55 protein-coding genes and 1 pseudogene (1 of these 56 cut by a window edge) are annotated in these 56,614 nt (G+C 65.8%); 29 read left to right on the top strand and 27 right to left on the bottom strand.

Features of this window, described 5'->3' with window-relative positions:
* The 4 genes in view from D6M19_RS31250 to D6M19_RS31235 are tightly spaced (at most 41 nt apart) and all read left to right on the top strand, a layout consistent with a single transcriptional unit that may run on beyond the window.
* Positions 1–967, top strand: partial view of a DUF885 domain-containing protein gene (locus D6M19_RS31250; RefSeq protein ID WP_123029171.1) — the 3' portion only. The gene continues 692 nt to the left of window position 1, outside the view; 967 of the gene's 1,659 nt are visible here — the last part of the coding sequence; the start codon falls outside the window, past its left edge; its stop codon occupies positions 965–967.
* A 41-nt stretch (positions 968–1,008) separates the two neighbouring features.
* Positions 1,009–1,686, top strand: coding sequence for an MBL fold metallo-hydrolase (locus D6M19_RS31245; RefSeq protein WP_123029170.1), 678 nt, complete (start codon positions 1,009–1,011; stop codon positions 1,684–1,686).
* Complete coding sequence (locus D6M19_RS31240; protein WP_123029169.1) at positions 1,683–2,201, top strand: DinB family protein; 519 nt, start codon at positions 1,683–1,685, stop codon at positions 2,199–2,201. Before D6M19_RS31245 ends, D6M19_RS31240 begins: the two co-directional genes overlap by 4 nt.
* Positions 2,185–3,018, top strand: a complete 834-nt coding sequence (locus D6M19_RS31235) for a mycofactocin-coupled SDR family oxidoreductase (protein WP_123029168.1) — start codon at positions 2,185–2,187, stop codon at positions 3,016–3,018. The genes D6M19_RS31240 and D6M19_RS31235 overlap by 17 nt, the downstream gene beginning before the upstream one ends.
* Here the strand turns inward: D6M19_RS31235 and D6M19_RS31230 are convergent.
* Positions 3,015–3,563: a hypothetical protein gene (locus D6M19_RS31230; protein ID WP_234835138.1), complete on the bottom strand. Its 549-nt coding sequence runs from the start codon at positions 3,561–3,563 to the stop codon at positions 3,015–3,017. The two genes, D6M19_RS31235 and D6M19_RS31230, sit on opposite strands and share 4 nt — an antisense overlap.
* A 92-nt stretch (positions 3,564–3,655) precedes the next feature.
* Positions 3,656–4,540 (bottom strand): acyl-CoA thioesterase, encoded by an 885-nt coding sequence (locus D6M19_RS31225; protein WP_123029167.1) that lies wholly within the window; start codon positions 4,538–4,540, stop codon positions 3,656–3,658.
* A gap of 48 nt (positions 4,541–4,588) precedes the next feature.
* Here D6M19_RS31225 and D6M19_RS31220 point away from each other — a divergent pair, with 48 nt between their 5' ends.
* The 4 genes from D6M19_RS31220 to D6M19_RS31205 all read left to right on the top strand — a co-directional run bounded on the left by D6M19_RS31220 (position 4,589) and on the right by D6M19_RS31205 (position 8,941).
* Entirely contained in the window at positions 4,589–5,224 is a 636-nt protein-coding gene (locus D6M19_RS31220; protein WP_123029166.1) for a TetR/AcrR family transcriptional regulator, read from the top strand.
* Between the two features lie 99 nt (positions 5,225–5,323).
* Positions 5,324–6,547: an amidohydrolase family protein gene (locus tag D6M19_RS31215; protein ID WP_123029165.1), complete on the top strand. Its 1,224-nt coding sequence runs from the start codon at positions 5,324–5,326 to the stop codon at positions 6,545–6,547.
* A gap of 7 nt (positions 6,548–6,554) precedes the next feature.
* Positions 6,555–7,688 carry an acyl-CoA dehydrogenase family protein gene (locus tag D6M19_RS31210; protein ID WP_123029164.1) on the top strand — a complete coding sequence of 378 codons (1,134 nt, stop codon included), beginning with the start codon at positions 6,555–6,557 and terminating at the stop codon, positions 7,686–7,688.
* Complete coding sequence (locus tag D6M19_RS31205; protein WP_123029163.1) at positions 7,688–8,941, top strand: acyl-CoA dehydrogenase family protein; 1,254 nt, start codon at positions 7,688–7,690, stop codon at positions 8,939–8,941. The genes D6M19_RS31210 and D6M19_RS31205 overlap by 1 nt, the downstream gene beginning before the upstream one ends.
* A gap of 1 nt (position 8,942) precedes the next feature.
* Here the strand turns inward: D6M19_RS31205 and D6M19_RS31200 are convergent, their stop codons facing one another.
* Both D6M19_RS31200 and D6M19_RS31195 read right to left on the bottom strand, forming a co-directional pair.
* Positions 8,943–9,935: an alpha/beta hydrolase gene (locus D6M19_RS31200; RefSeq protein WP_234835137.1), complete on the bottom strand. Its 993-nt coding sequence runs from the start codon at positions 9,933–9,935 to the stop codon at positions 8,943–8,945.
* On the bottom strand, positions 9,936–10,952 hold the full coding sequence (locus D6M19_RS31195) for an Rv2578c family radical SAM protein (RefSeq protein ID WP_123029162.1): 1,017 nt from the start codon (positions 10,950–10,952) through the stop codon (positions 9,936–9,938).
* A gap of 277 nt (positions 10,953–11,229) precedes the next feature.
* Here D6M19_RS31195 and D6M19_RS31190 point away from each other — a divergent pair, with 277 nt between their 5' ends.
* Both D6M19_RS31190 and D6M19_RS31185 read left to right on the top strand, forming a co-directional pair.
* Positions 11,230–11,970 carry a hypothetical protein gene (locus tag D6M19_RS31190; protein WP_123029181.1) on the top strand — a complete coding sequence of 247 codons (741 nt, stop codon included), beginning with the start codon at positions 11,230–11,232 and terminating at the stop codon, positions 11,968–11,970.
* Positions 11,971–11,973: 3 nt separating this feature from the next.
* A complete protein-coding gene (locus D6M19_RS31185; RefSeq protein WP_123029161.1) occupies positions 11,974–12,825 on the top strand; it encodes a hypothetical protein in 852 nt (283 codons plus the stop codon).
* A 19-nt stretch (positions 12,826–12,844) separates the two neighbouring features.
* Here D6M19_RS31185 and D6M19_RS31180 read toward each other — a convergent pair whose 3' ends face one another.
* A complete protein-coding gene (locus D6M19_RS31180) occupies positions 12,845–13,243 on the bottom strand; it encodes an Rv2576c family protein (protein ID WP_407665428.1) in 399 nt (132 codons plus the stop codon).
* Positions 13,244–13,457: 214 nt separating this feature from the next.
* Between D6M19_RS31180 and urtA the strand changes: the two genes are divergently transcribed.
* From urtA to D6M19_RS31145, 7 genes are all read left to right on the top strand, one after another.
* A complete protein-coding gene (gene urtA, locus D6M19_RS31175) occupies positions 13,458–14,723 on the top strand; it encodes an urea ABC transporter substrate-binding protein (RefSeq protein WP_123029160.1) in 1,266 nt (421 codons plus the stop codon).
* A 7-nt stretch (positions 14,724–14,730) separates the two neighbouring features.
* Positions 14,731–15,615 (top strand): urea ABC transporter permease subunit UrtB, encoded by an 885-nt coding sequence (urtB, locus tag D6M19_RS31170; RefSeq protein WP_123029159.1) that lies wholly within the window; start codon positions 14,731–14,733, stop codon positions 15,613–15,615.
* Entirely contained in the window at positions 15,612–16,748 is a 1,137-nt protein-coding gene (gene urtC / locus D6M19_RS31165) for an urea ABC transporter permease subunit UrtC (RefSeq protein ID WP_234835136.1), read from the top strand. The genes urtB and urtC overlap by 4 nt, the downstream gene beginning before the upstream one ends.
* Positions 16,745–17,569, top strand: coding sequence for an urea ABC transporter ATP-binding protein UrtD (gene urtD / locus D6M19_RS31160; protein ID WP_123029157.1), 825 nt, complete (start codon positions 16,745–16,747; stop codon positions 17,567–17,569). Before urtC ends, urtD begins: the two co-directional genes overlap by 4 nt.
* Positions 17,569–18,261: an urea ABC transporter ATP-binding subunit UrtE gene (gene urtE / locus D6M19_RS31155; protein ID WP_123029156.1), complete on the top strand. Its 693-nt coding sequence runs from the start codon at positions 17,569–17,571 to the stop codon at positions 18,259–18,261. The genes urtD and urtE overlap by 1 nt, the downstream gene beginning before the upstream one ends.
* Positions 18,262–18,384: 123 nt before the next feature.
* The gene (locus tag D6M19_RS34605; RefSeq protein WP_206428684.1) at positions 18,385–18,912 is read left to right on the top strand and encodes a hypothetical protein; all 528 of its coding nucleotides are present in this window, start codon (positions 18,385–18,387) and stop codon (positions 18,910–18,912) included.
* Between the two features lie 80 nt (positions 18,913–18,992).
* Positions 18,993–20,030 carry an MBL fold metallo-hydrolase gene (locus D6M19_RS31145; protein WP_234835135.1) on the top strand — a complete coding sequence of 346 codons (1,038 nt, stop codon included), beginning with the start codon at positions 18,993–18,995 and terminating at the stop codon, positions 20,028–20,030.
* On the opposite strand, the gene D6M19_RS31140 is transcribed toward D6M19_RS31145, so the two are convergent.
* From D6M19_RS31140 to D6M19_RS31130, 3 genes are read right to left on the bottom strand one after another with little or no spacing between them, the layout of a single operon-like run.
* A complete protein-coding gene (locus tag D6M19_RS31140; protein WP_123029154.1) occupies positions 20,025–21,029 on the bottom strand; it encodes an amidohydrolase family protein in 1,005 nt (334 codons plus the stop codon). The two genes, D6M19_RS31145 and D6M19_RS31140, sit on opposite strands and share 6 nt — an antisense overlap.
* Entirely contained in the window at positions 21,020–22,279 is a 1,260-nt protein-coding gene (gene hisS / locus D6M19_RS31135) for a histidine--tRNA ligase (RefSeq protein ID WP_123029153.1), read from the bottom strand. The genes D6M19_RS31140 and hisS overlap by 10 nt, the downstream gene beginning before the upstream one ends.
* Positions 22,276–22,989, bottom strand: coding sequence for an MBL fold metallo-hydrolase (locus tag D6M19_RS31130; RefSeq protein WP_123029178.1), 714 nt, complete (start codon positions 22,987–22,989; stop codon positions 22,276–22,278). Before D6M19_RS31130 ends, hisS begins: the two co-directional genes overlap by 4 nt.
* A gap of 107 nt (positions 22,990–23,096) precedes the next feature.
* On the opposite strand from D6M19_RS31130, the gene D6M19_RS31125 reads away from it, so the two are divergent.
* Genes D6M19_RS31125 through D6M19_RS31115 form a run of 3 tightly spaced genes read left to right on the top strand, consistent with a single transcriptional unit; the run spans position 23,097 to position 26,010 of the window.
* Entirely contained in the window at positions 23,097–23,981 is an 885-nt protein-coding gene (locus D6M19_RS31125; protein ID WP_123029152.1) for a peptidylprolyl isomerase, read from the top strand.
* 5 nt (positions 23,982–23,986) lie between these two features.
* On the top strand, positions 23,987–24,973 hold the full coding sequence (locus D6M19_RS31120) for a peptidylprolyl isomerase (protein ID WP_123029151.1): 987 nt from the start codon (positions 23,987–23,989) through the stop codon (positions 24,971–24,973).
* An 8-nt stretch (positions 24,974–24,981) separates the two neighbouring features.
* Positions 24,982–26,010: a SecDF P1 head subdomain-containing protein gene (locus D6M19_RS31115; RefSeq protein WP_123029150.1), complete on the top strand. Its 1,029-nt coding sequence runs from the start codon at positions 24,982–24,984 to the stop codon at positions 26,008–26,010.
* Here the strand turns inward: D6M19_RS31115 and D6M19_RS31110 are convergent.
* From D6M19_RS31110 to yajC, 6 genes are all read right to left on the bottom strand, one after another.
* Positions 25,994–28,357: a RelA/SpoT family protein gene (locus D6M19_RS31110; RefSeq protein ID WP_123029177.1), complete on the bottom strand. Its 2,364-nt coding sequence runs from the start codon at positions 28,355–28,357 to the stop codon at positions 25,994–25,996. The two genes, D6M19_RS31115 and D6M19_RS31110, sit on opposite strands and share 17 nt — an antisense overlap.
* Before the next feature lie 68 nt (positions 28,358–28,425).
* On the bottom strand, positions 28,426–28,953 hold the full coding sequence (locus D6M19_RS31105; protein ID WP_123029149.1) for an adenine phosphoribosyltransferase: 528 nt from the start codon (positions 28,951–28,953) through the stop codon (positions 28,426–28,428).
* A 10-nt stretch (positions 28,954–28,963) separates the two neighbouring features.
* Positions 28,964–30,604 (bottom strand): ABC transporter substrate-binding protein, encoded by a 1,641-nt coding sequence (locus D6M19_RS31100; protein ID WP_123029148.1) that lies wholly within the window; start codon positions 30,602–30,604, stop codon positions 28,964–28,966.
* A 3-nt stretch (positions 30,605–30,607) separates the two neighbouring features.
* Positions 30,608–31,885: a protein translocase subunit SecF gene (gene secF, locus D6M19_RS31095; RefSeq protein ID WP_123029147.1), complete on the bottom strand. Its 1,278-nt coding sequence runs from the start codon at positions 31,883–31,885 to the stop codon at positions 30,608–30,610.
* 3 nt (positions 31,886–31,888) lie between these two features.
* Positions 31,889–33,649 carry a protein translocase subunit SecD gene (gene secD / locus D6M19_RS31090; protein WP_123029146.1) on the bottom strand — a complete coding sequence of 587 codons (1,761 nt, stop codon included), beginning with the start codon at positions 33,647–33,649 and terminating at the stop codon, positions 31,889–31,891.
* A gap of 79 nt (positions 33,650–33,728) precedes the next feature.
* Complete coding sequence (yajC, locus tag D6M19_RS31085; RefSeq protein WP_123029145.1) at positions 33,729–34,079, bottom strand: preprotein translocase subunit YajC; 351 nt, start codon at positions 34,077–34,079, stop codon at positions 33,729–33,731.
* Positions 34,080–34,254: 175 nt separating this feature from the next.
* Between yajC and gabT the strand changes: the two genes are divergently transcribed.
* Positions 34,255–35,595, top strand: coding sequence for a 4-aminobutyrate--2-oxoglutarate transaminase (gene gabT / locus D6M19_RS31080; protein WP_123029144.1), 1,341 nt, complete (start codon positions 34,255–34,257; stop codon positions 35,593–35,595).
* Between the two features lie 58 nt (positions 35,596–35,653).
* Here the strand turns inward: gabT and D6M19_RS31075 are convergent, their stop codons facing one another.
* Positions 35,654–36,514: an alpha/beta fold hydrolase gene (locus D6M19_RS31075; RefSeq protein ID WP_123029143.1), complete on the bottom strand. Its 861-nt coding sequence runs from the start codon at positions 36,512–36,514 to the stop codon at positions 35,654–35,656.
* 60 nt (positions 36,515–36,574) lie between these two features.
* Between D6M19_RS31075 and D6M19_RS31070 the strand changes: the two genes are divergently transcribed.
* Complete coding sequence (locus D6M19_RS31070; protein WP_206428683.1) at positions 36,575–37,039, top strand: MarR family winged helix-turn-helix transcriptional regulator; 465 nt, start codon at positions 36,575–36,577, stop codon at positions 37,037–37,039.
* Here the strand turns inward: D6M19_RS31070 and D6M19_RS31065 are convergent.
* Positions 37,036–38,343: a sensor histidine kinase gene (locus D6M19_RS31065; RefSeq protein ID WP_123029175.1), complete on the bottom strand. Its 1,308-nt coding sequence runs from the start codon at positions 38,341–38,343 to the stop codon at positions 37,036–37,038. The two genes, D6M19_RS31070 and D6M19_RS31065, sit on opposite strands and share 4 nt — an antisense overlap.
* Positions 38,344–38,424: 81 nt before the next feature.
* Entirely contained in the window at positions 38,425–39,054 is a 630-nt protein-coding gene (locus D6M19_RS31060; protein WP_123029142.1) for a hypothetical protein, read from the bottom strand.
* Between the two features lie 111 nt (positions 39,055–39,165).
* On the opposite strand from D6M19_RS31060, the gene D6M19_RS31055 reads away from it, so the two are divergent.
* Both D6M19_RS31055 and car read left to right on the top strand, forming a co-directional pair.
* The gene (locus tag D6M19_RS31055) at positions 39,166–40,248 is read left to right on the top strand and encodes a GGDEF domain-containing protein (protein ID WP_234835139.1); all 1,083 of its coding nucleotides are present in this window, start codon (positions 39,166–39,168) and stop codon (positions 40,246–40,248) included.
* Between the two features lie 100 nt (positions 40,249–40,348).
* A complete protein-coding gene (gene car, locus D6M19_RS31050; RefSeq protein ID WP_123029140.1) occupies positions 40,349–43,846 on the top strand; it encodes a carboxylic acid reductase in 3,498 nt (1,165 codons plus the stop codon).
* Positions 43,847–43,860: 14 nt separating this feature from the next.
* Here car and D6M19_RS31045 read toward each other — a convergent pair whose 3' ends face one another.
* The 4 genes from D6M19_RS31045 to ruvC are packed head-to-tail and all read right to left on the bottom strand — an operon-like array spanning position 43,861 to position 46,468.
* A complete protein-coding gene (locus D6M19_RS31045; RefSeq protein WP_123029139.1) occupies positions 43,861–44,247 on the bottom strand; it encodes a DUF1304 domain-containing protein in 387 nt (128 codons plus the stop codon).
* A gap of 21 nt (positions 44,248–44,268) precedes the next feature.
* Positions 44,269–45,330, bottom strand: a complete 1,062-nt coding sequence (ruvB, locus tag D6M19_RS31040) for a Holliday junction branch migration DNA helicase RuvB (protein ID WP_123029138.1) — start codon at positions 45,328–45,330, stop codon at positions 44,269–44,271.
* Complete coding sequence (gene ruvA, locus D6M19_RS31035) at positions 45,327–45,917, bottom strand: Holliday junction branch migration protein RuvA (protein ID WP_123029137.1); 591 nt, start codon at positions 45,915–45,917, stop codon at positions 45,327–45,329. Before ruvA ends, ruvB begins: the two co-directional genes overlap by 4 nt.
* A complete protein-coding gene (gene ruvC / locus D6M19_RS31030) occupies positions 45,914–46,468 on the bottom strand; it encodes a crossover junction endodeoxyribonuclease RuvC (protein WP_123029136.1) in 555 nt (184 codons plus the stop codon). Before ruvC ends, ruvA begins: the two co-directional genes overlap by 4 nt.
* Positions 46,469–46,629: 161 nt before the next feature.
* On the opposite strand from ruvC, the gene D6M19_RS31025 reads away from it, so the two are divergent.
* Positions 46,630–47,856, top strand: a complete 1,227-nt coding sequence (locus D6M19_RS31025) for a mechanosensitive ion channel family protein (RefSeq protein ID WP_123029135.1) — start codon at positions 46,630–46,632, stop codon at positions 47,854–47,856.
* On the opposite strand, the gene D6M19_RS31020 is transcribed toward D6M19_RS31025, so the two are convergent.
* The gene (locus D6M19_RS31020) at positions 47,829–48,437 is read right to left on the bottom strand and encodes a TetR/AcrR family transcriptional regulator (RefSeq protein WP_123029174.1); all 609 of its coding nucleotides are present in this window, start codon (positions 48,435–48,437) and stop codon (positions 47,829–47,831) included. The two genes, D6M19_RS31025 and D6M19_RS31020, sit on opposite strands and share 28 nt — an antisense overlap.
* Before the next feature lie 65 nt (positions 48,438–48,502).
* Between D6M19_RS31020 and D6M19_RS31015 the strand changes: the two genes are divergently transcribed.
* Positions 48,503–49,351 (top strand): alpha/beta fold hydrolase, encoded by an 849-nt coding sequence (locus D6M19_RS31015; RefSeq protein ID WP_123029134.1) that lies wholly within the window; start codon positions 48,503–48,505, stop codon positions 49,349–49,351.
* A gap of 89 nt (positions 49,352–49,440) precedes the next feature.
* Here D6M19_RS31015 and D6M19_RS31010 read toward each other — a convergent pair whose 3' ends face one another.
* Entirely contained in the window at positions 49,441–50,193 is a 753-nt protein-coding gene (locus D6M19_RS31010) for a YebC/PmpR family DNA-binding transcriptional regulator (RefSeq protein ID WP_123029133.1), read from the bottom strand.
* Between the two features lie 76 nt (positions 50,194–50,269).
* On the bottom strand, positions 50,270–50,881 hold the full coding sequence (locus D6M19_RS31005) for a TetR/AcrR family transcriptional regulator (RefSeq protein ID WP_234835134.1): 612 nt from the start codon (positions 50,879–50,881) through the stop codon (positions 50,270–50,272).
* Positions 50,882–50,980: 99 nt separating this feature from the next.
* On the opposite strand from D6M19_RS31005, the gene D6M19_RS31000 reads away from it, so the two are divergent.
* The 3 genes from D6M19_RS31000 (at position 50,981) to D6M19_RS30990 (ending at position 54,869) form a co-directional block, all read left to right on the top strand.
* Positions 50,981–52,549, top strand: a complete 1,569-nt coding sequence (locus D6M19_RS31000; RefSeq protein ID WP_123029132.1) for an FAD-dependent monooxygenase — start codon at positions 50,981–50,983, stop codon at positions 52,547–52,549.
* A gap of 4 nt (positions 52,550–52,553) precedes the next feature.
* Positions 52,554–53,609, top strand: a complete 1,056-nt coding sequence (locus tag D6M19_RS30995; RefSeq protein ID WP_123029131.1) for an alpha/beta fold hydrolase — start codon at positions 52,554–52,556, stop codon at positions 53,607–53,609.
* Positions 53,610–53,732: 123 nt separating this feature from the next.
* Positions 53,733–54,869, top strand: a complete 1,137-nt coding sequence (locus D6M19_RS30990; protein ID WP_123029130.1) for a GGDEF domain-containing protein — start codon at positions 53,733–53,735, stop codon at positions 54,867–54,869.
* A gap of 3 nt (positions 54,870–54,872) precedes the next feature.
* On the opposite strand, the gene pdxT is transcribed toward D6M19_RS30990, so the two are convergent.
* From pdxT to D6M19_RS30975, 3 genes and pseudogenes are all read right to left on the bottom strand, one after another.
* A complete protein-coding gene (gene pdxT, locus D6M19_RS30985; protein ID WP_123029129.1) occupies positions 54,873–55,469 on the bottom strand; it encodes a pyridoxal 5'-phosphate synthase glutaminase subunit PdxT in 597 nt (198 codons plus the stop codon).
* Complete coding sequence (gene tesB, locus D6M19_RS30980; RefSeq protein WP_123029128.1) at positions 55,466–56,305, bottom strand: acyl-CoA thioesterase II; 840 nt, start codon at positions 56,303–56,305, stop codon at positions 55,466–55,468. The genes pdxT and tesB overlap by 4 nt, the downstream gene beginning before the upstream one ends.
* Positions 56,306–56,348: 43 nt before the next feature.
* A pseudogene (locus D6M19_RS30975) lies at positions 56,349–56,614 on the bottom strand (pyridoxal 5'-phosphate synthase lyase subunit PdxS); the annotation flags it as partial.

Below are 56,614 nucleotides of genomic sequence, written 5' to 3'. Positions count from 1 at the left end.
CTATCGACTGTTTTCACGTTTGTATCTGGGCGCCGTGGTAGATCTCGACGAGACCTATGAATGGGGCTTGGACCTACTGGAATCCATTGTCGCCGAACAGGAGTCGATAGCGCACCGACTCTACCCGGGGTCATCGGTCGCGGAGGCGTTGCGCCGGCTCGACGAGGAGCCGCGGTATGTCGTGCACGGCACCGACGCCCTGCAGCAGTGGATGCAGGACCTATCCGACCGGGTGGTGGACGCGCTGGCCGACGCGCACTTCGAGATCGCCGAGCCGTTGCGCACCCTTGAGTGCCGGATCGCGCCGACGCAGACCGGGGGCATCTACTACACCGGCCCGTCCGAAGACCTGAGTAGGCCCGGTCGGATGTGGTGGTCGGTGCCGCCGGGCAAGGATGACTTCCACACCTGGCAGGAGACCACCACGGTCTTCCACGAAGGTGTCCCCGGTCATCACCTACAGATCGGCAGGGCCGTCGTGCTGGCCGATCAGCTCAACCGGTGGCGCAGGCTGGGTTGCTGGGTGTCGGGGCACGGCGAGGGCTGGGCGCTGTACGCGGAGCGGTTGATGGCCGAGCTCGGATGGCTCGACGACGCCGGAAACCGAATGGGAATGCTTGATGCGCAACGGTTCCGGGCAGCGCGCGTGGTCATCGACATCGGTGTGCACTGCGGCATGACGGCCCCGGATGGCGGCGTATGGGATGCCGACAAGGCGTGGGTGTTCCTGCAGGCTCACAGCGCGATGGCCGAGGCGAACCTCCGCTTCGAGCTGGACCGCTATCTCGGCTGGCCGGGCCAGGCGCCGTCCTATGCGATCGGGCAGCGGATCTGGCAACAGCTGCGCGACGAGTTGGTTGGTCGCGGAACGTCGTTGAAGGAATTCCACCGCCGCGCACTTGATCTGGGCGGTCTGCCGCTCGATGTGCTCAGGTCGGCGCTTCTCGCCGATTTCGCCGCTAGCTGACCCGCTTTCGCTACCCCGCCTCGCGGCCATACGGTCAGACAATGGAATCGCTGGCCGTCACTCCGAACCTGACCATGCTGCGCATCAACGGCTGGCAGTTGTACGTCTGGCGCGACGGCGATTCGGCCACGCTGGTCGACACGGGCGCGCCGGGATCGGGTACCGAGATCGCAGCCGCTGTGCCTGGCATCGACCGAATCGTGTTGACGCACGGCCACGTCGACCATGTCGGTTCTGCCGCAGAGCTGCGTGAGTCGACCGGGGCGGCTGTGATGGCGGGCGCAGGAGACGCCGCCTATATCACCGCAGGCGCACAGATGCCGCCTGCGATGTTCGAAGACTGGGAGATCCCCATCTTCGAACGGGTTTCGGCCGGGCTGCCCGCCGCTGCTCCCGCGGTGCCCGTCGACCAGGAACTCAACGATGGCGACGTGCTGGACTTCGGCGGCGGCGCACACGTGCTCGCGATACCCGGGCACACCGAGGGCAGCGTCGCCGTGCATCTGCCCGAACACGGTGTGCTGTTCGCAGGCGACACCATCGCCAACGTCGGATCGGTGATGCTCGGGGTGTTCAACCAGGACCGGTCGCGCGCGGTCGCGTCGTTCAAGCGGTTGGCGGCACTCGACGTCGAGACGGCATGCTTCGGACACGGCGAGCCGATCGAATCCGGAGCGGGCGAACGGATCCGCGAGGTGGCTGCAAGACTGGCAGCATGATCGAGCCCGACACCAAGGACTGGACCTGGGTCCTATCGCAGCCCTGCCCCGAATGCGGATTCGACGGGTCCGCGGTGAGCCACACCGAGGTCGCAGGCCGCATCAGGGCAGACGCTGCCGAATGGCCTCGGCGGCTCAGCGCCACCGACGTCACCGTGCGGCCACGCGCCGACGTGTGGTCGGCGCTGGAGTACGGCTGCCACGTTCGAGACGTGCACCGGATCTTCAACGACCGCGTCGCGCTGATGCTCGGCGAGGACGAGCCGCGCTTTGCCAACTGGGACCAGGATGTGACCGCCGTCGAAGACGACTACGGCTCACAGGACCCCGTTGTCGTCACATCGGAACTCGTCGATGCGGCGGGCGTGGTGGCCGACACGTATGAGCACGTGCCGCCCGACGCATGGTCGAGGCGCGGGTTGCGCAGCAACGGCAGCGAGTTCACAGTCGCGTCGATTGCGGTCTATCACTTGCATGACATCGTCCATCACGCGCACGATGTCGACCATGGCTGAAGACAAGCCGCTTGCGGGCAAGGTCGCCTATGTGACGGGGGCCGCGCGCGGGCAGGGCCGCTCCCATTGTGTTCGGCTGGCCCGAGCAGGCGCCGACGTCGTCGCGATCGACGCCTGCGGTCCGGTCGCCGAGCACAACGGTTACCCGCCCGCCGACCCGGCGGACCTCGCCGAGACCGTGAACCTCGTTGAGGGCGAGGGCCGCAAGATCCGTGCCGAGGAGGTCGACATCCGTGACCTCGCCGGGCAGCAGCGGGTGGTGTCCGACGCGATCGAGCAGTTCGGCCGCCTCGACATCGTGGTCGCCAACGCCGGTGTGCTCAATTGGGGTCGGCTGTGGGAGATTTCGCCGCAGCAGTTCGAGGACGTCATCGACATCAACCTGACCGGGCTGTGGAACACCATCAAGGCCGTGGTGCCTGCGATGATTGACGCGGGAAACGGCGGTTCCATCATTGCGATCAGCTCGGCGGCAGGCGTCAAGGCCGTGCCCGGTTGCGGTCACTACTGCGCCAGCAAGTTCGGTGTCGTGGGATTGACCAACTCGCTGGCAGTTGAGCTGGGCGAGTTCGGGATTCGGGTCAACTCGGTGCACCCGTACGGCACCGACACCCCGATGGGCAACGATGCGTCGATGTGGCAGATGTTCGCCGACCATCCGAACTTCATCCACAGCTTCTCGCCCGGCGCGCTGCCGACCGACTCGCTGGCCGCGCCGGATCTGGTCTCCGACATCGTGGTGTGGCTGGCCAGTGACTCGTCGTCACTGGTGACCGCTGCTCAGATCCCCGCGGACAAGGGCTATCTCAAGATTTAGCGGGCGACCGACGCGAGCGCGGTCACACCGAAGCGGAACAACGCTTCCGTCGATGCCACCGATGCGGACGGCAGCCCCACCGCCAGCAGCGCTTGCGCCTTGAACGCCCGCGCAGCGCCGCTCAGCCGGTAGGAGACTGCGCTGACGTCCTCGCCCAGCGAGCCGGGGTCGCCCCACAGCGCCACTTCGGCGCGGCGCCGGTCCGAGCTCGAGACGAACCGCCGGACACGACCGTCGGCGGCGTACACGTCGGCGGCGACGGCCAGGGTGGCGGCCCGGTCGGGATCGTCGGTGATCGCCTCGAGATCCCCACTCAGGTCCAGCACGTCGGCGCCCAGTATCCGCAGTGCGCGTTCGCCGGTGCGGTCGGCGACCAGAACATTGACCTTCCAGCCGGCCATCCTGCGGTCATACAGCCAGCCGCCGGTCGATGACACCACGTCGGCGACGCCGGATGCGACGACGGTCATCTCGTGCTGCAGCACGCTGCTGGTGCGCGCCCGAGCCCGGGCCGCCGAATGTGTGCGGTAGGTCTGCGACGACATAGCGGGGTCCAATCTCGACGAGCGGGTGTCCAGGCTGCGACACATCCCAGCGTGACACTTCTACTCGAATATGTAAAGGTTCGCATTCGCTGTCACAGCCGCGACTGCTCCTTGATCGCGGTGTCCGTTGTGCGCAGCGGGCGGATCAGTGCGTCCTGGGTGAACGACGCGATCAGCTCGCCCTCCTCGGTGTGTACGGCGCCGCGGACGTAGGACATGCCCGAGCCGACCTGCGTGCTCTCGTGCGTGTACAGGATCCATCCCTTCCAAACCACCGGCTCGTGGAAGCTCACCGACACCGTCATCGGCGCGGTGGAAACCGTCAGATGCGACTGGCTGGTGCCGATTCCTTCGTGAGCACGCATGGTGGTCGAAATCCCAAGGTGGCCAGTGAAGTACGCGATCAACGCCTTGGCCAGGTCGGCACGCTCGGGAATCGGGTCGTAGTGCAGCCAGGCATACAGTTCCGGCGGGCCTACCTCGTCGGGGCTGTTGACGTCGACGACGTCGACGAGTCGCAACTGGCGGCCGGCCATCGGCATCTCGGAGACGTTCGCGTCGGCGGGCGCGGCGACCTGTGGGCGGGTCAGCTGATGACGGATCACGTCGGCGGTGGGCACATCGGCGAGGATCGTCGCGGTGATGCAGCGCTTCCCGTTCTGCTTTGCAAACACGACGGCCGTCGCGGTCGACCGGCCCTCGCCGACGACGTCGATCTCCAGCTCGACAGGACCGGCACCGACCATCACCGCGCGCGCGAACACCGCGTACACCGAACGCACCGACTTCTCCGGGAAGCGCTTTGCCGCGGCCACGATGATCTGCGCGAGCACCTGGGTGCCCTCGACAACCTGCCGCTCGTCTTCGCCTGCGGGTCCGGTCTCGGCGATGAAGCGGTTCTCGCCATCGGGTTGCACATCAAACAGGTCGAGCAGTGCCTGCACCGTCCACTGCGCTTGCGCTGAGTCTGTCGTCATGAGAGGGAACACTAACCGAGCAACCGCAAAACCGGTAACGTCATTACCATGGCGAAGTCGAGCGGGAGACCCACGGGAACGGTCGGCGCCGAGACCGAACCGCGCGAGCGCCGCTTCATGCGCTCGGCGCTGGCGATCCTCGGCGAAACCGGCCGCACCGACTTCACCGTCTTGGAGGTCGTCGAGCGCTCGAAGACCTCACTGCGGTCCTTTTACCAGCACTTCTCCACGAAGGACGAGTTGCTGCTGGCGTTGATCGACAAGATCATGTCCGAGTCGACACGAAAGTGGCGCGAGGACACCGAAGGACTGCCTCCCGTCGCCGCCATCCGCGTGCTGATCGACCGGATATGCACACCGGCTGAGACGACAACTCAGGACAAGGTCAACCGCGGACTTACCTACTACAACGACCACCTGGCCGAGGCACTGCCACGCGAGTACGCCCGGGTGATATCCCCCGTGCACGGGCTCATCAAGGACATCATCAACCGCGGGATCGCCGACGGCTCGTTTCGCGACGGCCTCGACGTCGACGCCACCGCCGCGCTGATCATGCAGACGGCGCTCGGCGCCATGCGGCTGCAGGTTCTCGGCGCCGAGTTGAGCGGCGTTCCCGTCGAAGCCGACCACATTTACGACTTCTGCATCGCAGCGCTCGTCAACGGAGGCAACCCCGTCTGACCTGCCGAGAAGGGCCTTCTCGGGGGGTGGTGTTTTCGCTGGTCCAGCCGTGGTAATGTCATTACCACAGCAGCCCGACAAGTCTTTCAGGAGGCGCACATGGCAGCCCGCGAGCTTCCGTATCCGGTGTTCGACGCCGACAACCACTTCTACGAGCCCAAAGAGGCACTCACCCAGTTCCTGCCGGAACACCGCAAGGGCGTCATCGACTACATCGACGTCCGCGGCCGCACCAAGATCATGGTGCGCAACGTCGTCAGCGACTACATCCCCAACCCGACGTTCGAGGTCGTCGCCAGGCCCGGCGCTCAGGAGGAGTACTTCCGGCATGGCAGCGGCGGCAAGAGCTACCGCGAGGTGATGGGCAAGCCGATGAAGGCGATCCCCGCGTTCCGTGATCCGGCCGCGCGGCTGGAGGTTCTTGACGCGCTCGGCCTCGATTACACGCTGATGTTTCCGACGCTGGCCAGCCTCGTCGAAGAGCGTCTCAAAGACGATCCCGACCTGATCCTCGACATCGTTCACGCGCTGAACGAATGGATGTACGAGACCTGGCAGTTCAACTACGAGAACCGGATCTTCTCCACCCCGGTCATCAACCTCGGCGTCGTCGATCGCGCACTCGAGGAGTTGGCGTGGTGCCTGGAGCGCGGGGCCAAGACCGTGCTTGTCCGGCCGGCGCCGGTGCCCGGCTACCGGGGCACCCGTTCGTTGGGCCTTGAAGAATTCGATCCGTTCTGGGACGCATGCGTAAAGGCAGGCATCCCCGTGTCGATGCACGCCTCCGACAGCGGCTACTCGCAATATCTCAACGACTGGGAGCCCGGCGACGAGTTCAAGCCGTTCGCGCCCACCTCGTTCCGGATGGTCGCGATGGGCAAGCGGCCCATCGAGGACACCATGGCCGCGCTGGTCTGCCACGGCGCGCTGACCCGCAACCCCGATCTGCGCATCCTGTCGATCGAAAACGGCGCCGACTGGGTGCCCTACCTGTTCAAGCAGTTCAAGAGCGTCTACTCGAAGATGCCGCAGGGCTTCCTTGAGGATCCGATCGAGGCCTTCCGTCGCTGCGTGTACGTCGCGCCCTTCTGGGAGGACGACTTCGCCCAGATGGCGCAGCTGTGTGGAGTCGACCGGGTGATCTTCGGCTCCGACTGGCCCCACCCGGAAGGCTTGGCCGAACCGACCAAGCTGGTCGACGACCTACAGGGCCTCGACGAAGAGGGCCAGCGAAAAGTCATGGGTGGCAACATGATCGACCTCTTCAAGATCCCGAACGAGGTCGTCCACAAGGCAGACGTGCCAGCCCTCGTTCTCACCTGAGACGGCCGTGACCGACGCCATAAACCCCGAGGTTCTGCTCTTCGCCTCGACCACTTCGGCGTTCCTGGAGAAAGAAGGATCGCTTTCTCGGCTGCGCGAACTGCACGCGGCAGGCATCGCGTTCGACACCGGCTGGTGGCGGCGGGCAGCCGAACTCGGCTGGACCAGCCTGCTGGTTCCCGAAGAACTCGGCGGCGGCTCGGTGTCGGGTGACGGCGTGAAGGACCTGGCGCTTGTGGCCGAGCTTGCGGGTAAGACCGTGGCGCCAGGGCCGCTGCACCCGGTCAGCACCGTGCTCGCCGGTCTTGCCGAGGCGCCCGAAAATCACGAGGAGACAATCGAATCGCTGGTCAGCGGTGAGGTCGTCGCGTCGTGGGCCGTTTACGAACCCGGCAGGTCGTGGGCGCCGCTTGATCCCGGCGTGACGGCGACGCCCACCGGCCTCGGTTTCCGGCTGGACGGTGTAAAGGATCGCGTCGAGGCGGGCGCCGAGAGCGCGGCGCTTCTGGTGGTGGCGAACTGCGAAGGCGCGGTTCGGCAGTTCCTGGTGCCGACGGACGCTGTCGGCGTGCGAGTCAAAACGCAGAGGTCGCTCGACCTCGTGAAGAGCTATGCCCGTGTGCATTTCGACGGCGTTGAGGTCGATGCATCGGCGGTCGTCGGGAGGCCGGAGCAGACCGCCGAGTTGATCTCACGACAGAGCCAGATCGCGCAGATACTCCAGTGCGCCGAGGTCGTCGGCATCCTCGACGCCGTGCTGAAGTTCACCATTCAGTGGGGCTTCGACCGACACTCGTTCGGCAGGCCGCTCGGCTCCTACCAAGTGCTCAAGCACAAATACGCCGACCTGAAGATCTGGTTCGAGGCGTGCAGGGCGGCCACCAATGCCGCCGTCGCGGAGGTGGCCGATCGCTCCCCCAACGCTGAGATGGCCATCAGCGTCGCGAAATCGTATGTGGGCGAATACGCGCCGCGGATGCTGCAGGACTGCATCCAGTTGCACGGCGGCATCGGCGTGACGTGGGAGCACGATCTTCATCTGTACCTGCGCCGAGTCATGCTCGACCGCTCGATGTTCGGCACGCCGGAAGATCACAACCTGCGCGTCTATGCGCTCACCGCGGAAGCGAGGAGCGCCTGATGACCGACACGACGACGTCGCCCGCGACCACCGAATCGGTTGCCGAGTTCGCGACACGGGCCAGGGCCTGGTTGGCGGAGAACATGCCGCGCATCGACCCGGGCAATCCGCCAGAGGCGGACCGCGGCGAGGAAGCGCCGTGGCTTCGAGCCCGCGAGCTTCAGAAGAAGCTCTACGACGGCGGATTCGCCGGTATCTGCTTCCCCCGCGAGTATGGCGGCCTCGGGCTGCCCATCGAGTATCAACGCGCGTTCGACGACGAGTCGAAGGCCTACGAAATGCCGGTCATCCTCAACACACCGACGTTCACGATCTGTGCCGCCACGATCCTCGACACCGGCAGCGAGGAGCAGAAGAAACACCACATCTCAGCCGCCCTTCGCGGTGACGAGGTGCTCGTGCAACTGCTGTCGGAGCCCAGCGGAGGATCCGACCTGGCAGGTGTGATCACCCGCGCCGACCGAACAGGCGACAAGTGGGTCATCAACGGCGCGAAGACCTGGAGCACAAGCGCTTTCGCGGCCGACTATGGGTTGATGCTGGCCAGAACCGACTGGGACGTGCCCAAGCACGAGGGCCTGACGATGTTTCTGGTTCCGATCGACAGCCCTGGCATCACGCTGCGCCGGATCAAACAGGTGAACGGGTCCGTCGAGTTCTGCGAGGAGTTCTTCGACAACCTCGAGCTCGGCGACGACGCGGTCGTCGGCGCAGTCAACGAAGGCTGGCACGTCGCGTCCCGGCAGCTGTACCACGAGCGACGAGCCGTCGGCGGCGGTTCGGAGTTCGCCAGCGGCATCGGCGCCGAGGGCAAGACCGACGTGCCGATCGACTGGGTGGGTCTTCTCACGGCAACCGGGCAGGCCGACAGCGAAAGGGCCCGCGAACGCGCAGGGCGGGCGATCGTCCACAAGGCGGTGCAGGACCGTCTGGTCGATCACGTCTACCACGGTGTCCTCGACGGCTCGCTGCCGCCCGCTGCCGGCTCCATCATCAGGATCACCCACGCCGAGACCCACCAGGTGGGATTCGACACCGCCGTCGCCCTCACGGGCGAATCGGGCGTCGTTGACGGCGACGACGACCTGATCCGGTACGGCGAACGCTACCTCTCGCGGCAGACGGCGGCTCTCGGCGGCGGCACGACCGAGATCGCCCGCAACATCATCGGTGAGCGGGTGCTCGGGTTCCCCCGCGAGCAGGCGGCCGATCGCGGAGTGCCGTTCAAAGAGGTCAAGCGGAACAAGGGCTGATCTACAGATAGGTCCGCAGGTGCTCGGCCATACCTTGCCGGAACGCCCGCATCGCAGGGACTTTCGGTTTGATGCCGTCGGCACCGTGGTACATGCCGGGAACGGTCACCAGTTCGCATGGCACTCCGTGTGCCGTGAGCCGCTCGGCGTACGCGACAACCTCGTCGTAGAGGATGTCGAGGTCTCCGACGCCGAGCCACGCGGGCGGCAGGCCGGACAGGTCGGTGCGCCGTGCGGGCGCCGCATATTCGGGCGTCCCCGACTCCTGCGGCTCTCGGCCCAGGTACGCGGTCCACGCCCACCGACTCGACGCGGGCGTCCACATGAACTTGCCGCGGCCGCCGGGGTCGCGAAGAGCGGTGCGGTCGTCCATCATCGGATAGACGAGCACCTGCGCACGCAACCCGATCCCCTCGTCGGTGCAGCGCTGCGCGACGGCAGCCGAAAGCCCCCCGCCCGCGCTCGAACCCGCCACCGCGATGCGGTTCGCGTCGATGCCCAGTTCGTCGGCGCGCTCACGCATCCACTTCAACGTGGTCATGCAGTCGTCAAGGGCGGCCGGAAACGGATTCTCTGGCGCAAGGCGGTAGTCGGGCGAGACGATAACGGCATCGAGTTCCCTTGCCAGCCTGCCCGACTCGAAGGCTTCGAACTGCGGTGAGCCGACGACCATCCCACCGCCGTGGATATGCAGCACAGCGGGACGACGTGTGTTCTCCGCCGTCGGCGTCACCACCAGCACCCGCACCGCCGGTTCGCCGTCGACGTGGCGTTCGGTCATCGTCACACCTGCGCCCGGGTTGGTGCGGCGGCGCATACCCAGCCGGCCCATCCACAGCGACCGCTCACTCAACGGGCGCGCCGTCAACGGCAACACCGGACTGCGGAGCTCAGCAGCAACCTCGGCCATCGCAAGCTGCATCGCCAGCGCACGGCGTGTTCCATATGCGGCCGCGGCAACGCCGGCCAACGTGACAAACGTCCGCGTCTTCACCTAGAACAGAGTGGGCTGGGCCACCTGGGCCGTCAAGGCCGCCGGAGCCTGCGCCGCTTGAAACGATCGCCGGTCAGGGTTGAGGCCGTGCCTGTTCACCAACGGAGTCACCCTGTCGCGCAACATGTCTCGGTATTCGGGCGGCAGGTATGCGCCGCGTCGGTACAAATTCCGATATTCGGCAATCAGCTCGGGGTGCGATCGCGCCAGCCACGACATGAACCAGCCCCTTGTCGATCCACGCAGATGCAGCCCGAACACCGTCACGCCGTTGGCTCCTGCGGCGGCGATCTGGCCGAGCAAATCGTCGAGGTGTTCGACCGAGTCGGTGAGTTTCGGCAGCACCGGCGCGACCATCACATGGCATTGCAGCCCCGCATCTCGGATCGCGGCGATCAGGCCCAGCCGCGCTTGCGGCGACGGCGTCCCCGGCTCGACATCCCTGTGCAGCTCGGGATGTCCGACAGCCAGTGACACCGCGACGCTGACGTCGACGTGCTCCGCCGCATCGGCGATGAGCGTCAGATCGCGTCGCAACAGCGTGCCCTTGGTGAGGATCGAGAACGGTGTGCCGGAAGCCGCCAGCGCACCGATGATTCGCGGCATGAGCGCGTACCGGCCTTCTGCCCGTTGGTACGGATCGGTGTTGGTGCCGAGTGCGACGGTCTCGCGCTGCCACGTCTTGCGGTGTAGCTCGCGCCGCAGCACCTCGGCGACATTGGTCTTGACCACCACCTGGGAGTCGAAGTCGGCGCCGCTGTCCATGTCGAGGTACTCATGGGTGGGCCGAGCGAAGCAGTAACGGCAGGCGTGCGAGCAGCCGCGGTAACCGTTGACGGTGTATCTGAACGGCAGCATGGACCCCTCGGGCACCTTGTTCAACGCCGATTTGCAGAGGACTTCGTGGAAGGTGATGCCCTCGAACTGCGGGGTCCGCACGCTGCGGACGAACCCGATGCGCTGCAGGCCGGGCAGGGCGCCGTCGTCGACGCTGACGCCTTGACCATCCCACCTCATCTGTTAATTCGAACTTATGTTCGAATCAAAGTCAAGCTTCGCGATCCAGCCCCGATGGTGCCGTGACCGGTGCAGATGGCGAAAACGCGGTCGTTAACCATCGATGCGCTGAACCGTCGCTCAAATTTTCGCGAAAGACTAATTACTCTGTATTTTTAACAGCACATTGGCGCTATCTAGATTTGCTTGTTAGATTGCTAGATCTGCACGGTGTTGCGGTTTTGCGAGAAGCTTACAGCGCAAATCCGGCGAAGTTTAACCCCTGATGGGAGATCCGATGACCGTCGTCGAACTGTCCCGCACATTCGCCTCGCCCGGCGTCGACGGCGCGCTGATGAGCTGGTGGGACGCCGATGCCGAATGCACGGTCGCGATCGCACGGCCCTCCGACAACGATGCCCTGTGGCAGGCGTATCTGGACGGTGCCCAGCGGTCCTACCGCATGCACGGCATAACTGCCGCCATCGACGTCGATGCGATTCACCGATCCGGTGACACAACGCTTTTCTGGACGATGCTGGACCCGACTGGAACGGTGGTCGGTGGCATCCGCGCCATCGGCCCGCTCACGTCGCCCGACGAGACACACGCGGTCGTCGAGTGGGCAGGTCAACCCGGCCTGCCGTCGGTCCGCAAGATGATCACGGACAGACTGCCGTTCGGCGTCGTCGAAATGAAGTCGGCATGGATCACCGGCGAGGCCAGCCGCAACCGTAGGCTGACCACAACGCTGGCTCGGGCAGGCTGCCAGGTGCTGGCCGTGCTCGGAGTCCAGTTCTGCATGGCGACCTGCGCGCAACACGTGCTGGCGCGCTGGCGATCGTCAGGCGGTGTGGTGGCCCCGATCCCGTCAACGCCCTACCCCGACGAACGCTTCCGCACGAAGTTGATGTGGTGGGACAGGCTCACCGTGGCCAGCCTCGCCGCCCCCAGCCAGACCGCCAAGATCATCGCCGAGATGGCGGATATCCGCCAGTCTCTGCACAACTCGAGCCACCATGCATCAGTGAGAGGTTGAATCATGTTCACCGAAACACAATGGGACCACGAGGTCGACATCGTCTGCATCGGTGCCGAGGGTGGGGTGCTCGCCGCAGGACTGGTCGCCGCGAACGCGGATCTCGACGTCTATCTAGGCATATCGGAGTCCGCGGGCGGCGGTGACCTGGCCGCAACGTTGAGCTACCGGGGCGGGGACGGGCCGACGACCAAGCACCTCGCCGGCTTCGACTACGCCTTCGGCAGAGCCGGGCGCGCACACAGCTTCTGGCCGGTACGCGCCGTCGAAGACACGGTGCCACCTCGCCCGCACCGCCGGGCAGCCGTCGAGCCGTTCTTCGGCGCGGCGCTCGAGCAATGGGCACACCGGTGCGCGGCGGCGGCCAGCGGTCTCGTCTACAACCGGGTGACCAAACGCCAGATGACGCAAATGCGCAGCTGTGCCCGCGGCGACAAAGTCGAAGTGGCCGTCGTCGGATCGGTCGAGTTGAGCCCCAATCTGCCTGCCTTGTCGTTGCGGGAATGGCTGCGATCCGAGGCCAGCGATCAGGGCCTGCGGCCCGAGACCGAGGTGCGGTTGCTGAAGCTGATCTTCGAGGACGACGGTGTGGCGGGGGCGTTGATCGAGACGCCGGACCGCGTGCTGGCAGTGCGTGCGCGCGAGAATCTCGTCGTCGGGACCCGCGACTTTCCGATGGAGCGCGCGCATCCGCTCGTCAGCGCCACCTCGCCGGTGACTGCGAACGTCTGCCTGGTCAGCAAGGCGGCGAGCCGGTTCGGTGAACTCGAGATCGTCACCGCGCCAGGCGATGACAACCGCGTGGTGTTCGTCGATACGCCGGAGGCCCAGCTTCAGCTGGCGAGCGGGCTCTAACCGGTTCCAGCGCCGATGGTCACCAGCGGCTCAGCTTGCAGAACGCCGCAGAGTCTTGGGTATCCGACACCGCGATCTGACCATCGACAACTATCTCGCAATGTGGACGTGGGTTGCCTTGCCCGCCGTGACCGGCGCGGCCCGTCTGCAAGAACGCCCACTGCGGGTCCTCGAGCGTGGTGGTGAACTCCCAGGGCGTAGAAACCTCTTCCCTCTTCAGGAACGCGTATGCGTCGGCGTTGTACGCCTCCATGCTCGGAGGTTGAACTGCCAGATAGCTAACCTCCAGGGTCGCACCGGTTTCCGACGTGAGGATGTACTTGACGTTGGGAACCGGCGGCTCGGCGCTGGACGTCGCGGGTGCCGATGCCACCACTGCGAGGGCGACAGCCGCCACAGCACCGGCCTTGGCTTTCACATTGCGCATGGTATCTACGTACCCCTCTTCCGTAGTAACAGACACTACCGACACATCGCCTGTCGCCGGCCGACCGTTACATCGGCAAACGATTCGAATACGAGCTACGCATTAATCAGTTCGTCACACACAGACATTTCAGAGAAACACCGGCGCTCTAACGTGCCGACTCGACGCTCGTGCATACCCCGATTGACCTACCGAAAGGCAGTCCATGCGACTCCCACCCCGCTCGTCGTTGAAACGGTCGGCCCTAGCAGCGGGGAGCATGGTCGTCGCAACCTCGCTGCTGCTGTCCGGCTGCGGCAGCAAGGCCAGCGAAACCGACGCGACAAGCGCCAAATCCTGCGTGGACACCTCAGGACCGACGATCAAGGTCGGCGCCCTGAACTCGCTTTCCGGGACGATGGCGATCTCCGAGGTCACCGTTCGGCACGCCATCGACCTCGCTGTGGAGCAGATCAACGCCGGCGGCGGCGTGATGGGTAAGCAGATCCAGCTCGTCGGCGAGGACGGCGCCTCTGAGCCGACCGTGTTCGCCGAGAAAGCCGAGAAGCTGATCAGCAGCGACTGTGTCGCGGCGGTGTTCGGCGGCTGGACTTCGTCGAGCCGCAAGGCGATGCTGCCGGTGTTCGAGGGCGCCAACTCCCTCCTCTACTACCCCGTGCAGTACGAAGGCCTCGAGTCGTCGAAGAACATCTTCTACACGGGCGCAACCACCAACCAGCAGATCGTGCCCGCGCTGGACTACCTCAAGCAGAAGGGCATCAAGTCGCTGTATCTGGTAGGCAGCGACTACGTCTTCCCGCAGACCGCCAACCGAATCATCAAGGCGTACGCGACGGCCAACGGCATCGAAATCAAGGGCGAGGACTACACGCCACTCGGTTCGACCGACTTCTCGACGATCGTCAACAAGGTCAGGACGGCCGGGGCCGACGCGGTGTTCAACACCCTCAACGGCGACTCCAACGTGGCGTTCTTCCGTGAGTACAAGAACGTGGGGCTGACGCCGCAGACAATGCCGGTGGTGTCGGTGTCGATCGCCGAAGAGGAGGTCGGTGGCATCGGTGTGCAGAACATCACCGGTCAGCTCACAGCGTGGAACTACTACGAAACCGTCGACAACCCGGTGAACAAGGCGTTCGTCAAGGCCTACAAGGACAAGTTCGGAGCCAACAAGCCGACATCGGACCCGATGGAGGCGGCCTATGTGTCGGTGTACCTGTGGAAGAACACCGTCGAGAAGGGGAAGTCGTTCGACGTCAAGGCGATTCAGGACAATGCGGGCGGCGTGACGTTCAATGCGCCCGAGGGTCTGGTCACGATCGACGGCGAGAACCACCACATCACCAAGACCGCGCGCATCGGCGAGATCCGGGCCGACGGATTGATCTACACGATTTGGGAATCACCTGGGCCGATCAAGCCCGACCCGTACCTGAAGTCGTACCCGTGGGCCGCAGGCCTCTCCGGCTGATTACGGTATGGAAGCTGTAATCGGGCAGCTGGCAACGGGATTGAGCCTCGGTTCGATCCTGTTGCTGGCTGCTCTTGGGTTGTCGCTGACCTTTGGCCAGATGGGCGTCATCAACATGGCGCACGGCGAGTTCATCATGGCCGGCTGCTACACCGCCTATGTGGTGCAACAGATCGTGACCAGTGCAGGTGCGTCGCTGCTGATCTCGCTGGTCGTGGGCTTTCTGATCGGCGGCGCGATGGGCGCCCTGCTGGAAACCAGCCTGATCCAGCGGATGTACGACCGGCCGTTGGACACCCTGCTTGTGACGTTCGGCGTCGGGTTGATCCTGCAGCAGGTGGCCCGCGACATCTTCGGGGCACCTGCGGTGAACGTGGTCGCCCCCGCGTGGCTGTCGGGCGGGATGGAGATCCTGGGCGCGGTGGTGCCCAAGACCCGCATCTTCATCTTGGCGTTGGCGATCGTGTGCGTTGCGGTGTTGGCCATCGTGTTGAAGGTCAGCCCGATGGGACGACGGATCCGGGCGGTCGTGCAGAACCGGGATCTCGCTGAGACCAGCGGCATCTCGTCGCGCAAGACCGACATCACGACCTTCTTCATCGGCTCGGGACTGGCGGCGGTGGCCGGCGTCGCGCTGACACTGATCGGCTCCACAAGCCCGACGATCGGACAGAGCTACCTGATCGACGCCTTCCTCGTCGTGGTGGTCGGCGGCCTCGGCCAGATCAAGGGCACCGTGATCGCGGCGTTCGCGCTGGGCTTCCTCAACTCGTTCATCGAGTACAACACCACAGCGTCGCTGGCCAAGGTCATCGTGTTCGTCATCATCGTGATCTTCCTGCAGGTGCGGCCGCAAGGCCTGTTCACCGTCCGGACAAGGAGCCTCGCGTGACTGGGACCAAATCGCTCCTCACGTCCGCAGGCGTGCTGGGCCGTTGGCAGACGTGGGCCGGCTTCGGTGTGGCTGCGGTAGCGCTCTTCGGGATCGCGCCGATCGCGCTGTCCGACTTCCGGCTCAGCCTGCTTGGCAAGTTCTTGTGCTTCGCGATCGTGGCGGTCGGTATCGGGCTGGCGTGGGGTCGTGGCGGAATGCTGGTGCTGGGTCAGGGCGTCTTCTTCGGACTCGGCGGCTACATGATGGGCATGCATCTGAAGATCGCCGACGCGCAGCTGCGCGGCGACGAGGTGCCCGACTTCATGCAGATCGCGGGGGTGCGCGAGTTACCGTCGTACTGGGAGCCGTTCGCCTCCCCCGCCTTCACCCTGCTGGCCATCGTCGCGCTGCCGACGGCCGTCGCGGCCGCGCTGGGCTTCGGCGTGTTCAAGCGGCGAGTCAAGGGCGCCTACTTCGCGATCCTGTCGCAGGCGCTCGCCGCGGCGCTGGCAATCCTGCTGGTCGGCCAGACCGGCCTGGGAGGCAGCAACGGGCTCAACAGGTTTCGCACATTCTTCGGGTTTACCCTCAACGATCCGGCCAACCGGCGGATGCTGTACTTCATCGCGGCGGGGACACTGCTGATCGTCGTCGCGGTGGTACGCCAGCTGATGCAGAGCCGCTACGGCGAGCTGTTGGTGGCGGTCCGCGACGGCGAAGAGCGGGTGCGCTTCCTCGGCTACGACCCGGCCAACATCAAGGTGGTGGCCTACACCGTCGCCGCGCTGTTCGCCAGCATCGCGGGTGCGCTGTTCGCGCCGATCGTCGGCTTCATCGCGCCCTCGCAGGTAGGCATCCTGCCCTCGATCGCGTTCCTGATCGGTGTGGCGATCGGCGGACGGACCACCCTGCTCGGGCCGGTGCTCGGCGCCATCGGTGTGGCGTGGGCGCAAACGCTGTTCTCCGAACGCTTTCCGTCGGAGTGGACGTACGCACAGGGTCTGTTGTTCATCGTCGTCGTCGGATTCTTCCCGGCCGGGTTCGCAGGGCTTGGTGCGTTGTTCGCGCGGTTGCGGCGTCGGCGCAAGGAACGGCCCGAAGAGGCGCCATCCCCCGAATCCGAGACGGAAAAGGTGGGTGCGGGCTTATGACCACTACCGAGACAGAACCGACGCATGGCGGCAACGTCGGCATGGGTACCCAGTACCTCGAAGTCCGCGGCCTGACAGTCGATTTCGACGGGTTCAAGGCAGTCAGCGATGTCGACCTCACCTTGTTCCAGGGCGATCTGCGATTTCTGATCGGGCCCAACGGCGCCGGCAAGACCACGGTTATCGACGCCATCACCGGTCTGGTACCCGCGACCGGATCGGTGAACAAATCCGGTGTGGAACTGCTTGGCAAGAAAGTGCACCAGATCGCCCGGCGGGGCGTCGGCCGCACCTTCCAGACCGCCAGCGTGTTCGAGCAACTGACCGTTTTGCAGAACCTGGACATCGCGGCGGGCGCGGGCCGTTCGGCATGGACACTGTTGCGCCGCCGCAAGGGGGTCCTGCCGTCGATCGAAGAGGCTCTGGAGACAACCGGTTTGACCGATCTGGCCGACAAGCCCGCGGGGGTGTTGGCACACGGGCAGAAGCAGTGGCTGGAGATCGGCATGCTGCTCGTGCAGAACGCCGACGTGCTACTGCTCGACGAACCCGTCGCGGGCATGAGCGCCGAGGAACGCGAGGAGACCGGGAACCTGTTGCGTCGCATCGGTGGTGAGCGCACGGTCGTCGTCGTCGAGCACGACATGGACTTCATGCGCGCCTTCGCGACGTCGGTCTCTGTGCTTGCCCGCGGAAAGGTGATCGCCGAGGGGTCCGTGTCCGAGGTGCAGGCCGATCCCAAAGTCCAGGAGGTCTACCTGGGCACGGCGGCGGCAGGCGCGGACGGTATTCCCGACGAACTTATCGAGGAGAGCTCATAGTGCTTCAGCTTGTCGATGTACGTGCAGGCTACGGTCGCTCGGAAGTCTTGCACGGCGTCAGCATCGAGGTGCCCTCCGACGGGGTGGCCGCGGTGATGGGCCACAACGGGGCGGGCAAGACGACGCTGCTGCGGGCGGCGGTCGGACTGTTGAAATGCACCGCGGGCGAGGTGGTTTTCAACGGCGAGGACATCACCAAGCTGCGGCCGAGCGCGCGGGTGGCCCGCGGCCTGGCCTACGTGCCGCAGGGCCAGCAGTCGTTCGGCCAGCTGACCACCGCCGAGAACCTCCAGGTCGTCGCCGACGGCAGGAAGAACGGCAGGCAGCTGATCGACGCGCAACTCGACCTGTTTCCTGCGCTCAAGGAATTGCTGACCCGGCGAGCCGGGCTGCTGTCCGGTGGACAACGTCAGCAGTTGGCAATCGCACGCGCACTGATCACCAGCCCCAAGTGCCTGATTCTCGACGAGCCGACCGAGGGCATCCAGCCGTCGGTGGTCGCCGAGATCGAGTCGGTGATCACCGAGCTGACCAAGCGCGGCGACCTCGGTGTCCTGCTCGTTGAGCAGCACATCGGTTTCGCGCTCGAGTCGTCGCAGAACTACTACATCCTGGAGTCGGGCCGCGTCACGTCGAGCGGTACCGGTGGCTCGGCGTCCGAGGAAGACGTCCGCGCCGCAATGGCCATCTGACCCGACGCACCGCGAGCGGGGGGCACCTCCCCGTGTTACTAGGGGGAGTGTCTGTACACGACACGCCGTCGATTTCTGTACAAATGCGCGCGCTCGCGGCCCGCGAGTGTGCATGCTGCAGGCGTGACCACGCCAACAGAGCCGCAGATTCTCGCCGATACGGGTGGATTGCTAGTCACCGACGACGGACGTCGGGTGCTGGTCATCGACCGTCGTACCAGCGCGCTGGCGACGTTCGCGTTCGTGCTTGGGGTGATCACCCTCGTGGTCGGCGGCTTCGGCGTTGTCGCACTGATCGCAGACATGCCGTCGCGGACACTGGGTGCGATCTTCCTGGCTGTCGGGCTCGTGTTCGCCGTGCTGACATTTCTGGTGGTGCGCAAAATGCGGCAGCGCCGCAGGCAGGCGTTGAAGGAATGCCGCCCAGTCGCCGTCATCGACCGCAAGCTCGGACTGTTCAGTTACCGCGGCGGTGCGCTGGTGCAGCTGAACCAGGTGCGTTTCGCGCGACAACTCCAGATCGGCTCGAGCTCACCGAAACTGGTGGCGATCACCCCCGGCGGAACCCTCGTTCTGAAGCGCGGAAACCCGTTCGACGGCGGAATCGGCAACATCGACCAGATACTGACCGCGACGGCCAAGGGATCGTGACGACGGTGAACGAGCCCGCGGCATGCGGTTGCGCCCACGGCCATCGGGGGATCTCGCGACGGTCTATGTTGACGGCCTCGATGGGCGCCCTTGTCGGCGGAGCCGTTCTCGGCACGTCGGCCTGTAGTTCGGCTGCCCCACAAGAGTCGCCTCACACGCTGCCCGATGATGCGCTCATCACCTTGGGTGTTCAAGCCGGGCCGCCACCGGTTCCGGGCAAGACCGGCATATCGTCGACCCTGAAGATCGGTAGCGACCTCTACCAGATCGACTGCGGCCTTGGCTCTCTGAACGCTTTCACCAACGCGGGCTTGCGATTTGACGATCTGAAGAGCTTGTTCATCACCCATCTGCACACCGACCACATCGTCGACTACTTCAGCTTCTTCCTCTCGGGTGGCTACACGGCCGCAAAGGGGAAAGCCCCCGTGACGATTTACGGCCCAGGCCCAGCGGGCGGGCTGCCGCCGAGCCGGGTCGGCAACTCTGATCCCGCGACGATCAATCCAAAGGACCCGGCGCCGGGACTGGCCGCCACCACCGCACTGCTGCAGCAGGCCTTCGCGTACACCGACAACATCTTCATCCGCGACATGGGTACCGACGACATCCAGAAGCTCGCGAAGGTCACCGAGATCGCGGTGCCACCGGGATCGGACTACCGCAACAGGTCGCCGAGGACCGCCCCGTTTCCCGTCGTCACGGATGACAACGTGGCGGTGACGGCTACCTTGGTAGCCCACTACGACGTGTACCCGGCGTTCGGCTTTCGCTTCGATCTGGCGAAGTCCGGTGTATCCGTTACCTTCTCGGGTGACACCACCAAGTCGGACAACCTCATCGCGCTGGCCGGGGGCACGGATATCCTCGTGCACGAGGCGCAGTTCAGCCTCGATGATGCGTACTACCACAACAGGTTCCCCCCGAACTACCTGAAGAGCTCGCACACCTCGGCGGAGCAAGTGGGCGAGGTCGCCGCAGCCGCCGACGCAAAGCACGTGATTCTGAGCCACTACTCGCCAACCGATCTACCCGAGTCCGATTGGCTCGACGCCGTCGGAAAGCACTACTCGGGCAAGATCACCGTCGCCCGCGACGGGCAGGTCTTCGAATTATGATCCGCCGTCGGCGCCCAGGTAAGCGGGAATCCGATCGCCGAACAGCCGAACCGCGTTCTCCGAGCTGACCTTCCGACGCGTGGCGTCGTCCATCGGATATGACGCCAGAAACTGCGCGCCGTCCTGGTTGTCGTCCATCGGATAATCCACCGAGAACATCACCCGGTCGGCGCCCATCACGTCGAGCGTGCACGCGAAAGCGGGCGGGCAGAAATTACCACTCGTCGTGACGTAGAAGTTCCTGAGCAGATACTCCGACGGCAGGTGTTGCAGCCCGCGGCTGGAACCGCCTTCACCGCCGAGCCCGTAGTAGCGGTCGATGCGATAGGCGGCGAACGGCAGCATCTCGCCGAGGTGGCCGATGATCATCTGCAGTCTCGGAAACCTGTCGAATAAACCCGAGTAGATCAGCCGCAGGGCGTGCGTGCCCGCCTCGGCGGCGAACCCCCATGACGCCAGGTGCAGGCCGTCGGCGACATACGGAGCGAACCACGCCGCCATCACCGCAGGATGCGGTGTCGTGGGGTGCAGGTATACCGGTGCACCCAACGCTTCGGCGCGGCCGAAGAGCCCCTCATACGCAGGGTCGTCGAGATAGCGGCCCTGACAATGCCCGTTGATGAGCGCACCGACCAGGCCGAGCTCGGTGACGGCACGATCGAGTTCGACTTCCGCTGCGGCCGGATCCTGGGTCGCAAGCGTCGCGAAACCACCGAACCGGTTCGGATTCTCCCGCACGGTGTCGGCGAGCTCATCGTTGGCGCGGCGGGCGAGGTCGATCGCGCGCCCGATGTCGGTCTCCTCCTGAACACCCGGGTCGAACAGCGACATGATCTGGAAATCGATACCGGCGGCGTCCATCTGCTCGAGACGTAGCGGACCCCTGTCGTACAACCGCTGGTATCCGACAGGATTGTTGGACTGCAACCATGTGGCGACAACATTGTCGGCGCTCGCCGGATCCCACGCAAAATGCTCCTCGAGCGTGATCAACGACACCGCGAAAGCACTTCCGTCACAACGTCATCGACGGGCACGTCGACCTGCTCCCCCGTCGACAGGTCCTTCACGCCGATGGTGCCCGCCTCGATGTCGCGGTCACCCGCCACCAGCGCGATCGACGCGCCGGATCGGTCCGCTGCGCGCATGGCACCCTTCATGCCGCGGTCGCCGAAAGCGAGATCGACGCGTACGCCCGCCGCCCGAAGCTGGGCGGCGAGCACAAACAGTCGCGCTCTGGCCTGCTCACCGAGGGGCACACCGAACACCTCGACCCTGGCACCGTCGCCGATCGTCTTGCCCTCGGCCTTCAACGCCAGCACCGCGCGGTCGACGCCGAGCCCGAACCCGATGCCCGACAGGTCCTTACCGCCGAGCTGTGCCATCAGCCCGTCGTAGCGCCCACCGCCGCCGATGCCGGACTGCGCGCCAAGGCCGTCGTGGACGAACTCGAACGTGGTCTTGGTGTAGTAGTCCAGCCCTCGCACCATCCGCGGGTTGATCGCATACGGGACCCCGGCCGCATCGAGGTGCGCCAGAACGCTGTCGAAATGTTGCTTGGCGGTATCGGAAAGGTGGTCGAGCATGACCGGCGCGTCGGCGGTCATCTCCTTGATGTGTGGCCGCTTGTCGTCGAGCACCCGCAGCGGATTGATCTGCGCGCGTCGACGGGTTTCGTCATCGAGGTTGAGCTTGAACAGGAAGTCCTGCAACAGTTCTCGGTACTGCGGTCGGCAGCTGTCATCGCCAAGCGAGGTGATCTCCAACCGGAACCCGTCAAGACCAAGCGATCGGAAGCCGGCGTCGGCGACCGCGATCACCTCGGCGTCGAGCATCGGGTCGTCGACACCGATGGCCTCCACCCCGACCTGCTGCAGCTGCCGGTAACGGCCCGCCTGCGGACGCTCGTACCGGAAGAACGGCCCCGAATAACAGAGCTTGACCGGTAGCGCGCCGCGGTCAAGTCCGTGTTCGATCACCGCGCGAATCACACCTGCGGTGCCCTCCGGCCGCAGAGTCACCGAGCGGTCTCCCCGGTCGGCGAAGGTGTACATCTCCTTGCTGACCACATCCGTTGACTCCCCGACTCCGCGCGCGAACAGCGCGGTGTCCTCGAAGATCGGCAACTCGGCGTCGGCGTAGCCCGCGCCGCGTGCGGCGGCCAGCAGACCGTCGCGCACCGCGACGAATTGCGCGGACTCCGGGGGCAGGTAGTCGGGCACGCCCTTGGGCGCCTGGAACTGATTCACAAAGTCAAACCTTCGAGGAATGGGTTGGCTCGGCGTTCGAAGCCGATGGTCGACGTCTCGCCGTGCCCAGGTAGTACCACGGTGTCGTCGTCGAGCACCATCAGTTTTGTCACAATCGACCCGAGGAGGTCTCGGCCACTGCCCCCGGGGAGGTCAGTGCGGCCGACCGACTGGCGGAACAGCGTGTCCCCGGTGAAGGCGATCTCTCTGGCATTTTCCGCTCCTCGCGGGCGCGGCACATCCCCCTCGACCCGGAACACCACCGAACCGCGGGTATGGCCCGGCGTGTGGTCGATGGTCACGGTGATGCTGCTGGTGTCGCCGATGTCGATCTTGTCGCCGTCGCGGTCCAGTTCCACCACCTGCTTGGGTTCGCGGAACAGCGCGCCGAACGCGGAGGTGGCGAAGCCCCCGATCAAACCCCGCCCGAACCCCTTGATCGGGTCGCTCAACATGAAGCGGTCCTCGGGGTGGATGTAGGCCGGGCAGCCGTAGGCGTCGGCGACCTTCTGCGCCGACCAGATGTGGTCGATGTGGCCGTGCGTCAACAGCACGGCCGCGGGCGTGAGCCGGTTTTCGTCCAGAATCCGGCGAAGCTGCCCCATGGCCCGCTGGCCCGGGTCGACGACAATTGCGTCCGCCCCGGCACGTTGCGCCAGCACATAGCAGTTGCAGGCCAACATGCCGGCCGGGAATCCGGTGAGGAACACGTCGTCCATTTTCCCATCCCCCGCTGTTGGCGAGCCTCTTGGCCCGCACTCAGCTACTGCTGGCACACTCGTTGCGGACTTACCAGCACATGAGGAGGACCACGGCGGTGCCGACCAACGAACAGCGGCGGGCGACAGCGAAGCGCAAACTCGAGCGACAACTGGAGCGACGGGAAGCACAGGCACGCAGGCGCAGGCTGTACACGATCATTGCTTCTGCGGTGGCTGTTGTCGCAGTGGTGGCTGGGGTGGCGGCCTTCTTCTTCACCCGCAGCGACTCCGACAGCGCGGCGAGCGCTACCTCCTCCACGCCCGGCGGCTCGTCGGCGGCGCCGACGGAACCGGTGCCTGTCGCCGACGGGCAGCTGCCGCCGTTCAAACCGCCCGCGGACCTCGGCAAGGACTGCCAGTACCCGGCCGCCCAGGCGGCCAGCAAGCCCAATAAGCCGCCTCGTACCGGTCAGGTTCCGACCGACCCCGCAGAGGTCAGCGTCAGCATGTCCACCGACCAGGGCAACATCGGCATCCAGCTCGACAACGCCAAGTCGCCGTGCACGGTGAACAGCTTCGCCAGCCTGGCTCAGCAGAACTACTTCAACGACACCCAGTGCCACCGGTTGACCACCAGCCCGGGGCTGTCGGTCCTGCAGTGCGGCGATCCGACCGGTTCGGGCAGCGGCGGCCCCGGCTACGAATTCGCCAACGAATACCCGACCAATCAGTTTCAGCCCGACGATCCGCAGCTTCAGAACCCGGTGACCTACCCGCGCGGCACGCTGGCGATGGCCAACGCCGGGCCAGGTACCAACGGCAGCCAGTTCTTCCTTGTCTACAAGGACTCGCAGCTGCCGCCCGGCTACACGGTGTTCGGCAAGATCGACGACACCGGCCTTGCGACGCTGGACAAAATCGCTGCCGCCGGCGTGGAAGGCGGCGGCCAGGACGGCAAGCCAGCCACCCCGGTAACGGTGAAATCGATCGCGCTGGACTGACCGGCATGACGACGCCCGTGCCGCCGCCGTACGGGGGCTATCCGCCGCCGTACGACCCGTACGGCTATCCGCGGCCGCGCCCGACGAACGGCATGGCGATCGCGTCGCTGATCTGCGCGTTCGTGTTCGCACCGCTGGGCATCATCTTCGGCCACATCTCGCTGTCGCAGATCAAGCGCACCGGCGAAGAGGGACACGGGCTCGCGGTGGCCGGGCTGGTGATCAGTTACCTGATCACCGTCGGCACGATCGTCGTGATGGCCGCCGTCGTCTGGTTCACGATCGCTGTAGCGCGCCACCTGGAAGACGAGTCGCGGTATTACCCCGACGTCACCGCGGCACCGATGACACCGGACGGTGGGCTACCGGACTTCGATCCGCCGCCCAATGTCGGCGCCAGTTGCGCGTATCCGGCCACCACCGAACCTGCCAGCAAGCCCAACAGGGCCCCCCGCTCGGGCCGGGTCCCGACCGATCCGGCGCAGGTGAGCGCGAGCATGTCCACCAACCGGGGCGACATCGGCATTCAGCTCGACAACGGCAAGGCCCCGTGCACAGTCAACAGCTTCGCGAGCCTGGCCCAGCAGGGGTACTTCGACGGAACCACCTGCCACCGGCTGACCACCAGCCCGCAGCTCGGCGTGCTGCAGTGCGGCGACCCGTCCGGCACGGGAACGGGTGGGCCGGGTTACCGGTTCGCCAACGAGTACCCGACCAACCAATACCGGCTGTCGGACCCCGCGCTGAAGACGCCGGTGATGTACCCACGCGGGACGCTGGCGATGGCCAACGCCGGGTCCGGTACCAACGGCAGCCAGTTCTTCTGTGTCTATGCCGACTCGATGCTGCCGCCGACCTACACCGCGTTCGGAACCATCGACGCCACCGGACTCGCCACGCTGGACAAGGTCGCCGCCGCCGGAGTGGACGGCGCAGGCGAGGACGGCAAGCCCGCGATGGGTGTGACGATCGAATCGGTGCGACTGGACTAGGAGCATCCGTGGCCAAGCCTGTGCGGCTGACGGTGATTGTGGTGTCCACCGTGCTGGTCCTCGGATACCTGGCGGGGGTATTCCTCACCAGGGACATCTGGTCAGGCAGGGCGGGCACCCGCGTGACGTTCGCGGCGCAGGCGCGCGACGGGTCGGCGCCATCCCCGGACGCCATGGCGAAGGCGGCGCGTGTCGTCGAAACCAGCCTGGCCGACCGTGGCATGTCCGACGTCGGCGTCGCGGTGGACGCAAACGACGTGATCGCCACGTATCCCGGTCACGGTCTCGATCCCGACGCCCTGCGCGACGTGGTCGGTCCCGGCGATACGAAAAAGCTGCACATCCGCCCGGTGATTCACGCCATACCGGCCGAGGCTGCACCGCCGCCACCGTCGCCGGTGCCCGCGCCCCCCAGCGACCCGGCGCAGGTCATCGCCAACGAGCGGGACCTCCGGCAGAGCACCGAACAGACGATCCAACTCCTGGGCCTTCAGTTCCAGGCAACACGATGCGGTGACGACGACGACCTGGCCGGTCACGACGACCCGAACCTGCCGCTGATCACCTGCTCGACCGACGGAAAGGAGGTGTACCTGCTGGACAAGTCGATCATCAGCGGCGACGAGATCACCAATGCCAGCTCAGGCCGGGACACCGACCGCGGCCAATACTTCGTCGAGCTGCAATTCGATGAGGCTGCCGCGCGCACATGGGCGGACTACACCGCCAAACACATCGGCACCCAGACGGCATTCACCATCGACACCCGTGTCCTGCGCGCTCCGCAGATCCAGGATCAGATTCCCGGTGGCCGCACTCAGATCACCGGACAATTCGATGCCGACAGCGCGCGGGCGCTGGCCGATGCGCTCAACCGCGGCGCGCTGCCGCTCACCCTGTCATACGAATCGTCGACGGAGGCAACGCTGCCGCAGACGGCGTCTGTCAACTTGATGCGGGTCATCGTGATCGGGGCGGGCATCTCCGTCACCGTGGTCGTCGTCGGTGCGTCGGTGTATCTCAGGCGGCGCTGGTGACGCGGTAGACGTCGTAGACACCCTCCACGTTGCGCACCACGTTGAGCACATGGCCCAGATGTTTGGGATCACCCATCTCGAAGGTGAACCTGCTGATCGCGACGCGGTCATTTGAGGTCGTCACCGACGCCGACAGAATGTTGACCTTCTCATCGGCGAGCACGCGCGTCACGTCCGACAACAGCCGGTGCCGGTCGAGGGCCTCCACCTGAATGGCGACCAGGAACACCGACGACGGCGACGGCGCCCATGTCACATCGATGATCCGCTCGGCCTGCTCTTGCAGCGATCCCGCGTTGGTGCAGTCGGTCCGGTGCACGCTGACCCCGCCCCCGCGGGTGACGAAACCCATGATGTTGTCACCCGGCACGGGGGTGCAGCACTTGGCCAGCTTGGTCAGCACGCCGGGAGCCCCCGGCACCGCCACCCCGACGTCCTCGTTGCTGCGTTGGCGCACCGGCATCGTCGCAGGGGTAGACCGCTCCGCCAACTCGTCGGCGGCCTCGTCGTCGCCGCCGAGCTGGGCCACCAGCCGCTGCACGACATGCCGCGCCGACACATGGCCCTCGCCGACGGCGGTGTAGAGGGCCGAGACGTCTGCATAGCGCAGCTCGCGGGCCAGTGCCGCCATCGACTCGGCATTCATCAAGCGCTGCAACGGAAGTCCGCCACGGCGCACCTCGCGGGCGATGGCGTCCTTGCCTGACTCCAGCGCCTCCTCGCGACGCTCCTTGGCGAACCACTGCCGGATCTTCGCCTTGGCCCGCGGCGACACCACGAACTGCTGCCAGTCACGCGACGGCCCCGCGTTGGGCGCCTTGGACGTGAAAACCTCGACGACTTCGCCGTTTTCCAGCTTGCGTTCGAGTGCGACCAGTCGGCCGTTGACGCGTGCCCCGATGCAGCGGTGACCGACCTCGGTGTGGACGGCATACGCGAAGTCGACCGGCGTCGACCCGGTCGGCAGGGTTCGCACGTCGCCCTTCGGCGTGAACACGAAGATCTCCTGCACGGCGAGGTCGTAGCGCAGCGACTCCAGGAACTCGCCGGGGTCGGCGGCCTCCCGCTGCCAGTCGAGGAGTTGGCGCATCCACGCCATCTCGTCGATCTCGGTGGCGCTGTTGCCCGACGGTACCCCGTTGCGGCCCTTGGCTTCTTTGTACCGCCAGTGCGCGGCGATGCCGTATTCGGCTGTGTTGTGCATGTCGGTGGTACGGATCTGGATTTCCAGCGGCTTGCCCTCCGGGCCGACCACGGTGGTGTGCAGCGACTGGTACACCCCGTAGCGCGGCTGGGCGATGTAGTCCTTGAACCGGCCTGCCATCGGCTGCCACAGCGAATGCACCACGCCGACAGCGGCATAGCAGTCGCGGATCTCGTCGCACAGGATGCGGATTCCGACGAGGTCGTGGATGTCGTCGAAGTCGCGGCCCTTGACGATCATCTTCTGGTAGATCGACCAGTAATGTTTAGGCCGACCCTCCACGATGGCGGTGATCTTCGACTTCGCCAGCGTGGCATTGATTTCGGAGCGAACCTTGGCCAGATAGGTGTCGCGCGACGGTGCCCTGTCGGCCACGAGGCGGACGATCTCCTCGTACTTCTTCGGGTGCAGGATGGCGAAAGCCAGATCTTCGAGCTCCCACTTGACGGTCGCCATGCCAAGCCGATGAGCCAGCGGCGCAATGACTTCCAGCGTCTCGCGGGCCTTGCGGGCCTGCTTCTCGGGAGGCAGGAACCGCATCGTGCGCATGTTGTGCAGGCGGTCGGCGACCTTGATCACCAGCACCCGCGGATCGCGGGCCATCGCGATGATCATCTTGCGGATGGTCTCGCCTTCGGCGGCGGTGCCGAGCACCACCCGGTCCAGCTTGGTGACGCCGTCGACCAGATGACCCACCTCGTCGCCGAAGTCGGCGGTCAACGCCTCCAGCGTGTAGCCGGTGTCCTCGACGGTGTCATGCAGCAGGGCGGCCACCAACGTCGTGGTGTCCATGCCGAGTTCGGCCAGGATGTTCGCCACCGCAAGGGGGTGTGTGATGTACGGGTCGCCCGAGCGGCGCATCTGGTCGGCGTGCCGCTGTTCGGCCACCTCGTAGGCGCGTTGTAGCAGCGGTAGGTCGGCCTTCGGGAAGAACTCGCGATGAACCGCGACCAGCGGCTCGATCACCGGGTTCACCGCGCTGCGCTGCGACGTCATCCGCCGCGCCAGCCTGGCGCGTACCCGCCGTGAGGTGGAGGTCTTCGCAGTGTCGGGCACCGGCACGGGCATCGGTGCGGTCTCCGGACCCTCGCTTGGCACCGGTGGTGATTGCACAGCCTGGCCGGTGCCCCGCTCTTCAGCCATCGTCACCTCCCGGTCCCCTGCTCGGCGCGCAAGCGCTCATCGGCGCTCCAGACTTCGAGGATATCGCCTCAGATGATGTGCAGGCTGTTGACGGGCAGCGGTTCGAGCAGGTCGCGGCCGTTGAGGGCGGCCAGTTCGAGGACGACCGCGGCGCCGGTGACGTTTGCACCGGCGGCGGTGAGCAGCCGCATCGTGGCCGCAAGGGTGCCGCCAGTTGCCAACACGTCGTCGATGATCACGATGTTGCGGCCGGTCAGGTCGATGCCGTCGGCGGGGACTTCGAGCGTCGCCGAACCGTACTCCAGGTCGTAGGTCTCGCTGTAGACCGGCGGCGGCAGCTTGCCCGCCTTGCGCACGGCCAGCACCCCGATCCCGAGCTTGTTGGCGACCGCACCCCCGACCAGGAAGCCCCTGGCATCGATGCCCGCGACAAGTTCGGCACCGGCGGCGAGCTCGGCCAGCGCTGCGGTGACGACGGCCAGACCCCGCGGATCGGCGAGTACCGGCGTCAGATCCTTGAACTGGATCCCCGGTTCGGGAAAGTCGGCGACCTCGCGGGTCAGCGACTCGATGACGGCTGTCACCTCGGTGCTCATGCGTCGGGACTCATGTCGCCAGCAACCACCTGTCCATGTTCCACCCCGCGCCCCACCGCGTGGGATTACTGCTCACCGCATACATCTTCTTGGATGTGATCAGAGTGCGCTGCTGACGGTACAACGGCAGCGTCGGCACGTCGGCCCACAGGATGGGTCCCGCCTCGCCGAGCAGTCGAGCCACCTCCTTGGGATCGGCGGTCACCGCGAGCGCGTCGATGATGCCGTCGATCTGCGGATTCGTGTAGCCCGACAGGTTGTTGCCGTTGCCGGTGTGCAGGTCGTAGGCGTCCATTGCCGACGAGCCGGTGGATCCGCTGCCGGTGGACCCACCGGTACTTGCCAGCAGGATGTCGATCTCGTTGTTGCGCAATGTCAACGGACCGGTTGTTCCAGAACTGGTGTCCTGCACGGCGATGCCCGCGGGCGCGCAGGATTTGGCGATCGCCCCGACTGTCGCGGCGAGTCGCGCGTTGGGGGTCTGGTATCCGATCCGCACGGCCAACGGCTGATTACCCAATGCGTCGCGCGCGGCGCCGGGATTGGACGCGACGAACTGATCGGCCCCGACGGCCTCGGCGCTTCCTACCGCTTCCTCGGTCACCGGATTGAGGCGGGTGTTGGCGATCGGCACCTCGGCGTTGCGTGCAATCACATCCCGGGGTGTGCACAGAGCGAGCGCCCGGCGCGCCTGCGGCGCGGCCATCGGACCCTGCGCGGCGAAGATCAGCTGTTCGATGCCTGCGGACGGGCTGTCGGCCTGGGTGTAGTCCTCGGGCATGTTGAGCACACCCGACGAACCGCTGGCGACGTCGACGACGTCCACAGAGCCGTTGTTGAGGCGGTCCTGGACGTCGGCGCCTCTCGGGCTGACGATGATCTTGTTGGTGACGGGCTTTGCACCCCACCATTTGTCGTTGGCGACGAGCACCACCGCGCCGTCGTCGCTGACCGACTCGAGCTTGTAGGGCCCCGACGACGGGAACCGCTTCACGTCGAGGTTGGGTGTGAGGTTCCAGGTGCTGTTCCACGCCTGCGCTATGCGGTCGATGGTCGGGCCGTCGTTGTTGATGATCGCGGCGGTGACGTCGACGCCGAGTTCGTCGGAGATGACGTGGGCGGGCATCAGCGACGTGGCGGCGAACAGCTGGCCGAAATCGACAAGCCCGCGGTCGGCGGCGAACGACACCCTGGCCCGTTTCTGGCCGGGCGCGCAGTCGACGGTGGCGATCTCGCGGTAGCCGGCCTGGTTGGCCGCTTCGAAGCCGGGAAACCGGCCGGACTGCGAAGCCCAGGCCAGGACGAGGTCGTCGCAGGTGACGGGCTTACCGTCGGAGTAAACCGCCTTGTCGCTGATCACGTAGTCGAGAACCAGCGGCGCACGGCCGACAACCGCGATTGTGCCGAAGTCGTGATCGCCGACGATCTGGCCGTCGGGACCGTGATAGTTGAATCCGGTCAACACCCTCGCGAACGCCTGCGGACCGCCCGACGCCGCACCGAGGACGGTGTTGGTGTTGTAGGTGCTCAGCGTCCCGTCGATGGCGTAGGTGATCTCGTCTGCCGGGCTGTCGGAGCAGGATGACACGCCAAAAACACAGCCGAGCGCGACTGTCACCGCTACGGCGGTCCCCCGCAAGCGGGCCCTCATGGACTACCGCCGCCGGGTGTTCCGCTTACCCGCGGGCCGACCGGTTCTGCTGGTCGTCGGTCTGATCGGCCGCGCGCCAGGCACGGGCTTGTCCGCGACCGCGTGCTTGCCCGTCGCCGGGGCCGAAGATACGGCGCTGACGGTTTCCTGTTCGGCGTCGGTGTCGTCGTCGGGCGCCGTGGTCTCTGGCGCCCTGCGGGACCTTTCGGCTGTCGGCTTACGACGGCTGAGCACGCGGCGCGTGTGGGTACGGACCAACTCGGTGCGTTCGCGCAGGGTGACCAGAAGCGGGGTGGCGAAGAAGATCGACGAGTAGGTACCGACGATGACGCCGACGAGCTGCACGAGCGCAAGGTCCTTGAGAGTGCCGACCCCGAGCAGCCACACCGCGACCACCATCAGGGAGAGGATCGGCAGCACGGAGATCAGGCTGGTGTTGATCGACCGCATGAAGGTTTGGTTGATGGCCAGGTTGGCCTGTTCGGCGAAGGTCCGGCGGGTGGTGTGCTGGAAGCCGTGAGTGTTCTCCTCGACCTTGTCGAACACGATGACGGTGTCGTAGAGCGAGAACCCCAAGATGGTCAGCAGGCCGATCACGGTGGCCGGGGTGACCTCGAAGCCGACCAACGAGTACACACCGGCGGTGACGACCAGGTCGAAAAACAGCGTCGCCATTGCCGATATGGCCATATAGCGCTCGTAACGCACGGCGATGTAAGTGGCCGCCAGCACCAGGAAGACCACGAGCGCCAGCAGCGCCTTGTTGGTGATCTGGCCGCCCCAGGTCTCCGATACCGCAGAATCGCTGATGGCCTGCTTGCTGGGCTGGCCGTCTAGCCCCTTGGGTTGGAAGGCGTCGAACAGCGCGTCGCGCAGTTTGGTCGTCTCGTCGTTGTTCAGCGCTTCGGACCGGATCTGCACTGTCGCCGACGGGCCGTTGCCGACCATCACAACCGTTTCGGTGTCCTTGCCAAGCGCCTGGCTGAACACCTCTTCGACACGCTCGGTGGTGACACCCGCGGCGGGCATCGACACCTTGGTACCGCCCTCGAAGTCGATGCCGAACGTGAAGCCGCGCAACACCATGCTCGCGATGCAGACCGCGACGATCACACCGCTGATCGTGTACCACAGCTTGCGGCGCCCGACGACTTCGAAAGCACCGGTGCCCGTGTAGAGCCGTACGAAGAAGCCGTGCTTGGGCGCGTCGACCGCCGAACTTTCGAGATCCGGTGCCTCAACGGCGCCGGATTCGGTCACGTCAGAAGTGCGCTTGGCCATCGCCTACCCCCGTCCCGTCGCTGCGGAAACTCGGCGTTCGCGCGCGATCTGCTGTACGGCACCGAGGCCGTTGAAGGCCGGTTTGGACAGCAGCGTCGACTTCGACGCCATGTACACCAGCGGCCACGTCACCAGGAACACCACCAGCACATCGAGGATTGTCGTCAGTCCGAGGGTGAAGGCAAAGCCTTTCACCTGACCGATGGCAAGGACGTAAAGCACGACCGCGGCGAGGAAGGTCACCGCGTTGCCCGAGATGATCGTCTTTCGCGCACGCTTCCAACCGCGCGGCACTGCGGAGCGGAACGACTTGCCTTCGCGTATCTCGTCTTTGATGCGTTCGAAGAACACCACGAACGAGTCGGCGGTCATGCCGATACCGATGATCAGACCGGCGATGCCCGCCAGGTCGAGCGTGTAGTTGATGTATCTACCGAGCAACACCAATAAGGCGAAAACCATTGCACCCGAAGCGATCAACGACAGCGCCGTCAGCAATCCGAGCACGCGGTAGTAGAGCAGAGAGTAGAGAAGCACCAGCGCCAAACCAATAGCACCGGCGATGAGGCCTGCCCGCAACGACGTCAAACCCAGTGTGGCCGAAACCGTTTCGGCCTCCGAGGATTCGAACGACAGCGGCAGTGAGCCGTACTTGAGCACGTTGGCCAGTTCCTTGGCCCGCTCGGCGTTGAACTGTCCGGTGATCTGGGTGTTGCCGCCGGGGATCGCCTCTTCGATCTGTGGGGCGCTGACGACCTGCGAGTCGAGCGTGAACGCGGTCTGGGTGCCGACGTGTGACGCGGTGAAGTCCGCCCACGTGCTGGCGGCGTCGGGCTTGAACTCCACCTGGACGACGTACTCGCCGCGCTGGGTGTCCATACCGGAACTGGCGTTCTTGATCTGCTCGCCGCTGATGATCGACTTGTCGAGCAGGTACACCTGGGAGTGGTCGGTCGAGCAGGTCACCAGGGGCAGGTTCGGGTCGTCATTGCCCGCAAGGATGTCGTCCTCGTTGCAGCGGGTTGCCTGAAACTGCAGCGCCAGGATCTGGATCTGCTGTTCGGTGCTCTGTCGCAGCGCCTTCTCGTCCGTGATGCGTTGCGCGAGATCCTTCTCCTGGGGTTTCGGCGCGGGACCGGGGGGCGTCGGGCTTGGCGGCGGCGCCTCGGGGTACGGACGCGGCTGCGGAGCCAACGGTGCCTGCGGCGCCGTCTGCTCGGCTGGCACCTCTTGGGCGCCGCCCTGTTCGGCGGGCGCCACCGGCGCCTCCGGTGCGGGCTGGCCCTCTGGCGCTGCAGGCTGGCCTTGTGGCGCACCCGGCTGGCCTGCCGGCGGCCCGCCCTGCGCAGGGCCTGCCTGCTCACCGGGCTGCTGCGGCTGCTGGGCCGCGATCACGTGGATCACCGGCCGGATGTACAGCCGCGCCGTCTGGCCAAGGTTGCGGGCCTCGCTGCTGTCGTTCCCCGGCACGGTGATCACCAGGTTGTCGCCGTCGATCACCACCTCGGATCCTGAAACGCCGAGGCCGTTGACGCGCGAGGAAATGATCTGCTGAGCCTGGTTGAGCGCGTCCTGGGTCGGCCGCGATCCGTCGGGCGTGCGCGCCGTCAGCGTGACCCGGGTGCCGCCCTGCAGGTCGATGCCGAGCTTGGGCTCGGCCTTCTTGTCGCCGGTCAGGAAAACCAGGAGGTACACGCCTACCAACAGCGCGAGGAAGATTGCCAGGTAGCGGGCAGGGTGCACCGGCGTCGAAGGCGATGCCACGTTTCTTTGGTCTCCTCGAGGTCAGGTCGTCAGCACCGCAAAGGGTACGTGGCCGTGCTGAGTGCCCGACTGTCAGTCGTCAGTTCAGGCGGTTCTGGTCCGTGCTGTCGGTGATCTCTGTGGCGGTCGATTCCGGCTGGCCGGCGTCGTCGATGTCGTCGTCGAGCTCGTCGTCTTCGACGATGCGGTCCCGCACGGCGAGCTTCATCCACGTGGTGACGACGCCGTCGGCGATCTCGAGCGATACGGTGTCGTCGTTGATGGCCGTGATCACGCCCTGAAGTCCTGACGTGGTGTGCACGCGGTCACCGACCTGCAGCGAGTTGTGCAGGTCGATGGTGGCCTGCATGGCCTTCTTCTGCCGTCGCGAGGCGAAGAACATGAACGCGCCGAGGATGACGAGCAGGGGTAGTAAGGCGACCAGATCCATGGCAGCAAGTGTCTTTCGTGTCGATGTGTGATGACGGCCCTGGACCGTTGGTGGATCCTGAAGGGCCTTCTAGGTGACCAGTGTGCCATTGCGCCAGCTGACGGCCGAGCGCCCCCGTGTTCCGGGCGGCCAATGCGCCGACCGCACGACTGCCTCGGGACTAGGCTCACACAGCGTGACCATCCTCGAGCAGAGCCGCTTTCTCGCCACTTCCATCCCGGGTCCGCGCTCCAAGGAATTGATGGACCGCAAGGTCGCAGCCGTATCTCGCGGCATCGGCAACACCATGCCGGTCTACACGGCGCGGGCAGGCGGAGGCATCGTCGAGGACGTCGACGGCAACCGCCTCATCGACCTCGGGTCTGGCATCGCCGTCACCACGATCGGCAACGCGTCGCCGCGGGTCGTCGAGGCCGTGCGCAAGCAGGTCGCCGACTTCACCCACACCTGCTTCATGGTCACGCCGTATGAGGAATACGTGGCCGTCGCCGAGGCGCTCAACCGCCTCACCCCCGGCGACTTCGAGAAGCGCTCGGCGCTGTTCAACTCCGGTTCGGAAGCGGTGGAGAACGCCGTCAAGATCGCCAGGACCTACACCCACAAGCAGGCGGTGGTGTCCTTCGATCACGCGTATCACGGCCGCACGAACCTGACCATGGCGCTGACCGCGAAGTCGATGCCCTACAAGCACGGCTTCGGCCCGTTCGCGCCGGAGATCTACCGCGCGCCGCTTTCCTACCCGTTCCGCGACGCGGAGTTCGGTAAGGAGATGGCGACCGACGGTGAGGTGGCCGCCCGCCGCGCGATCAGCGTCATCGAGAAGCAGGTCGGCGCCGCCAATCTGGCGGCGGTCATCATCGAGCCGATCCAGGGCGAGGGCGGATTCATCGTTCCAGCCGACGGCTTCCTGCCCGCGCTGCTCGACTGGTGTGCAAACAACGACGTGGTGTTCATCGCCGACGAGGTACAGACGGGGTTCGCGCGTACCGGCGCGATGTTCGCCTGCGAGCACGAGGGCGTCGTGCCCGACCTGATCGTGACCGCCAAAGGTATCGCCGATGGCCTTCCCCTTTCGGCCGTGACCGGCCGCGCCGAGATCATGGATGCGCCGCACGTCAGCGGGCTTGGCGGAACCTACGGCGGCAATCCGGTCGCCTGCGCGGCCGCGCTGGCCACCATCGAGACGATCGAATCCGACGGGTTGGTGGCGCGGGCCGCTCAAATCGAGCAGGTCATGAAGGACCGTCTGCACCGGATGCAGGCCGAGGACGACCGCATCGGCGACGTCCGCGGCCGCGGCGCGATGATCGCGATGGAGATCGTGAAGTCCGGGACCACCGAACCCGACGGCGAGCTGACGGGGAAGTTGGCCGCCGGCTGCCACACCGCTGGTGTGATCGTGCTGACGTGCGGTACCTATGGCAATGTGTTGCGGTTCCTGCCTCCGCTGAGCATCAGCGACGACCTTCTCATCGAGGCCCTCGACGTACTCGCGCTCGTTCTCGCCGACCTGTAGGCGGCTCATTTTCCACCGGGAGCTGGGTCCACACGCAAGTAGGGGAACGCAAAAGTCCCTAACCGCCTGGGGTTTTGGGTACTTTTGCGTCTGCTCGCGGAGAGATCGCGTTCCAGAACTCGGTCATCAACGTCAGAATCCGGTCGCGGTCGATCAGCAGCGGTGAGACGTGGCCGGTACCCGCGACCTCCTCGACGCGACAATCGGCGATCGCGGCACACGCGTGGCGGGCCTCGTCGGGCCGCCAGCCCGTGACGTCGTCGCGCACCGTCATCACCAGGGTCGGCACGGCGATGCTGCCGAGAAGGTCCTCGATCCCCGTGCGCTGCAACATCATCGACCGCATTGCGTGATACATCCCGTCTCGGTCCGCTTCTCGGAACGACGCCGTGACCGTCGCGGCAAGTTCGGGCTGTGCGGCGATCGATACCCCGCCGACCAGGGACTTCATCAATTGCTTCACGATGAAGCCGTTCGGTCCCGTGAAGCGATACAGGTGGACGAGCGGCCATGCCTTGGTGAACTTCTCCGTCAAAGTGAAGCCCCGGATGGGGGTGCCGATGGTCGTCAGGCTGCGCAACCGCTGCCCGGCGGCAAGACGGATACCGACATGACCGCCCCAAGCGTTTCCGACCCAGTCCACCGCCTCGGTGACCCCCAACCGGTCCAGCGCCTGTTCGGCAGCGGCCACCACTTCCGGGAACGTGAAATCTCGTGCCACAGCGTCACTCTTGCCGTGACACGGACCGTCGATGGCGTACACGGTGCGCTGCCTGCCCAACTCGTCGACAACCGACCCCCAGGACCGCGAGTCGACGAACAGGCTGTGCCACAAGACAACCGGCGGCCCGGTTCCTGCGCGCCGAACGTGCAGCCGCCCGAGGTCGGTGCTGACGAACTCTGAACTCGGGGTGATCATCGCGACTCTCCATTTACTTCGGAAACCGAAACTTCGGTAACCGTAGTATTCTCTTCGACTGTGGAAACGTCAAGGGAAAACGTGCCAGACCGGTTGGCCATCGGACAGCTGCTGGTCAGACTGCTTCGCGAATTCCGCGATGACCTGGCCGCTCCCCGCGCCGAGGCGGGCTACGGAGACGTTCGCGAGCCGCACTTCCAGATCTTCGGCAATATCCGGATGGGCGGCATCCGGCTCACCGAGCTGGCCGACCGCGCGCAGCTGAGCCTGGCGGCCACTTCCGAGCTCGTCAACGACCTCGCCGACCTCGGCTACCTGACGCGGCGGCCCGATCCGGCGGACGGCAGAGCCAAGCTGATCGACCTGACCAAGAGGGGCCGGGATCTGATGGCCGACGCGGGCAGCAGGGTCGCCGACATCGAGCGCCGGTGGTCGGCGCTGGCGGGCCGGAGGAACTTCGACCAGATGTGCCGCACCATGCAACGGTTGCTCGACGGGCTCGATCCCAACGACTCGCGGGGCTAGCTGGGCGGTGGCAGCCGCAGCAGCAGCCGGGCACCACCCATGGGACTCGTCTCGAGGGCGGCAGTTCCGCCGTGGATCTCTGCCTGCTGGGCCACCAACGCGAGACCGAGACCGGAGCCCGCCCGTGCCGCCGTCGAGCCGCGGGAGAACCGCTCGAAGACGGCGGCCCGCTCCTCTTCCGGCACGCCGAGCCCGTTGTCGTCGACCGTGATCTCGACACCGTCAACGGAACTGATCGCGGCCAGCCGGACCTCGGTGGCTCCGCCGTGCTTTACGGCGTTGGTGATCGCGTTGTCGATGACCAGTCGCAGGCCCGCAGGCATCCCGACCATCAGCACGGTGGTGGGCGACGCCAGCGACACGTCCAGATCGGGGTAGTTGCGCATCGCGTCATGGGCGGCCCGGTCGAGCAGGTCGGTGATGTCGACCGGGACGAAATCCGCGACGGTGGTCAACTCGCCCTGGGCCAGCCGCTCCAACGCCGAAAGCGTCGCCTCGATCCGGGTCTGGGTGCGCATGACGTCGGCGATCACCTCCTTGCGCTGCTCGTCGGGAAGGTCGAGCGTCGAGAGAACCTCGAGGTTGGTACGCATCGCAGTCAGCGGTGTTCGCAGTTCGTGGGAAGCGACGGCCGCGAAATCCCTCGCGGACTCCAATGCGGCCTTGGTGCGCTGCTGTTCGTCACCGATGCGGGCAAGCATGCCCTCGACCGCTTCGGCGATCTCGACGGCCTCCTGCACCCCGCGCACCTTCACCTCATCGGGCTTGGACTGCGCGTTGATCACCCGGGCCTGCTCGGCGAGCACCCGGAACGGGTTGATCATGATCAGCCACAGCACCGAGGCGACCACCAGCGTCGCGACGATGACCCCGCCACAGATCAACAGCACGCGTCGGTGCAATTCGTCGATCCGCCTTTGTGTTTCGGCAAGCGGAGCGCCGACGGCGATAGATGCCTTACCGGCGGTGAACGTGCGGACCCGGTACTCCATGCCGTCGATCGTCGTGCTGACGTAACCGTTGTCGAACTGCGGCAAGACGATGTCCTTGGGCACCGAGACAGTGACGCCGTCGACGCGGGCCGTCCGCACGAGCTCGCCGTTCGGGGACTGCTCGACGAGTCCCAGGCTCTCAGAGTTGCGCAGCAGTGAGCTGATGTCCCCAAGGCTGCTGACCGAATCGAGGCGGCGGTCGAGCTGGCTGTACTGGTCGTTGGTCACCCCGAACCAGACCCACGCCCCCAGAATGATGACCAGCGCAACCACCGACAGCGCGGCGACGATGACGATGATGCGCAGTGACATCACGCGCGCCAGCAGCCGGTAGAGACGTTGGACAAGTCGCACTACGGCACACTGTCACTCCGCGCGGGCAGACGCAAAAATCTAGCGGTGGGCGAGTCGCCCGCCGCGGCCGAACATGCCGCCCCAGGAGCGGTGTCGAGGCTCCGGCTCCTCTTCGGCAGGCCGGATTTCTGTCACGTCGTCCGACGCTTCAGGCTCAGTGGTGGTCACCGCCGAGCGCTGCGCATAGCGGACATCGCGCGCGCTGCGGATGGACAGCCTGCCCAGCGCAAGCGCACCGAGGAAGATGATCAGTGCGCCCAGCCCGTAGAAGTAGGCCAGATCCAGGGCCACGCGCTTGGTCTCGGTCGCGGCCACCGGGGTGCCGACATCTCCGAGACCCAACGGTCCAGCCAGCGCCCGCCCGACCACGAACCACGCACCCGCGAGAACGGTCAACCAGCCGCCGAGCATGGCGGTGAAGCGGTTGCGCGAGCTCAGCAGAAGGAAGCCGCCCACCGCCGTTGCAACGCCGGGCAGCACCTCGAGCCAGCCGCGCGCCGCTGTCCACGCCCACTCACGATCGGGGCTGAATGCGAAATCGAAATACGGCCCGACGAACGGGATGAGCCCACCCCAGATGCCGAGCAGTATCAGTAGAAAGCCACTTGCCGCGCCGCGGCTGCGGGGCATCTGCAGCCTGCCGCCGCGATGTGCGCGCGTATCACTCATTCGGGTGCCTCCTGAAGGTTTATGTCGGGATACCCCGAGCCCCCATCGGCCAATCGAGAATTGCTGTCTGCCGAACTAGCAAAGGCCCTTTAGACTACGCAAGTGGGCTGGATGAGGAAGTGGTGGCTGCAACCCGACCATTACCGCTGGTTGTCCGGGTATCTGGGACACCGAAACCTTCGGGCCTTCACCCGGCGAATGATGGCCACCGTCGTCATCGCACTTGGCGCCGTCCCACTCCTGGTCATGTTCACTTCCATTGGCCCGGACAGCACCTTTGGCATGGTGATCAGCGCCCTCGTCATTGTTTGCTGTGCGGCAATGGCGACCATGTGGCTCACCCGCTGGCCCAGCAGGCGTCAGTCGGTCCTTTTCGTGGTGGTATCCACCGCATGCATAGCCGCGACGTGCCTGACGTACTCCGCTCCGGCCATGTCGCTCGTCGGCTGTACCGCGTTTGCGGCACTCGCCGGCTATACCGCCTTCTTCCACACCAGTCGCTACCTCGCGGTGGTGTTGACTACTGCCACCGCAACCTCGATCGTCTGCGCCGTCGAGCTGGCGTTCGCGGGGGGCGTCCTTGTCGCCGTGGCTAATCTGCTCATCATCGCCGTGGGCGTGCTTGCCGTCCCGTTCTCCGTGCACGTGCTCGTGCATCTGCTCGGTGACGACGCACTGAAGTCGCACACCGATCCCCTCACCGGACTGCGAAACAGGCGGGGGTTCTACAGATCCGTCCGCGAACTGACCAACGGCTCGGCACACGCCACGGAACCGTGTCTCTCGGTCATCATGATGGATCTGGACGGGTTCAAGAAGGTCAACGACACCAGGGGGCACACCACCGGCGACCGGATCCTTGTCGCCGTGGCCGACAGACTGCGGCACACCACGCGAAGGCGCGCGGTCATCGCGCGGGTTGGCGGCGAGGAGTTCCTGATCGCCGAGCTGACGCAACCCGGCGAAGGCCAGATGATCGCCGAGCGGTTGACGCAGGAGGTCGCCGCGATTCCCGGGGGCGCGACGGCGAGCGTCGGCGTCGCGAGCATCAGCCGAGACGACACCGTTGACCTGGATACCAGGATGGTGGTCGACCACCTGGTAGACGCCGCCGACGCGGCGATGTACGAGGCCAAACGAGCAGGCGGGAACCGGACGCGCCAGGCCGAGAGCACCGAGATTCACAGCAGATAGCCAGGCTCACGAGTTAGCGGGAATAACGTTAGCTTTGCTAACGTAGTTCTGTGTAGACGCAGCGTCGCGTCACCTTTCCCGGTTATTCTTAGGATTTTTGATGCCGATTGACACCCGCGACGAGCGACTAGAACGCCGCATCGCCGACCTGAAAGCCACCGATCCACAGTTCGCCAACACGAGCCCAGACGAAGCGATCTCCGAAGCAATCGAGCGGCCCGAGCTTCGGCTCGCGCATATCGTCGCGACCGTCTTCGACGGCTACGCAGAGCGCCCCGCGCTCGGCGCCCGCGCCGTCGAGTTCAGCACCGATGGCGAGACCGGCCGCACCAAGGCAGAACTACTCCCCCGCTTCCAGACCATCTCCTACGGCGAGCTATCCGGACGCGTCCAATCGATCACCAATGCGTTGGCGTGCGACCCGGTCCGCCCTGGCGACCGTGTCGCACTGCTCGGTTTCACCAGCGTCGACTACACATCCATCGACGTCGCGCTGATCGGCCTCGGCGCCGTCTCCGTGCCGCTTCAGACAAGCGCGCCCGCCGCGCAGCTGCGCCCGATCATCTCCGAGACTGAGCCGACCCTCATCGCCTCGAGCGTCGACTACCTCAGCGACGCAACCGAACTGGTCCTCACCGGCTTCGCACCCGCTCGATTGATCGTGTTCGACTACCTGTCGCAGGTCGACGACCATCGCGACGCGCTTGACGCCGCCAAGGCGCGCCTGGCCGAAGCGGGTAGTCGGGTAATCGTCGAAACCCTGGCGGACGTGTGTCGGCGTGGAGCCCAACTTCCCGCCGTGCCACCGTTCATCGCCGACGAGGACGATCCGCTGACGCTGCTCGTCTACACATCGGGCAGCACGGGTACGCCGAAGGGCGCGATGTATCCCGAACGGCTGGTCGCCAATTCTTGGCGGCGCTCGGTCCGGGGATCCTGGGGCGACGACGGCATCAACCCGTCGATCACCTTGAGCTTCATGCCGATGAGCCACATGATGGGCCGTGGCCTGCTGTACGGCACCCTCGGCGCCGGTGGCACCGTGTATTTCGCTGCGAAGAGCGACCTTTCGACGTTCCTGGACGATCTTGCCTTGGTCCGGCCCACCCAGCTGAGCTTCGTCCCGCGCGTGTGGGACATGATCTTCGCCCAAGTCCAGACCGAATTGGACCGCGGAACCTCCGACGAGGCCACGGTGCTTGCCGACGCACGTCAGCACTTGCTCGGTGGCCGGTATGTGATGGCGATGACGGGGTCGGCGCCGATGTCGCCCGAGATGAAGTCGTTCGTCGAGACGCTCCTGGACATGCATCTGGTCGACGGCTACGGCTCGACCGAGGCAGGTGCGCTCTTCGTCGACGGCCACATTCAGCGGCCACCGGTGATCGACTACAAGCTGGCCGACGTGCCCGACCTCGGCTACTTCGGCACCGACCGGCCCCATCCGCGTGGCGAACTGCTCGTCAAGAGCGCCACCATCATTCCCGGGTACTACAAGCGCCCCGAGGTGACCGCGGACGTGTTCGACGACGACGGCTACTACCGCACCGGGGACATCGTCGCCGAGACCGGCCCCGACCAACTGGTATACCTGGACCGCCGCAACAACGTGCTCAAGCTCTCCCAGGGTGAGTTCGTCGCCGTCTCCAAACTGGAAGCCGCTTTCGGCGACAGCCCACTGGTCCGGCAGATCTACGTGTACGGGAACAGCGCCCGCTCCTATCTGTTGGCAGTCGTCGTCCCGACCACCGAAGCGCTGGCACGCTATGACACCTCGGAGCTCAAAACCGTTGTCGGCGAATCGCTTCAGGACGTCGCGAAGGCTGCCGAATTGCAGTCCTACGAGATTCCGCGTGACTTCCTCGTCGAGGAGACACCGTTCACCCTGGAGAACGGCCTGCTGACCGGCATCCGCAAGTTGGCAAGACCGAAGCTCAAGGAGCACTACGGTGACCGCCTCGAGCAGCTCTATGCGGAGCTGGCCAAGGGGCAGGCCGACGAATTGCGCGCGCTGCGACAGGGTGGCGGTGACGGGCCGGTGCGCGACACCGTGATCCGCGCGGCGGGCGCACTGCTCGGTGCGGCGACCGCCGATGTGGCGGCCGACGACCACTTCACCGACCTCGGTGGTGATTCGTTGTCGGCGTTGACGTTCGCCAACCTGCTGCATGAGATCTTCGACATCGAGGTACCCGTCGGCGTCATCGTCAGCCCGGCCAGCGACCTGGCCGCGATCGCCACCTACATCGAGACCGAGCGCCGACCCGGCACGAAGCGTCCGACGTTCGCGTCCGTGCACGGCCTCGGTGCGACCGAGGTACACGCCGCCGATCTGACGCTGGACAAGTTCATCGACGCCGAGACCCTCGCCGCGGCGCGGTCACTGCCCGGCCCCAGCGCCGAGGTGAGAACGGTATTACTCACCGGCGCAACCGGATTCCTCGGTCGCTATCTGGCGCTCGAGTGGCTGCAGCGGATGGATCTGGTCGGCGGAAAGGTGATCTGCCTGGTCCGCGCGACGGACGATGACTCGGCCCGCGGACGCCTCGATACCATCTTCGACAGCGGTGACCCCGAACTACTGCGCCTCTACCGCGGGTTGGCCGCCGATCACCTCGAGGTGATCGCAGGCGACAAGGGCGAGGCCAACCTCGGGCTCGACCAGGACACGTGGCAGCGGCTCGCCGATACCGTCGACCTGATCGTCGACCCGGCAGCACTGGTCAACCATGTATTGCCTTACGACCAGCTGTTCGGACCCAACGCGCTCGGCACCGCCGAGCTCATCCGCATCGCGGTAACCACCAGGATCAAACCGTTCGTATACGTCTCGACCATCGGCGTCGGTGCGGGCATCGAGCCGGGAAGGTTCACCGAAGACGCAGACATCCGGGCCATCAGCGCAACCCGCAACGTCGACGACAGCTACGCCAACGGCTATGCCAACAGCAAGTGGGCCGGAGAAGTCCTTCTGCGCGAAGCGCACGACCTGTGCGGCCTGCCGGTGTCGGTGTTCCGCTGCGACATGATCCTTGCCGACACCACCTATGCCGGTCAGCTCAACCTGCCGGACATGTTCACCCGAATGATGCTGAGCCTCGTCGCCACCGGGATCGCGCCGTCGTCGTTCTACGAACTCGACGCAGGCGGACACCGGCCGCGGGCACATTACGACGGCCTGCCGGTGGAATTCATCGCCGAGGCGATATCGACCATCGGTGCGGGCGTCGTCGACGGATTCGAGACCTACCACGTGATGAATCCTTACGACGACGGCATCGGCCTCGACGAGTTCGTCGACTGGCTGATCGCCGCGGGCTACCCGATACAACGGGTGGGTGACTACGCCGTTTGGTTGAAGCGGTTCGAGACGGCGATCCGTGCCCTGCCCGAACGGCAGCGGCAGGCGTCACTGTTGCCGCTGCTGCACAACTATCAGCGGCCGGAAAAGCCGATCCGCGGGTCGATCGCACCGACGGACCGTTTCCGGGCCGCGGTGCAGAGCGCAAAGGTGGGCTCGGACAAGGACATCCCGCATGTCACCCCGGAGGTGATCGTCAAGTACGTCACCGACCTGGAGCTGCTCGGGTTGCTGTGACGCGCCTGACGGCGCTAGGTCGCCAGACCGAAAGCGAGCAGCACGACGCCTATCAAGGCAAATGTGCCCTGCGTGACGGCGGCGCGCGCCTTGTCCGGCGATGATGCGAGCAGTACAGCCGCCGCAGCCACCATCGACCCGACGCCCGCGAACACCAAAGCGGCGCCTACCGCGGTGTGCCCCAGGCAGAGAGCGACGATGCCGACGGCCGTCACAATCGCCAGGAACAGGTTGTAGAAGCCCTGGTTGAACGCGAGCAGCTTGGTGGTCTCGGCCTCCTCCGCCGTGGTGCCGAACGTCGCGCGGGTGCGCGCAGACGTCCACGTCAACGACTCCATGACGAAGATATAGACGTGCAACAGTGCAGCAAGGCCCGCGAAAATCAGTGCAGCGGTGATCATTACGACTCCTATGCTTCTTCGCTACTCGAACAGGCCCTGCTGCCCCAGCCCGGTCACCCCGCTGGGCGGGGTCAGCCCGAGGTGCGTCCACGCCTGCGCGGTGGCCACCCGGCCCCTCGGCGTCCTGGCGAGCATCCCCGCACGCACCAGGAACGGCTCGCACACCTCTTCGACCGTGGTGGCTTCCTCACCGACCGCGACCGCGAGGGTGGAGACACCGACGGGCCCGCCGCCGAAGCTGCGGGTGAGCGCCGACAGCACGGCACGGTCCAGCCGGTCCAGGCCGAGTTCGTCGACGTCGTACACCGCCAGCGCGTACTTCGCGATATCGCGGGTGATGACACCGTCGGCGCGGACCTCCGCGTAGTCGCGCACGCGGCGCAGCAGCCGGTTGGCAATTCGGGGCGTTCCCCTTGAGCGACGGGCGATCTCGGTCCCCGCGTCGGCAACGAGCTCGATACCGAGGATGCCGGCCGAGCGGGTCAGGACGCGCTCCAGCTCGGCAGGCTCGTAGAAGTCCATGTGTGCGGTGAAGCCGAACCGGTCTCGCAACGGACCGGTCAGCGCGCCGGACCGGGTGGTGGCGCCGACAAGGGTGAACGGTGCGACCTCGAGCGGAATCGACGTTGCGCCAGGGCCCTTCCCGACGACGACGTCGACCCGAAAATCCTCCATCGCCAGGTACAGCATCTCCTCGGCAGGCCGTGCGATGCGGTGGATCTCGTCGATGAACAACACGTCGCCCTCGACGAGGTTGGACAGCATCGCGGCAAGGTCGCCTGCCCGCTCAAGGGCCGGACCAGACGTCACCCGCAGCGACGAGCCCAGCTCGGCGGCGATGATCATCGCCAGCGACGTCTTGCCCAGCCCCGGCGGGCCGGACAGCAGGATGTGATCCGGTGTGCCGCCGCGGTTCTTGGCACCCTCGATCACCAGTTGCAGCTGTTCGCGCACCCGCGGCTGCCCGATGAACTCGCCGAGCGACCGCGGCCGCAGGCTGGCGTCGATGTCCCCCTCGCCGACGGTCAGCGCCGCAGAGACCTCGCGGTCCTCTGGCTCCTCGTCGTCGGTGAAACGGCTCATTTGTTGCCCAGCAGGGACAGCGCCGAGCGCAACGCCGTCGACTGCGTCGCCTCCGGTTCGTTGGCCAGCACCTTGTCGGTGGCCTCCTCGGCCTGCTTGAGCGCAAAGCCAAGCCCGACAAGGGCTTCCACCACAGGGCCGCGCACCGCGTGGCCGTTGACAGCGGGCAACCCGATGGCAGCCCCTGTCGGGCCGACCTTGTCGCGGAGCTCGAGGACCATCCGTTCGGCGCTGCGCTTGCCGATGCCCGGCACCCTGGTCAAAGCCGTCACGTCGCCCTCGGCCAGCGCCTGCCGCAACGCCGGTGCGTCATGGACCGCGAGCGTGGCCAGTGCGATCTTCGGTCCGACGCCGGACACCGACAGCAAGGTGGTGAACAGGTCGCGTGCGTCGGAGTCGGCGAAGCCGAACAATGTCATCGAGTCCTCGCGCACGATCATCGCGGTCACCAGTCGGGCCTCGGTTCCGCGTCGAAGCGTGGACAGCGTCGATGGCGTCGCGTTGACGCGATAGCCGACACCGCACGCCTCGATGACGACATGGTCGAGTGCCACGTCGAGAACTTCTCCGCGAATGGATGAGATCATCGTGCCGCCTTGAGTCGTGCCCGGTATTTCTTCTTCTGTTCGGCGGCCATCGCCTCGGCCGCCGCCATCCGCGCCAGCATCGGCGCGCGCCAACAGTGACAGATGGCCAGCGCCAACGCGTCGGCGGCGTCCGCGGGTGTCGGTTTGGTCTGCAGCGTCAGGATTCTCGTCACCATCGCGGTGACCTGAGCCTTGTCGGCGTTGCCGTTGCCGGTGACCGCGGCCTTCACCTCGCTGGGTGTGTGGAAGTGGACGTCGATGCCGCGTTTGGCGGCGGCCAGCGCTACCACCCCGCCCGCCTGTGCGGTGCCCATCACCGTCGAGACGTTCTGCTGGGAGAACACCCGCTCGATCGCGACGACGTCCGGACTGTGCGTGTCCATCCAGTGGTCGACCGCGTCGCTGATGATCAGCAGGCGCTGGTGCAGAGGCGCGTCGGAAGGTGTGCGCACGACGTCGACGTCCAGCGCGATGACCTGCCTGCCTTTCCCGCTTTCGATCACGGAGAGCCCGCAGCGCGTCAACCCGGGATCGACTCCCATTACGCGCACGTCAAACCCCTTTACGTGAACACCTGTTCGACGGCAGCCTAGCGTGGTTGACCGACGTCGCCCCGTAAAGACACGCCCCGTGGCGTCGATGTGACGCCGGCGGCGATCGTCGCTAACGTCGCGATGGACCTGACGTCAACCCGTGGAGCTGAACTCACACGATGCCCGACGAAAACGAACTGGAGTCCGCAACAAACCTCGCCCTCACCCTCGCCTGGGCGGCAGGCGCCGTGGTGGCCGCATATCTGCTGGGGCTGGTGCTGACCCGGGTGCTGATGCGCATCGGGCGCCGAAGCGCCGTGATCCGTGACATCGCCGAACTGACGCGGATGCCGGTGCGCGCCGCGCTGGTCGTGTTCGGTTCGTCGATCGCGGTGCAGCGCACGTCGGACCCGACCGACAGTTGGCGCGGCTGGTTGGACCACACGCTGCAGATCCTGCTCATCGCAGCGCTGACATGGCTGCTCGCGAGCCTGGTGCTGGTCGCTGAACGTCGCGCGATCGCCAGGTACGGCGGCGGCGACGTGGAGATCGTCGACGAGGACCGCCAATGGCGACGGATCCGCACACAGGTGACGGTGCTGCGCAGGCTGGCCATGGCGCTCGTCATCATTCTCGGCGGCGCTGCGATCCTGATGACTTTCCCGCGATTCTCCGACATCGGCACCACCGTGTTCGCATCGGCCGGCGTGCTGTCCGTCGTAGCGGGCCTGGCCGCGCAGACGTCGCTCGGCGCGGTGTTCGCAGGCATGCAGATCGCCTTCTCCGGTGCCATTCGCGTCGGCGATGTGGTGCAGCTGGAGAACGGGCAATGGTGGGGCCGGATCGAGGAGATCACCCTCAGCTACGTCGTCGTGCGGTTGTGGGACGAGCGCCGACTAGTGCTGCCCTGCACCTACTTCACCACCGAGCCGTTCGAGAACTGGACTCGCAGCGCGACCGAGATCATGGGCACCGTCGAGTTCGACGTGGACTTCTCGGTGCCGTTTGCGGATATGCGCGCCGAACTCGACCGGCTGCTGGCCGAAAGCGATCTCTGGGACGGCCGCCGCGGTGTGCTTCAGGTGACCGACGCTGTGGGCGGAATGGTTCGGGTGCGCATCGTGGTCAGCGCCCCGAATGCGGGTGCGCTGTTCGATCTGCGATGTGCGGTGCGTGAGGGCATGGTCAACTGGGTGCAACACCGGGGTGTGTTGCCGACGCAGCGCATCGAGGCCGCCGAGACGATCACCGAGACCGGGCCACGCGGCGGCGACGGAGACGGCGAGACGAGGCGGGTGGCCTCGAGCCTGTTCTCCGGCAGCCCCGAGGCCGATGCGCGAGGGCGGGCGTTCGACGACACCACCGACCGCGAGGACGACTACGCCAGCCCCAACGGCCGGGCCTGAGCGCGTTCCACCAGCGCGACGCCTCGGTGCTGCGGGCCCAATGCGCGGCCGGCAGCGAGTAGCGGTTCGGCACTGCGCAAGGTGCGCGCGAGAACGAAAGCGCCCTCGAGGGCGGCTATCAGGGAAACCGTGATGTCGCGCGCGATCGGTTCGGCCAGCCCGCGGGCCACGAAGTACGCGGTGCCGCCGTCAAGCCAGCCGTTGAACACGGCCGCCGATGTGTCGCGCAGTTCGGCCACCGTGTCCGCCGTCTCGGCGGCGACACTCGCGACGGGGCACATGTTCGCGAACCCCGTCGACGCCATGTCCTCGGCCGCCTGAACGAAGACGGCCTCGATGGCCTCGCCAAGATCGTCGTGCGGGTCGACGAGCGTGGGGATGAGCAATCCGTAGGCGATGCCGGCGTTGAGCAGCGCCTCCCTGGCGATCTGCACTTTCCCGCCGGGAAAGTGGTGATAGAGCGACCCGATCGGGAAGCCCGATGCCGCGACGATGTCCTTCATGCCGACGGCGGCGTAGCCCTTGTGGCGCATCAGCTCGGCGGCCGCCGTCAGAATCGATTCTCTTGTCGACCTTGCCAATGTGACCTCCTCCCGACACACTAGAGCATACGTTCTAGAATCAGCGTTCTAATGGAGGTTGACGGATGAAGTCGGTGCAAGTCGCGGCAGGCACGATCGAATATCGCGAGGAAGGAACCCCGGACGGTCCGCCCGTCGTGTTGCTGCACGGCTTGGTGATGAACGACACGCAGTGGAACCTCGTGCTTCCGCTGCTGCCACGGACGTACCGCTACCTGCTGCCGGTTCTGCCGATCGGCGGACACCGCGTCCCGATGCGCGACGACGCGGACCTCACGATCACGGGGATGGTCAACATCGTCGCGGACTTCCTCGACGCGCTGGACCTGTCGGACGTGACGCTCGTTGTGACGGACTGGGGTGGCCCACTGTTGCTCACCGACTTCGGGCGCGACAAACGCATTGCCCGGATGGTGATCTGCCCGTCCGAGGCGTTCGACAACTTTCCGCCCGGGTTCCCCGGCAAGGTCACCTGGCTGGCAACCCGCACCACCGGCACTGCCGCGCTGGCCATGAAACAGATGCGGATCGGTTGGCTGCGCGATCGGTTCTTCATGTTCGGGATGATGGCTAGGCGGTCCATCCCGCAGGACGTCATCGAGGCATGGACAGGGCCGGGCATCGCCGACAAGCGGATCCGGCGCGATCTGCTCAAGTACAGCCGCACGAAATTCGTGAAGGCTGAACTCGTGCGCGCCACCAACCGGTTAAGCGACTTCGCCGGTGACGTGCTGGTGCTGTGGAGCCGAAACCGGGTAATGCCCGTCGCGCACGCGGAGGCACTCGCCGCATTGACCGGCGGCACACTGAGAATGATCGACGACGCCTACGTGTTGGTCATGCTTGACCAGCCCGAGGCAACGGCAGATGCGATCGGCGCATTCCTTCGCGAGACTGCGACGGCGCAGAGCTAGTTGTCGTTGTCGAGCAGGCCGCGTTGAGACTGCGCTGACGCAGGAGAAGTTCGAGTAGAGGCCTGCGTGGTTGCAATCTCAAAGCGAAATCAGTCGCCGATCTGCGCGAGCACATCGTCGGGGATGTCGGCGTTGGTGTAGACGTCCTGCACGTCGTCGCTGTCCTCCAGCGCGTCGACGAGCTTCATGATCTTGCGTGCGCCATCGGCGTCCAGCGGCACCGAAACCGACGGCTGAAAACCGGCCTCTGCCGAGTCGTAGTCGATGCCCGCGTCCTGTAGCGCCGTGCGAACCGCCACCAGATCGCCCGGCTCGCAGATGATTTCAAAGCTGTCGTCCAGGTCGTTGATCTCCTCGGCGCCCGCTTCGAGCACCGCGGTGAGCACGTCGTCTTCGGTCAGGTCGTTCTTCTCCAGCGTGACGATGCCCTTGCGGGAGAACAGATAGGCCACCGAACCGGGATCGGCCATGTTGCCACCGTTGCGGGTCATGGCGACGCGCACCTCGCCCGCGGCGCGGTTGCGGTTGTCAGTCAGGCATTCGACGAGCACCGCGACACCGTTGGGCCCGTAGCCCTCGTATGTGATGTTCTGCCAGTCGGCACCGCCGGCCTCTTCACCTGCGCCGCGCTTGCGGGCTCGCTCGATGTTGTCATTGGGCACCGAGGTCTTCTTGGCCTTCTGAATGGCGTCATACAGCGTCGGGTTGCCTGCCGGATCGCCGCCGCCGGTACGCGCTGCCACCTCGATGTTCTTGATCAGCTTGGCGAAGTTCTTACCCCGCCGGGCATCGATGATGGCCTTCTTGTGCTTGGTGGTGGCCCACTTGGAATGGCCGCTCATGCGTGTACTACCTCTTTCACTACTGCTTTGCCCGCAGACGAAGTCCGATCAACGAGTCTACGTGGACGTTTATGCCCTACTGCGCCGCGATCCGGATCTCCCCCTCGATGTAGTGCTGCAGGTTCGGTGCGATCGCGGCGACGAGCTCATCATCGCTCATCGAGGCGAGCGGCTCGATTTTCCAGATGTAGCGCATCATCGCCAGCCCCATGATCTGTGACGAGATCAACCCGCTTCGCACCTTGCGGTCGTGGTCGTCAACCCCGAGCTGCGACACCCCCATCAGGCTGGATTCGACGACCCTGCGCAGCTTTTCGCGGGTGCTCGCCTCGTGTGCGGCGGTCTGCAAAACGGCTCGCAGCACGGGGCCGATCTCGTCGTCGGCCCACGCACCGAGCATCAGCCGCAGCAGCGCGCTGCCAAGGTCTCCGAGCGGTGTCGTCCACGTTTTGGCGACGCTCTCGAGCCAGCGCGCCGGCGGGTTGGTCGCCGCGTCGAGGAGGGCGTCCTTCGATCCGAAGTAGTGGTACACCAGCGCCGGGTCGACGTCGGCGGCCCTGGCGACGGCGCGGATCGTCGTGCCTGCGAAGCCGGTATCGGCGAAGGCTTCGCGCGCGGCGGCCAGGATCCGGGCCGCGAGCACCCCGCGCTCATCCCTCGGACCTGGGGGTATGGCCTTCTTCGGCACCTTTTCATCCTCCCCGTTAATTTTCCTCTTGCGTTGAGACTTGTTTCATCGTACCGTGAAACTAGTCTCAACGAAACGTGAAAATCAGGAGCGCATGAAATGACCGCCACCCCCCAGAACCCAGACGTCATCGTCGTCGGCGCAGGCCCCGTCGGCCTGGTCGCCGCCTGCGAGCTCGTTCGCCGCGGCGTTGCGGTCCGAATCATCGACAAGCTGGCCGAGCCGACGAACGAATCGCGTGCCATCGCGGTGATGTCGCGCAGCCTCGACATGTTCGACCGGATGGGCATCGTCGACGACCTCGTCGCGACGGGCGTCAAGTCGACAAACATGCGGATGCTCAGCGGGGGTCAGCAGCTGTTCCAGGTCAGGTTCGGCGGCGTCGACAGTGCCTTCCCCTACTCGCTGCTGACCGCGCAAACCGAAACCGAACGCGTGCTGACCGAGCGGCTCGGCCAACTCGGTGTCGCGGTCGACCGCGGCATCGAACTCGTCGAACTGACTCAGGACGACGACGTCGTTTCGCTGACGCTGAGGCACGCGGACGGATCCACCGAGGCGGTGACGACGTCATGGGTCGTCGGGGCCGATGGCGCCCACAGCACCGTGCGGCATCTGGTCGGCACCAAGCTGCAGGGATCGTTCAAGGGCGAGCTGTTCATCCTCGGCGACTGCGACGCCGAGCACGACATGGACGCCGAGTCGATGTACACCGTCTTCTCCCCGGAGGGCACGGTGATCGCGATGCCGATGCGGGCGGGCAGGGCACGGCTGATGGCACAGATCCACGACGCGCCCGGCACGCCGCTGAACCTGCATCCGGCGCAAGACGACCTGCAGCGGATCCTCGACGAACGAGTCGGCGGCATCACGATCACCCACAGCCACTGGTTGACCTGCTTCGAGATCCACCACGGCCAGGTGTCCGCCTACCGGCACGGCCGCGTGTTCCTCGCGGGCGATGCGGCACACATTCACAGCCCGGCAGGCGGACAGGGCATGAACACCGGGATGCAGGACGCCTTCAACCTCAGCTGGAAACTGGCGGCGGTCGTTCACGGCGAGGGTGGCCAGACACTGCTCGACAGCTATCACGCCGAACGTCACCCCGTCGCCGAGAAGGTGATCGGGTTCACCACCAACCTGACCAAGGCGGGCACGCTGCGGGGCGGTGCGCGGGTGGTGCGCAACGCGATCCTGCGCGTGGTCGGCAACATTCCGGCGGTCGGCGAGAAGATGGCGAGCATCGTCGAGGAGATCGAAGTCGGCTACCAGGGCAGCCCATTGGTTCGCCGCGACCACAGTCCTCATGCGAGAATTGCTGCGGGCCACCATGTCCCGCATATCAGCGACACGCAGTTACACAAAGAAATCAGCACGCTGTGCGGCGCGGACAATCCTGGCCACACGGTGCTGACGGTGACGGCGGGCAAGCCCGCCCCTGCCGCCGGGCCCGCCGGGCAGGTGCAGGTGCTCATCACCTCCGACGACCTCCCTGTCGGTGGCTACGACGCTGTCATCGCCGATCCCGATGGCGTGGTCGCACAGCGTTACGGGTTGCGCGACGGCGGTCGCGTCGTGGTCCGGCCCGACGGTTACATCGGTGCCGTCACCGCGCTCGACGACCAGGCCGGTGTCGCCGACTACTTCGCGCAGATAGCACGGTGAGCAGATGTACACCTACGAGGTCGACCCGCAGGCGATGTTCGACGACCGGTATCAGCAGTTCGAGAAGTTCGGTATCGCACGCGATGACATCGAACGCGTCCGCACGGCTGTCACCGAGATGTGGGCGGATGCACCTGGCGGCTGGGTCTACGAATGGTCGGCGCTGGCCCAGTCTTACGCCGATTCCGGCGACCACGCCACCGCCGCAACGGCGTACGGATTCGCGAAGTTCCCGTGCCTGAACAGCCCGGCCCGGGTCAACGCCATGGCCAACCAACTCGAGCAGTATGAGTTGGCCGCCAAGGACTTTCCGGTGCAGTTCGAGCGGCGCATCATCGAACTCCCCTACCTCGGCGGAACCATCGCCGTTCCGGTCCACCTGTACTCGTCCGACGGCGACTACTCGGCGCGACCGGTGCTGATCGCCAGCGGCGGCGTCGACACATTCAAAATGGATTTTCATCCATGGTGTCTGGCCCTCACGATGAAAGCCGGCGTCACCGCCCTGGCATTCGACAACCCCGGCACCGGTGAATGCCCGGTCGCACTCGACGAGCATTCCGACGACCTGATTCGCGGCATCGCGGAACACGCCCGATCGATCGGTGACGGCAGAGTGGCTCACTTCGGCATGTCGTTCGGCGGCAACTTCGCGGCGATGACCGGTTTGTCTGCAACCGTGGATTGCGCGGTCGATCTCGGCGGACCGGTAGTGCGCGCCTTTGACGCCGACCACGCCGCCAAACTGCCATACGGCATGCACGACATCCTCGGCAACGCCATGGGCTGGGATCGCTCCCCGACCCTCGACGAACTCAGCCGCGAACTGCAGAACCTGTCCCGGCGCGATCTACTCACCCGGCGAGCCGGCGCACCGATGCTGGTGATCAACGGCGCCGACGACTATTTTGTGCCGCAATCGGACACCTTGATTTTCCAGAACCGGCGCCACACCGAGGTTCATCTGATTCCCGGCACCGGGCACGTCGCGATGAGCAGGGCAGCCGATGTGGTGCCGATGATCATCGGCTGGCTGCGGCGCCAATTCGCGGAGCTTTAGATTCTTGAGCCATTTCTTCGGTCTGCGGGACATTTCGCGAAATAAACAGAGCCGGACGCGGGTGGCCCGTTTACCGAATTGCTACCCTTCGTAAATGCGCTGCACGCTCCGATTGGTTCGCCGATGAATCCGGCGCAGCGATGGTTGCACGGCCTCGACCACTACTACTGGCTCACCGCTTTTCTCGCCGCCCGCGGACTCCAGAAAACCACTTGCCGCCTGGTTGCGCTGGTCATATTCGCACTGAGCGCCATTTCCTTAACGTTGATCTGGAGCCCGACCGGTCCGCAGGGCCTGCGCAACCAGGTCCTGGCCATGGTCGTCGCGGTGTGTTGCTGGGGGATGACCGCTTTATGGCTGAGGGGCCGCTGGCCGAGCGCCCTCGAGTCCAGAATTTGCGTCTGTCTCGGATCGTTGTGCGTCGCCATTTCGTGCCTGATCCAGGCGGACCCGCTGGCCGGACTGTTCGGCGCCACCGCGTTCACACTCATCTGCATTTACGCCGCGGTTTTCCACACCACTCAATGGCTGACCGTCAGCTGGGTGGTGGCCGGCGCGACCCTGATTCTTCTCGGGATCAGGCTGGCCGCCACCGATATCGCCTTCGCGATCTCGTCGGTGCTGCTGGTCGCCTTCATCGTCATGTTCGTATCGCTCACCGGAAAGGCGGCGATCTGGCTCGTCGACGCCGACATCCTGCACGAGAACTTCGAACCACTCACCGGGTTGTTCAACCGGGACGGCTTTTACGAGAAGGCCACCACCCTTCTGGCATCGCGCAGCCGCGGCGACGACCGCTTCCTCGCCATCGCCGTGGTCAATCTGGACACCTTCTCGTTGGTCGGCGAGTTCTCCGGCCTCACCGGATCGAATCGGGCCAGGGTCGAGATCGCGGCGCGCCTGCGCGAAACCGCGCGACGCGATGCGGTGCTCGCACACATCGCCGACTCCGAGTTCGTGATCGGCGACCTCTTCGAGAGCGACGACGCGTCGGCGCTCATCGAACGCGTGCGCGGCACCGTTTCCAGTTCTCCGTCTCGGCTGTCGGCCAGCATCGGGGTGGTCACCACCCCCCTACAGCCTCTGGTTCAACTTCCGCCACACGATGTGCTCGACGAGCTGCTGTCGATCGCCACCAACGCGATGTACGAATCACGAAAGAGCGGTGGCAACCATGTCACCTATGTTCGAAGCCCCTCGCTCACGGTGCTCGACGATCCCGGAAGCGATGAATGGTTCGACAACGTCGAGCCTGCCTAGCCGCTAGGCACGGCCGGTGACGATGTCGACGAAGAGTCGATGGATGCGGCGATCTCCGGTCATCTCGGGGTGGAACGCGGTCGCCAGCATTTGGCCCTGACGGACCGCGACGATGTGGTCGGCGGCCCGCCCGAGCACCCGCACGTCGGGGCCGACGCGCTCCACCCATGGCGCCCGGATGAACACCGCATGCACCGCGCTGTCCAGGCCCTCGAACTCGATATCGCCCTCGAATGAGTCGACCTGCCGGCCGAAGGCGTTGCGCCGCACGGTCATATCGATCCCCTTCAGCGGCGCGGCTTCACGGCCCACAACGCCGGCATCGAGGATCTCGCTGGCCAGCAGGATCATTCCGGCACACGATCCGTAGGCAGGCATTCCGTCGGCGATCCGCGCTCGAAGCGGATCGAGCAGTTCGAATTCACGCAACAGGTGCGTCATCGTGGTGGACTCGCCACCCGGTATGACGAGCGCGTCGACGGCGTCGAGTTCACCGCGGCGGCGGACGGTGATCGCGTCGGCGCCCGCTTCGCGCAGCGCGGCAAGGTGTTCGCGGGTATCGCCCTGAAGCGCGAGCACGCCGATGTGGGGCGCGCTCATGGCTTGAAGTCACGCTTGTAGCGGGTCAGCCCTTCCTGCATGACTGCCGCCACCATCTCGCCGGTGCGCGTGAAGATCTTGCCCTGCGTCAGCGACCGGCCGCCGGATGCCGAAGGCGAGGACTGGTCGTAGAGCAGCCATTCGTCGGCGCGGAACGGCCGCATGAACCACATCGCGTGATCCAGCGACGCCACCATCAAGTGCTTGCGCTCCTCGAGGTGGTTCACCTGCGCCGAACCCAGTAGGGTCAGGTCGCTCATGTAGGCCAGCGCGCAGATGTGCAGAACCGAATCGTCGGGCAGGGGGTCGCGGTGTCGGAACCAGACCTGCTGTTGGGATGCCTTGCCGGGCAGCAGGTTCAGCTGATCGTGAGGCACGATTCGGACGTCCCACTCCGCGAACTGCTGAAATCCGGCGTCGTCGAACACGCCGCCCTTCGAGATGAAGTTGGGCAGGTCGTCGGGCGGCACCGCGAACGGCGCGGCGTCCTGGTGTTCGATTCCGCTCTGGTCTGTCTGGAACGACGCCGACATCGAGAAGATGGTCTCGCCGTGCTGAATCGCGTTGACGCGCCTCGTGACGAACGAGCCGCCGTCACGCAGGCGCTCGACGATGAAGACGGTGGATGCCTTGGCGTCGCCGGGCCGCAGGAAATATCCGTGCAGCGAGTGAACCTGAAACTTCGGGTCGACGGTTCGCACCGCCGAGACAAGGGATTGGCCGGCTACATGGCCGCCGAATGTCCGTTGCAGGAAGCCTGATTCGGGGCTGAACACGCCACCGCGGTAGATGTTGATCTCGAGCTGCTCGAGGTCAAGGATCTCCTCGATCGCCACTAAAGATGCTGTTCTTCGCGCGAGCCGCTCATCACCAGACTTACTACCATCCCCGCTCGGCGAGCCGGTGCGGGGCGGCGATGTCTTCGACGTTGATGCCCACCATGGCCTCCCCCAACCCGCGCGACACCTTGGCCAGCACGTCAGGATCGTCATAGAAAGTGGTGGCCTTGACGATCGCAGCAGCCCGCGACGCCGGATCACCAGACTTGAAGATCCCCGAACCCACGAACACCCCCTCAGCACCCAGCTGCATCATCATCGCCGCATCAGCCGGGGTAGCGATGCCACCGGCAGTGAACATCGTCA

Source organism: Mycolicibacterium stellerae, from assembly GCF_003719305.1.
Taxonomy (GTDB): Bacteria; Actinomycetota; Actinomycetes; order Mycobacteriales; family Mycobacteriaceae; genus Mycobacterium; species Mycobacterium stellerae.
Note: the sequence above shows the minus strand (reverse complement) of the source record. Positions and strands in the feature narration are given on the sequence as shown.

Coding starts and splice junctions, on each gene's coding strand:
- D6M19_RS31245 (WP_123029170.1), top strand. CDS start 1,009: ATGGAATCGCTGGCCGTCACTCCGAACCTGACCATGCTGCGCATCAAC.
- D6M19_RS31240 (WP_123029169.1), top strand. CDS start 1,683: ATGATCGAGCCCGACACCAAGGACTGGACCTGGGTCCTATCGCAGCCC.
- D6M19_RS31235 (WP_123029168.1), top strand. CDS start 2,185: ATGTCGACCATGGCTGAAGACAAGCCGCTTGCGGGCAAGGTCGCCTAT.
- D6M19_RS31230 (WP_234835138.1), bottom strand. CDS start 3,563: ATGTCGTCGCAGACCTACCGCACACATTCGGCGGCCCGGGCTCGGGCG.
- D6M19_RS31225 (WP_123029167.1), bottom strand. CDS start 4,540: ATGACGACAGACTCAGCGCAAGCGCAGTGGACGGTGCAGGCACTGCTC.
- D6M19_RS31220 (WP_123029166.1), top strand. CDS start 4,589: ATGGCGAAGTCGAGCGGGAGACCCACGGGAACGGTCGGCGCCGAGACC.
- D6M19_RS31215 (WP_123029165.1), top strand. CDS start 5,324: ATGGCAGCCCGCGAGCTTCCGTATCCGGTGTTCGACGCCGACAACCAC.
- D6M19_RS31205 (WP_123029163.1), top strand. CDS start 7,688: ATGACCGACACGACGACGTCGCCCGCGACCACCGAATCGGTTGCCGAG.
- D6M19_RS31195 (WP_123029162.1), bottom strand. CDS start 10,952: ATGAGGTGGGATGGTCAAGGCGTCAGCGTCGACGACGGCGCCCTGCCC.
- D6M19_RS31190 (WP_123029181.1), top strand. CDS start 11,230: ATGACCGTCGTCGAACTGTCCCGCACATTCGCCTCGCCCGGCGTCGAC.
- D6M19_RS31185 (WP_123029161.1), top strand. CDS start 11,974: ATGTTCACCGAAACACAATGGGACCACGAGGTCGACATCGTCTGCATC.
- urtA (WP_123029160.1), top strand. CDS start 13,458: ATGCGACTCCCACCCCGCTCGTCGTTGAAACGGTCGGCCCTAGCAGCG.
- urtB (WP_123029159.1), top strand. CDS start 14,731: ATGGAAGCTGTAATCGGGCAGCTGGCAACGGGATTGAGCCTCGGTTCG.
- urtD (WP_123029157.1), top strand. CDS start 16,745: ATGACCACTACCGAGACAGAACCGACGCATGGCGGCAACGTCGGCATG.
- D6M19_RS31145 (WP_234835135.1), top strand. CDS start 18,993: ATGGGCGCCCTTGTCGGCGGAGCCGTTCTCGGCACGTCGGCCTGTAGT.
- D6M19_RS31120 (WP_123029151.1), top strand. CDS start 23,987: ATGACGACGCCCGTGCCGCCGCCGTACGGGGGCTATCCGCCGCCGTAC.
- D6M19_RS31110 (WP_123029177.1), bottom strand. CDS start 28,357: ATGGCTGAAGAGCGGGGCACCGGCCAGGCTGTGCAATCACCACCGGTG.
- D6M19_RS31105 (WP_123029149.1), bottom strand. CDS start 28,953: ATGAGCACCGAGGTGACAGCCGTCATCGAGTCGCTGACCCGCGAGGTC.
- D6M19_RS31100 (WP_123029148.1), bottom strand. CDS start 30,604: ATGAGGGCCCGCTTGCGGGGGACCGCCGTAGCGGTGACAGTCGCGCTC.
- secF (WP_123029147.1), bottom strand. CDS start 31,885: ATGGCCAAGCGCACTTCTGACGTGACCGAATCCGGCGCCGTTGAGGCA.
- yajC (WP_123029145.1), bottom strand. CDS start 34,079: ATGGATCTGGTCGCCTTACTACCCCTGCTCGTCATCCTCGGCGCGTTC.
- D6M19_RS31075 (WP_123029143.1), bottom strand. CDS start 36,514: ATGATCACCCCGAGTTCAGAGTTCGTCAGCACCGACCTCGGGCGGCTG.
- D6M19_RS31065 (WP_123029175.1), bottom strand. CDS start 38,343: ATGTCACTGCGCATCATCGTCATCGTCGCCGCGCTGTCGGTGGTTGCG.
- D6M19_RS31060 (WP_123029142.1), bottom strand. CDS start 39,054: ATGAGTGATACGCGCGCACATCGCGGCGGCAGGCTGCAGATGCCCCGC.
- D6M19_RS31055 (WP_234835139.1), top strand. CDS start 39,166: ATGAGGAAGTGGTGGCTGCAACCCGACCATTACCGCTGGTTGTCCGGG.
- car (WP_123029140.1), top strand. CDS start 40,349: ATGCCGATTGACACCCGCGACGAGCGACTAGAACGCCGCATCGCCGAC.
- D6M19_RS31045 (WP_123029139.1), bottom strand. CDS start 44,247: ATGATCACCGCTGCACTGATTTTCGCGGGCCTTGCTGCACTGTTGCAC.
- ruvB (WP_123029138.1), bottom strand. CDS start 45,330: ATGAGCCGTTTCACCGACGACGAGGAGCCAGAGGACCGCGAGGTCTCT.
- ruvA (WP_123029137.1), bottom strand. CDS start 45,917: ATGATCTCATCCATTCGCGGAGAAGTTCTCGACGTGGCACTCGACCAT.
- D6M19_RS31025 (WP_123029135.1), top strand. CDS start 46,630: ATGCCCGACGAAAACGAACTGGAGTCCGCAACAAACCTCGCCCTCACC.
- D6M19_RS31015 (WP_123029134.1), top strand. CDS start 48,503: ATGAAGTCGGTGCAAGTCGCGGCAGGCACGATCGAATATCGCGAGGAA.
- D6M19_RS31010 (WP_123029133.1), bottom strand. CDS start 50,193: ATGAGCGGCCATTCCAAGTGGGCCACCACCAAGCACAAGAAGGCCATC.
- D6M19_RS31000 (WP_123029132.1), top strand. CDS start 50,981: ATGACCGCCACCCCCCAGAACCCAGACGTCATCGTCGTCGGCGCAGGC.
- D6M19_RS30995 (WP_123029131.1), top strand. CDS start 52,554: ATGTACACCTACGAGGTCGACCCGCAGGCGATGTTCGACGACCGGTAT.
- D6M19_RS30990 (WP_123029130.1), top strand. CDS start 53,733: ATGAATCCGGCGCAGCGATGGTTGCACGGCCTCGACCACTACTACTGG.
- pdxT (WP_123029129.1), bottom strand. CDS start 55,469: ATGAGCGCGCCCCACATCGGCGTGCTCGCGCTTCAGGGCGATACCCGC.